This window comes from Filomicrobium insigne (genome assembly GCF_900104305.1).
GTDB classification, from domain to species: Bacteria; Pseudomonadota; Alphaproteobacteria; order Rhizobiales; family Hyphomicrobiaceae; genus Filomicrobium; species Filomicrobium insigne.
Genome location: NZ_FNJC01000003.1, coordinates 458,815 through 516,485, shown reverse-complemented (window position 1 = coordinate 516,485; position 57,671 = coordinate 458,815). Strand labels below are relative to the sequence as shown.

Sequence of the window (57,671 nt, the reverse complement as noted above, 5' to 3'; positions counted from 1 at the left end):
CATACTGGCGCATCATCGAAAGGCGTGCTCCCAATCGCAGTCCTCGGGGAAGGTCAAGGGCTACACATTACAACAGCGGTGCGGTCGCGCATCCGGCCTTGACGCCAACTCGCGCGGGGCGCTCAGAATTCAACTAGGCGGCATAGCATCTAGCAGCGCAGACAGGAATAGGGGCGACACATGCTGCGCCGCCCCTGTCTCGTCAATGGGTTACGATCCTATCAAGGCTTGGGACAAGCTGGGACGCTCATGCCGAGCCTGCAGCTTAACGGCCGCGATCACGAGGCCCATTGCCGCCGGAGGCTGATGGCTCCATAGGGGTCATGGTCTCAAGCCCGCGCAGAAGCTGCTCTTCCGTCAAAACATCAACGACGTTGTCGCTCGATTGATCATCGCGACCCAACATTGGCGCGCGTCGCTCAACTGCGAGCACCGGTGCCGCGCCGGCTTCGGGTTCGTCGACTTCCACGTTACGCTGCAACGTGTGGATAAGACCTTCGCGCATGTCCTCGGGAGGAATCGTTTCTTCCGCAATTTCACGAAGTGCGATAACCGGATTCTTGTCGTTATCGGGATCAATCGTAATCGAGCTGCCGCCCGAAATGTTGCGAGCGCGGTGAGCCGCGAGCAAGACAAGCTCAAAGCGGTTAGGGATTTTATCGACGCAATCCTCAACGGTGACGCGTGCCATTCGTCAAAAACCTTTCGGAGCTAGAAATAGCTACTCGCCACGACGCACTTCAACACGTGCGGAATAATGCAATTCCACATCGATTGGAGGCGCTGCGGCGCTGTTATCAATTTAGTCTAACGCATTTTGGTAATCGCGCAAGCTGCGGGCTATGGCTATAGCCCTGGTTGCACCAACTTCTACTCGTTATATGCTCAAGTATATCCCAGACGATTTTCCCGCCTTCCAAATACTCGCCCGAACAAAGGCTGGCGTTTTTCTAATGCTGCATACCTCATATTCCACTCCTTTCGTCGAAATTGACGACGTGGGGAGAAGCAATATGATTTTTTTTTACTTTCCTTGGTGTGTTACGGGGAACTTACCTGCATGGCGCGACGTTTCGCCACAAAACCCTAGAGTTCTTGGCGGTGAATATTCTTTGCCTCTCAATACATATCTGTTATGCACGCTGTTCATCAAAAAGTTGGCACCTTAGCTTTGTAGGCTCCCCACGTATGCCTTTGATATTATTATAGGCATGCCAGACTTCGATGAACTACCCCAACTACACATGATTTTCGTCGCGCCTCCTGATTTGAGCCGCTGACGCACAGCAAGGAAATCCGAATGTTCTTTTACCCGAACGAGCGTGTTGCTCTGTTTATCGATGGTGCGAACCTCTACGCAACATCGAAGGCGCTCGGTTTTGATATTGATTACAAGCGGCTACTCGCTCACTTCCGGCAGAAGGGGCATCTTGTTCGCGCGCTTTATTATACGGCGCTGGCGGAAGATCAGGAGTATTCGTCCATTCGCCCGTTGATAGATTGGCTCGATTACAACGGCTTTACGATGGTGACGAAGCCCACCAAGGAATTCACGGACGCGACTGGACGCCGCAAAGTTAAAGGCAACATGGATATCGAGCTGACGGTTGACGCCATGCGTCTTGCCGAGCACCTTGATCACATCGTTCTCTTCTCTGGTGACGGTGACTTCCGTTGCCTCGTGGCTGCCCTTCAGCAGATGGGGCGGCGTGTTAGTGTCGTCTCCACGTTGCAAACGCAGCCTCCCATGGTCGCCGACGAGTTGCGCCGGCAGTCGGATCAGTTCATTGATCTGGCGGAACTCGAAGCTCTCATCGGCCGCGACGCCGGACGCGGACCCCAACGTGAACGGGCCGCGCCACACGGCGGTTATCGCGGCGAGAATGACCCTGTTCCGTATGAAGACGACGATCTGTCGGAAGAGGAAGTTTAAGAGGGGCTTTGATTGCCCCCATCTTGGTAGGGGGCACGAAACGTGCGGCTTGGTACGACGGAAGAACGGGCGGTTCCCAAGCAAATTACGCCGGAACCGCCACATGATTGCGCCTTGTGCCCGCGCCTTGTTGCCTACCGTAATGAAAACAAACGCGCTGAACCCGGTTGGTATAACGGGGCGGTCGGCTCGTTCGGCGAAGAAACAGCTCGCTTATTGATCGTGGGATTGGCGCCGGGACGCGGTGGCGCCAATCGTACGGGACGTCCCTTCACCGGTGATTACGCCGGTGATTTGCTCTACGCGACGCTTCTGGATTTCGGCTTTGCGGAAGGGAGCTATCAAGCTCGACCAGACGATGGGCTTGAGCTTCGCGATTGCATGATCACGAATGCAGTGCGGTGTGTTCCCCCTGAGAACAAACCTACCGGCGTGGAGATTTCCACCTGTCGTCAGTTCTTTAGCGCGCGTATGGAAACGCTTCCCAACCTCTCCGTTATCTTGGCGCTTGGGCGCATCGCACATGATCAAACGCTTTCAGCGCTAGCGTTGCGCAAATCAGCGTTCAAGTTTGGGCATGGCGCGCGCCACGAACTCGGTGGAGGGCGACTTCTCTTCGACAGCTTTCACTGCTCCCGTTACAACACCAACACCGGCAGGCTGACGACGGAAATGTTCCACGCTGTATTTGATGCGATCAGGCGTGAGCTTGACCAGATGCCGCCACGCGCTTGAACACCTCATGCGCATGGGTGTGGGGAGGATGCACGGGATAGTCCACGTGCTCAATGCATCCATCTGCGATGATCAACGTCAACCGCACTAGATAGCTCGTATCTCCCGCTTTGAAGGTGGGGAGCTTAAGCGCTCGGGCGAAGGCAAATTCTGCATCGCTCAGCAACGGAAAGGGCAGCCCGATCCGTTCTGCGAATTCGGCTTGGCAGTCTGTGTCTTGGGTACTCAGGCCATATACGGAAATTTCCATCTCGCGAAGGCGCGGATATAGCGCGGCGAACCCTTCTGCCTCGGGCGTTGATCCATGGGCACCGGGAATGTCATCCCATCCCGGAGGGTTGGGCATACCCGGTTGCCCCGTCCATGGATAAGCGAACACGATCGAACGGCCTGGCAAATTTGCCAACGCAATACGATCGCCCGATGTTGCGTACAGGGGAATTTCGGGAAGCTTCAGCCCCACCCGCAGGTGGTCGGCGGCCCCATCGTCCAACGGTGCGGGATATGGCCACGGCTCGGCCATGGTTTCACCCCTTATCACGCAGCAATCGCGCTTTTTCCCGATTCCAATCGCGCTTTGCCGCGTCCTCTCGCTTATCGTGCAGCTTCTTACCTTGCGCTACGGCGAGACGAACTTTGGCGAGACCGCGCGGATTGAAATAGAGTTCCAATGGAACGATCGTCATGCCCTGGCGCGAGCTCGCGATCCATAGCTTGTGGATCTCCTTCTTGTGCATGAGCAAGCGGCGTTTCCGGCGCGGCTCGTGCTGGAAGAAGTTGCCCGCGGATAAGTACTCGGGGATGTTGGCATTGATGAGCCAAACGCCCCCATCCTCGATGGCTGCATAACTTTCAGCGATATTCGCTTGGCCTTTGCGCAGGGATTTGACCTCGGTGCCCGTCAAGACGATCCCAGCTTCATATGTTTCGCCGATCGCGAATTCGTAGCGCGCCTTCCGGTTTTCGGCGATGACCCGGCGGCCGGCATCTTTTTTGGCCGCCATGACGGACCTCTCGTGACTTAATGTGGTTTGGCGCTACGTCTCGGAAGCCGTAGCGCTCACCTATCGTGCGTCGCGTATCTTGCGATTTTACTCGGCAGCCTTGGCGCGCAGGAGTCCGACTTTGACGAGCGCGTTATCCACTGCCTGCTTTGTGGCTTCTGTGAGCGGAACAAGGGGAAGCCGAGTGTCGGGCGTGCACATCCCAATCCGCCAGAGAGCATATTTAACCGGTGATGGGTTTGTTTCAAGGAACAGCACATCGTGCAGCGGCATCAAACGATCCTGCAATCCCAGCGCGGTCGCATAATCGCCCTTCAGGCAGGCGTTCTGGAACTCCGCGCAGAGTCTTGGCGCAACGTTCGAGGCAACCGAGATGCAGCCTTGTCCACCGTGCGCCATAAAGCCAAGTGCCGTCGCGTCTTCACCCGAGAGCTGATTGAACTCAGGCCCCATGGCCGCACGTTGCTGAGAGACGCGTGCGAGATTCGCCGTTGCATCCTTGACGCCGACAACGTTGGGCAACTCAAAGCACCGGCGCATCGTCGCGACAGACATATCGATCACGGAGCGGCCCGGAATGTTGTAAATAATGATCGGCAGGTCTACGGCGTCGCTGATCGCCTTGTAGTGCTGATAGAGACCTTCTTGTGTCGGCTTATTGTAATACGGGGTGACAACAAGAGCGGCGCTCGCGCCTACAGACTTCGCATGCTTCGTGAACTCAACGGCCTCTTTCGTGGAATTCGAGCCAGCTCCAGCGATGACAGGCACACGACCTCGTGCGGTGGCTACTGTCAGCTCGACGACACGCTTGTGCTCGTCGTGAGATAAGGTGGGGCTTTCACCTGTCGTGCCGACCGGCACCAAACCATGTGTACCTTCTTCAATCTGCCACTCTACGATGCGAACAAATGCATCTTCGTCGAGTGCACCGTCACGGAACGGCGTAATCAGCGCAGTATAGGAGCCCTTGAACATCGTGACCGTCTTTCCCCGTTGCCAAAATGGCACGTTTTTAATTCGTGTTGACCAAATAGATTTCAGCTTACCGGTGCCGGCAATTGCTGTCTGCTTTCGCCATGACGCTGACAGTCAGGGCACGCGGCCGGCAGCACAATCCTTGAACGGGATTGACTCGCTTGTTAGGGTCCAGGCAAACGCGCACGCTTGTGCTGGCGCGAGTTGATTCGACCGCCGAGCAGTAGATTACGTGTTTGACTGACAGCTCGCAAGCGATGCCATGGGGCTGGGCAAAGCGAGGCAACGTTGAAGTATTTTAACCCTATCATTGGCTTTACATCAGTGCGGCGCATTCACCGGTCGTGGGGGACGCTCACAGGCCAATCTGGACACCGGCATTCAGAGCATCTCGGCCGTGTCGGGTGGCTTCTTGCGGTCGCGTTCGCGGCCTATACGATGTTGCTCCCCGCAGCACATGCGCAGCCGCCTCCACCACCCGGTACGAATCCGGAACGCGATCTCCAGTCGCTCAAGGCTGCCTACCGATTGCTGGATCACGATGGTCAACTCACGACGATCCGGATTTCCGAAGCGGAAGCCCGTTCCAACGCCATTTTTGACAAAGCCATCGCACCGGTGCGCACGCTTCCGCTTAGTCCGGCGGATGGTGAGGCTCTAAAGGCCGCTTTTGATGCCATTGGAAAAAATGATTTCGCGAATGCGAAATCTTTGCGCGGGCAAATCGATAACCCTGTCGCGCAAAAGCTGATTGATTGGGGGCTTCTGCGTCGGGGCGAGGGCGCGATCGAAAGCTACCAGGCGTTTCTTGCGGCCAATCCACAGTGGCCTAATCGCTGGCTGCTGATCGAACATCTGGAAGCCATGATGCTTCAGGTTTCCAATCCGCGCGTGGTGCTCGGGTATTTTTCTGGTCGAGAGCCTGAGACGGCTGCGGGTGAAGCAGCACTCGCGGCCGCCTATGCTGCGAGCGGTCAACGGAACCATGCCGTGAAGCTCGCCTCTAAGGCGTGGCGGGATGGCGATATTCCGGATGACTATGAGGACGATATTTTGGAGCGCATCGGATCGCTCCTGACGCATGCGGATCATAAATGGCGCCTGGATCGGCTTCTTACGGACGACTTCCGATGGAGCTCTTCGCGCAATACCCGGGCGGCAGTCGTTCGTCGCCAGATGAAACGCGTTTCCGAATTCGAACAAGCCAAAGCCAAGGCGCGCTTGTCGGTCTTCTTGCGTCAAAACGCTGCCGGGAAATTACTCGCAGACCTACCTGAAAAAGCACATACGGATTGGGGGGTGAGCTTCCATCGCATCATGCACCTGCGCCGCAGCGGCAATAAGGAGGAGGCTGCGAAGCTCCTGCTCAGCGCCCCGATCACCAAATCGGAAACAGTCAATCCGGATGCCTGGTGGGATGAGCGACGACTTACGGCCTATGCAGCGCTGGATGATGACAATCCGCAACTTGCCTATGAACTTGTGCGCGATGCGGGTCCGCTGTCTGTAAATCCGCTCAAAGAGCAAGCCTTCGTCGCAGGCTGGATCGCGCTGCGCTACCTCGGTGATGCGAAAGCAGCGATCAAACATTTTCGGGTGATGCACGAAGCTGCAGACGGTCCTCTCAGCAGAGCAAAATCCGGATATTGGCTGGGTCGGGCGCTCGAAGCGGTTGGCGATAAGGCGGCGGCCCGGGACTATTACAAACAGGCTGCGGAGCAGTTCGACACCTTTCACGGCCAGCTCGCTATGCAGCGGCTGAAGCCCGGCATTCAAGCTCTGCCGATTAGGCCGCCGCAAGCGCCGACGTCTGAACAAATCGCGCGCTTCCAAAGCAACGACGCCGTGCACGCCGCAGTCATCGCCGATAAAGCAGGGCTGGGCCGCAGCATTACGCGTCCCTTTTTAGCAAATCTGGGTGCGCTCGCAGATAATGAGGCGGACGCTGCGCTTGTGGCTCACTTAATGCGTGCTCTTGGGGATACCCAGCAGTCTTTGCGTATTGGGAAGCGGGCCATCGGTGCGGGCATGAATCTGCATTACTACGCCTACCCCGTGCAGGCGCTCCCTAAATACAAACCATTGCGGACGCCTCCTGAGACCGCTTTCCTGTTCGGCATTGCCCGGCAAGAAAGCGAATTCAATACTCAGATCGTATCAGGCGCTGGCGCGCGTGGCATCTTGCAGGTCATGCCGGTCACGGCGAAGCATGTTTGCCGCGACTACAGACTTAAATGTGAGATCTCGCGCCTGGGACGGGATGAAGCCTACAACCTGATGATCGCTTCAGCGTACATCGGCGACCGCATGGGGGAATTCCGCGGATCCTACGTGCTTGGTCTCGCAGGTTATAATGCGGGGCCTGGACGTGCGCGGCAGTGGATCCGTGAGTTAGGCGATCCGCGTGCTGCTGATCTCGATCCGATCGATTGGGTCGAGCGCATTCCGTTCAAGGAGACACGTGAGTACGTCGCGAAGGTTCTCTCTAATATCCAAGTCTATCGTGCGCGCCTCGGCGCCGGCGACAAGGCGCTCCGCCTTGAGGAAGACCTCACGCGCGCCCAAGCCAGTGGGTCGCGCCGCAAATATGCTCCTGGTGCACGACGGACACGAGCTGCGAAGGACGGCTAAAATTCTTCACCGCAGACTTCGGTCTTGATTTGCGTCGCACGGCTGTTCGGCCGCAAAATGCTCCGAAACGGAGGAAACGGATATTTGTTTGCTCGCTCAGCGCCGGAGAAAACCCGGCTCCTGGGAAGCGCACAAAAACTTTAGCTAGCCAGACCACTGTGAGGGCGGGTGTTCTGGCTAGTATGACTGTGGCTTACGTGATGGCGGCTAGTAGGCGCCATAGCGCTTTTTTTTGCGGGGATGTTCGCATGTCGGTCATGCAGAACCATTTTGACGATTTATTTTTTCGTGTTCGCGATGGGCTCAAATTGCACGGTCGCGTTTATCGCGCGCCGGCGTCACGGCTTAGACCTGTCGTTTGCCTGCCGGGGCTTTCGCGCAATTGCAAAGATTTCCACGATCTGGCTTGCTATCTTTCTGCTGCCGGTGCTCACGCGCGCGATGTTTATGTGCTGGACTATCGGGGTCGCGGGCAATCCGAGTGGGACCCTGATTGGAAAAACTATACGGTGCCAACTGAGGCGCTCGACGTCCTCGACTTCCTGGCTTTTGCGGGCCTCGATCATGTCGCGATCATTGGCACATCGCGCGGCGGTCTTATCGCAACCATTCTTGCAGCTCTTCAACCGGCCAGTGTCGGCACGATCATCCTCAACGATATCGGCCCCGTGATTGAAACAGACGGGCTGATGCGCATTGCAGGTTATGTGGGACGCATTCCGTTGCCGCGCTCTTGGGAAGAAGCTACCGCGCTTATGCGAGATATCAATCAGCGGCGCTTCCCCAACGTCCGCGCGGAAGACTGGGAGCTTCTGGCGCGCCAATGGTACAATGAAAAAAACGGCAAACCGGCCGTCAGCTACGATCCGAAACTCAAGAACACGATGTCCATTCTCGATGGACCGATGCCGGCCTTGTGGCCGCAGTTCGAAGCATTGAAGCGTGTCCCGGTGCTCGTATTGCGCGGCGAGAATTCAGACATTCTCTCTCGCGCTACCGTGGAGGAAATGCACCGTCGGCATCCGGCTCTGTCCGATCTTGAAGTCCCCGGCGAGGGTCACGCCCCATTGTTGCGGGACGAATGGAGCATGCAGGCTATCGCTTCGTATCTTTCTACACACGACGGGACGCAACCGGCTTCTCACTCTGCGCATGCAGGATCAGTCAGCCCGAGAAGCCTCGCCCAGCGGGTCCTTGCGAGTTAGTCACTCGAAGGGGGGGACCATTGCAGGCTATCCACGGTCAAGGCGGCTGGAAAATTCCGTCTGCCCACCGGAAGCGAGGATGCGCGCCTGTTCTACCCAAGCTTCGCGTTCGATCCGCCCCTTGAAGTCGAGCACCTGACTGATCCTATCGATTTCAGCAGCACTCCAGTTGGCGATCTGCTCGTAGCGGTTGATACCCAGAGAGTTCAGTTTTTTCTCGATAAGTACGCCAATTCCGCGGATGCGTTTGAGATCGTCATAGCCTGTTTCGGTCTTCGCTTCGCCGCCGTTGAGCAAGGGTGACTTTACCGAACGCAAACCGGAGAGATCGGCCTCCATCGGCTCCGCGCAACTTTGCTCTACCTCGCCGACAGGCACCTCGACGATAGGGGTCGCGATAGCATCGGCGACGTCGAAGTTCTCTACGGTGGCATCCTTCACGGACGGTGCAGGGTTCTCTTCCGGAGAAGCTTCGAGGACTTCAGTTTCTCGCGCTTCGACGTCGGCAAACCGAGGCTGTTCGTGCCAGACTGGTTGCGGTTCCAAGCGTTGGCGACGAGAAAAAGCAGTCTCGCCTCCACCGGCAAGGATTTGCGCCTGTTCTATCCAATTTTCCTGACGGATGCGTCCGACCGGACCAATCAAGCCTTCGAAACGGCGCACCTCGTCTGGGTTCCAATTTGCAACCTGTTCGAATCGGTTCACGCCATTCGCGGACAAGATCGCGACTGCATCGCCATTGATGCCGCGGATGCGCAGGAGATCATCAGTGACCGGTGGTGGTGCATCGATAGGTGCAAGGGCCGCCGTGGATGATGCCTCGTCGTTATCCGACTGATTGTCATCTGTATGGGTTTGGGCTTTCGCAAGCACAGCCGCCGCTGCCATGATTGCCGCCGTTTCATCGGCGGCATCGGCGTTAGAGGTGTCGTCCCCTTCCTCAACCGGTGGCTTTGCGATCTCTTCAGTCGTGCTTAGATCCTCGCGAGGCTCCCCTAGAGCTGCTTCTTGCGGCGCGTCTCTCAGACCTTCCGAGCTCCCCGACGTTTCCGGGCTGGTATCGACTTCCGGCTCCATGCCCTCCCGATAGACCTCGGCGGGGGTTGGCAGTGGCTCACCTTTTCCTGAAAGTCGGCGTGCGTAGGCCGTCTCGTGTCCACTCGCGAGGAGCTTGGCCTGTTCGATCCACCCCTCCCGGGAGATCCGCTGCTGGCCAAGGCTCGCTTCAACTCTGTCAACGTCTGCGCGTGTCAGGCCCGCCAAGCGCGCATAGGAGGCCATGCCCAGTTCAGCCAAACGCGTTGCTGTTTCCTCATCGATGGCATGAATGCGCGTGAGGTCGTCAGGGCTTTGCGTCACAGAAGGCGCCAACGGCGCTGACGCACCTGTCACCCCGCCCGAGCTACCGGCGGCTGGCAAGCTCGGAAATCCTTCACCCTGCGAAACCGGAGGGGATGTGGATGGGGGCTCATAAGGCGGAACGGCTGGAGCCGGAACGACGACGCGCGCCGGGGGCTGCCCGGCTTCGATAACGGGTGCGGTCTCTTGCGAACGCAAGTCACCGACTGACTTCAGACGCGTCCCAACAAGCGCGCGTTCGAACCTATTTTCATGCGACAGGTCCGCGACTTCCGGCGCCGGACCTGTCGCGGTCTCGATCATGGGCTGATCCGAAATTGCCGCTCCTGCAGCAACCAAGCTGTCGTCCGCGCTGATTGGAGCCACGAGCATTCGGTGCAACCAGCACCCACACATGGCTCCGAGCACGTACACCGTCAGCAACAAAAGCGCTGTCTGCAAAGTCAGAAACATCATTTGAGCTGCCCTTTTCCTTTACGCGCGTACTCCCGTTCGCATGCGATCAAGCGAGGCTTAGTCACGCGCACGGCTGCAGGAAAACCAGCCGACAAACAAGCCGATGGCGAAGGCGATAGCCAGATACCAAATCAGTTTGACGAACAGATAATCCATGCCCGTCTCCTCCCGATTACATTGAAGCCGGTCAATCCGTCTTTACAGAGAATTCGATCCGCCGGTTTCTCGCCCGATTACTCGCGGACGTATTAGGTACTATCGGACGCGTTTCACCGTATCCAGTTGCCGAAAGGCGAGACGTGTCGATGCCGGCATTGGTCAGATAATTGATGACAACTTGCGCGCGCTCTTTGGACAGTATGAGATTTTGATCACTGGGCCCGATAGCATCAGTGTGCCCGATGACCTCAATGCGGAAGTCTGGGCATCCCTTCACGATCTCGACCAAACGGTCCAGAGTTCCCGTGCTGCCGCTTTCAAGACGTGCACTGGCGAACCGGAAGCGTATCGAGCCCGTCGCTGCTGCAGACTGTAGCAGCTCTTCGCAACGGCTAGCTTCCGCCTTGCGTTGCTTCTGCTGTTCAGTTGACGGCGATGGATCGTTATTCGGCTTATTCGCAGCTCGTGCTTGTGCTGCTGCGGCTGCAGCCGCCTCGGCTTCGCGTCGCCGGTCGGCCTCCTCTTCAGCTTTACGTCGCGCTTCCTCAGCAGCCTTCTGAGCCGCTTCTTCCTCGGCAGCGCGGCGTGTGGCTTCCTCCGTTGCCCGCTGCGTCTCAAGGCGCGCTTGTTCTTCCTGCTTGCGCGCTTCCGCTTCAGCCGCCTGGCGTTGCGCCTCTTCTTCGGCGACGCGATCGGCCTCTTCTTTTTGCTTCGCCGCTTCCTCAGCCTGACGGCGCGCGGCCTCCTCAGCAGCTTTGCGCTTGGCTTCCTTATCCGCCCAGATCATGGCCTCTGAACGCACAATGATTTCAGGCTTTCCGACGTACCCCTTAGGCAGCGTATGCGAAATCTGATCTTTGACTGCGGAGGCAACCGCTGCGTCGCTTGCTTCTCCGCGCAACGTCAATTGCTGGCCATCAAGGATGGCCTCACCACGGCGCAATTTCGCGAGGAGCTGCAAGGCAGCAACGGAAACCTTTTGCCATTTTTCTGACGTTCCCGAAGCAAGCGTCATCTTGTTGATCAAACGTGCCCCGGAGAAAAGCTGCTCGGCGCTGCTAACCAAGAGCGTCTCGCTCGCTTTATCCGGCACCTCGCCTTCCAGTGTTAGTTCACCGTTGCCAGTGCTTTCAGCGCGCCACTTGAGATTAGGCTCGGGGGGAACGTCCAAAGCGATCTCAAGCTTGCTGTCGCATGCGCGATTGGCGGCGGCGCGCACCTGAGCCGGCAAAGCCTCAGCAAGCGCTTCATCCCGCGTTCTGCCAGTGAGTTGCATGGAACGATCGCTTAACGCGAGTGTGCCGTTTCCAAGTTTTGCCAAAGCATCCAGCCCCGCGAAGAGGCATGCCTGCCAGCCTTCCGGTGCCCCAGACCCCAGCGCGAGTTTGTCAACGGACTTCGCATCGGGCAGAAGTTTCTGGAGTTGCGTCATCACGGCGGTCCGCGCCGCATCACTTGGCACATATCCCGTGAGACTTACAAAACCCGGCCTCATCTCAATGTGTGTCGTGAAGGGACTAACAATCGGCGGCGGCGGCGGCGGATAACTCAAATCTGTGCGCGCTTTGAATGTCGCGGGAAGCGCACTCTGAAGCGCAGCTACCACGCGCGCGGCCGTCGCCTCATCGGGGGTGCGCCCCTTTAACGTGATGGCGCCATCCGATGCCTGTACGTCTGCCTCGCTGAGGCTTAGCAGGCTATTCAAAACCGCAACAGCGGCAGCATACCATCCTTCCTGCGCTCCACCGGCGACTTCCATCCGGTCGATGATTGCGAGCTTTGGGAATGTGGTTTTCGCTTTGTCAAACAGCTGCTCGCGTGTGCTCTGGTCCGGTACGTAGCCGTTCAAGACGATCTGTGTCGCTGTCTTCTGCATACCCCACTTAAAAGGGGATACGACCGGCGGCGTAATTTTATCGGCGATCAAGGTGGCCCCAGGGGGCAGATCACCGGAGAGCGCAGACTTGGCGCTTCTGTACGCAGCATGAGACAGCGCTTCACCCGATACGGACAGCGCCAGTTGGTGAACCTCTACATTTCCAGATTTGACTTGGCCAAGACGGTCCAACCCAAAGCCGATCGTCTTGAGCCACGGATCGGGGTCGGGGCCTCCCAGACCGATCTTCATTCGATCGTCGATCGGCCGATCGGGAAAACGCTCGCGGACCAATCCGATAACGGTATTGCGTTTTGTCTCGTCAGGAACGTATCCCGCCAAGCGAATACCGCTGTCGGCCGCTTCCGCCTGCCAGAAATAATCATTTATCGCGTCGGCTCGCCTGATATCGGCTGCCAACGTCCGGACGCCCCAAACGCTGTGCGCGATTTGAATGGCCTTTTCTGGTTCGGCGTCATGCGACGTGTGTCCGGCCAAAGTGCCTTCACGACCCGAGAACGTCAGATTTGCCCAATCGACTCCGGCAACCTTCAGCGCTTGCTGCGTGCGCGCCGTCAAGTCGGCTTCGATACGCGGGCGCTCTTCCACCACCGTCAGCCAAACTAGTATGGCCAACGGAAGGAGCCCCCAAAGCCAGCGCCAAGGATTGCAACTCATCTGGCCTTCTGCTCCCACGTTCGTTGCGGATGGCTATTTCCGCGCGTTCCGATCTGGCGTTGCGGCTGACGGCCATCTACTGGCCACCGTGCCTGACGTGCCTATTGGTCGCCGACACTCTTGAGGATCGAGGATCCTGTTACCGCAAACTCGACTTGTAGCACCACAAGTGCAGATCCGTACTTATAACGTACGATCCGCCCAAGGCCCCCTATTGAGCCGTGTGACAGGCCAAGGTGCAAGCCCCAGGATCATATTCGATCTGCCGGAGAGCATCATTTCGCAGGCAGGTGTGACCGGGCAATGACGGCTACGTAGAGGTAGAGCATCCATGTAACCAGGATATTGGCCCGTTTACCATGAACGAGTTGCCCTTGCCTCCAGCCCTATTTCCATCGTTGATCCCGGAACCGTCTGCGCTACACCAGCTCAGACAAGCCCGCGTCCGCGTGCGATTGCCGCGATGCCGGTACGGGCGACTTCGACGAGGCCGAGTTCGTTCATGATTGAAATAAACTGATCGACCTTTGATGAACGCGCACTGAACTCAAACACAAAGTGTTCTGTCGACGCATCAATCACTTCCGCCCGAAAGATTTCCGCCATACGCAACGCTTCAATACGCTTTTCGCCCTTGCCCTGAACTTTTACCAGGGCCAGTTCGCGCTCCAAGGGTTGTCCTGTCTCGGTCAGATCATGAACGCGGTGCACCGGCACCAGTCGTTCGAGCTGGTGCTTGATCTGCTCGATAACCATCGGGGTGCCTTTGGTTGCGATCGTGATGCGCGAGATGTGCTTCTCGTGCTCGGTCTCCGTCACCGTCAAGGAGTCAATGTTGTAACCACGCCCGGAAAACAAACCGATCACGCGTGCGAGAACGCCAGGTTCGTTGTCAACGATCACGGAGAGCGTTCGGGAAACGATCTCTTCGTGGGTTGAGAGGTTCGGGTAGTGAGACTGCGTTGTCGTTTGTGTCATAGGACGGTATCCATTTTCTTATGTGATGGTGTTTGATCTGATACGGGGTGCTGTTTCAGGCGGTGGCCTCGGCGCGAAGGTCAGCGACCACTTCATGGCCCTCTTCGTAGGCGTGAATTGTCCAGGGTTCCTTGAGGGCTTCCCGCTTCCAGCGCACGAATTCCGGATACGCGAGGACAGCGTCCATGTACGCCCGCGTCTCAGGCCGAACCTTGATCTGATAGGTATCGAGACGTGTCACGACCGGTGCGAACATCGCGTCCGCTGCGCAGAAGTCACCAAACAGGAATGGCCCATCCCCCGCGAAGCGCTCACGCGTCGTCATGAAAATCTCTTCGATGCGTGCAACGTCCGCCGCAACGTTCTCGCCGAAGTCGCGCGGAGCAAAGCGCTTACCCAGGTTCATGGGGCACGCTTGGCGGAGTGCTTGAAAGCCGCCGTGCATTTCCATCGAAATAGACTTCGCATGAGCGCGCGCGGCATCTCGGCCGGGCCAAACCGGCTTATCGGGAAAGCGGTCTGCTAGATAAGAAATGATCGCGAGGCTTTCCCAGACGACGACGTCGCCCGAGATCAATACTGGCACTTTGCCACTGGGCGAAAATTCGCGAATGCGTTCACTTGAATCCGGCTGTCGTAATGGAATGACAGTCTCTGTGAAGTCGAGCCCAATGGCACGCATCACAAGCCAGGGACGCATCGACCACGATGAGTAAAGTTTATTCGCGATAATCAAATGCATTGCGACGTTCCGCTTCAATGAGTGGTGGCAACGAGATCCCGTTGCCGAACATTGCTCCCCGCTGCAAACGCATGCTCGGAGAACGTCCAGTTCTGCGCCCAGGTGCCGCCCATCGTGAAATCGCAGATGAAACGGGCAACGCATGTCTCATTCATGGTCGCGATTGCCTTCTCGCGCCCGGCGCGTGCCATCTTGCGCCAGGGTTCGCCAGGCCCCAGCGCGGTGACGAGCCTCCTCGATAGGTCAGCAAGACCATCGAAGAACAGCATCTCGTCTTCGCTAAACACGGCGTCATAACCTGACGCCGTGGGCGTCGCCAGGAGCAGGCCGTTACCCAGGAACTGGCCCATGCGATCGGAAGCGTATAAGTCACCATCGCGACGGTTAAGGTTGAGACCAATCTTCGTGTGGGACAGCGTATCGACGTAGTCAGCGCCGCGCAGCGCGTCCCCCGTTTTGTTTCCGTACAGTCCGACGCGAATGCTCGAAGGCAGTTCTTTTTGCAGTGCGGCTATGAACTGCCAGCGCGCATCGACTGGCGGCTGGTGACAGGCGAAAAAAAGCTCGAAGCGATGTTTCGTTTCGGCGAAGGCTTGTCCCGTATCGATTGAAAGATCGATGGGGTTCGGGATGAACGCGACAGGTTTGCTTCCCGCAAAATCCTGGAGGGTCTCCCCGCCTGTCGTGGCAAAGCCCGCATCGGCCGCCTCTAATAGATAGCGGAATTGCGCAGCCGGTCTTTCATGGTCGATATCGTCAATACAGATCGCGGCGATCTTAATGCCCGGCACCAATTCGCGAATACGACGCACCGTTTGCGGTGTAATCAAATAGCTGAGCAGGAGAACCATCATTTCCGGCCGCAGCTCTTTGGCTATGTCGAGCAAACGCTTGTTGGCCAGCCAGCTCCCAATTTGGCGAACACCCAGCGCGTAATCAGCCGTGTCTCGATCGCTGTAGGCGTAGACGAAGTGGCCGGACCGGATGAAGCCGTTGATCAAGCGCCGATGGAAGGCGTAGTAGAAGCCTCCCCCGTACTTGTGATTATTACCGGGCCCGACAAATAGGATTTTCATGCGGAAATCCTTCTGGACTTCAGCGTTTTTCTCGCCTGTATCGATACAGTCCGGGCCATAACCAAACAGAGTTCCGTATTCGATGACGTCTTCAACGGGGCGGCAAACTCGGTCTCAGTTCGCGCCGCTAACCTTTGCCTGCTGTGCCCACGGATTTGCTGTTCATTCGTCCGAGCGGAAGGCGCCGACAGCGATTGCCGGCGCCCAATCGGTAACTTCCAAAGACCCGGCTTGGGTCAGACGAGCACCTTGCCCTCTTCGCCGATGGCATTTTCGACATCTTCGTCGGAAACGTCCTCGCCTAGCAGCATCTCATTGTGCGCCTTGCCCGACGGGATCATCGGGAAGCAATTGGCGAGCGCTGCCACACGACAATCGAAGATCACCGGCTCCGGCGTATCGATCATTTCACGGATAGCGTCATCCAGGTCTCCGGGCTTGTCGCAGATCATCCCCTTCCAGCCATAGGCTTCGGCGAGCTTGACGAAGTCGGGCAATGCCTCCGTATAGCTCTCGGAAAGGCGGTTGCCGTGCAGCAACTGCTGCCACTGGCGCACCATGCCCATGTACTGGTTGTTCAGGATGAACACTTTCACCGGAAGACGGTACTGAACGGCGGTCGACGCCTCCTGGATATTCATGAGGATCGAGGCATCGCCAGCGATGTCGATAACCAGCGACTTGGGGTGTGCCAACTGCGCGCCAATAGCCGCCGGGAGGCCGTAGCCCATGGTTCCGAGACCGCCCGATGTCATCCAGCGGTTGGGCTCTTCGAATTTGAAGAATTGCGCCGCCCACATTTGATGCTGACCGACTTCGGTCGTGACATAAGGGTCGCGATCTTTCGTCAGTTCATAGAGTCGTTCCACCGCGTATTGCGGCATGATGACGTCTTCGTTCTGCTTGTAAGAAAGCGACTTCTTCATCCGCCACTTATCGATCTGCTTCCACCAAGTTTTGTGGGCAGCCTTTTCGAGTTGAGGCGCCTTCGCCTTCCAGACGCGCAAAATGTCTTCCAGCGTGTAGGCGACATCACCGACGATCGGAATATCAACGCGAACGTTCTTGTTGATCGAGGAGGGATCGATGTCGATGTGGATTTTCTTGGAATTCGGCGAGAAGGCATCGAGCCGCCCGGTGATGCGGTCGTCAAACCGCGCGCCGATGGAGATCATAACGTCGCAATCGTGCATGGCCATGTTGGCTTCGTAAGTGCCATGCATGCCGAGCATTCCTAGAAACTGCTGATCAGAGGCCGGAAATGCGCCGAGCCCCATCAGGGTCGATGTGACCGGGTAGCCCGTCAGCTTGGCGAACTCCCGCAGCAGCAGACTTGCTTTCGGCCCGGAATTAATGACGCCACCGCCCGTATAGAGGATCGGCCTCTTGGCATTGGCCAACAGGTCGACGGCCTTGCGGACGGCCATCTGATCCGGCTTCATGCGCGGCTTATACGTTTTGTGCTGTACGTTCGACGGACCGACGTAATTGCCCGTGGAGAACTGCACGTCCTTTGGAATGTCGACGACAACCGGTCCGGGGCGTCCTGACTTGGCGATCTGGAAAGCTTCATGCAGGACGCGCGACAGGTCGTTCACGTCCTTAACGAGCCAGTTGTGTTTTGTGCACGGACGCGTGATGCCGACGGTATCGCATTCCTGAAATGCATCATTGCCGATCAGATGCGTCGGGACCTGCCCCGTTATGCAGACGACGGGGATCGAATCCATCAAAGCGTCGGTGAGCCCGGTCACGGCATTCGTCGCACCCGGACCTGAGGTCACAAGAACAACGCCGACCTTGCCCGTCGAGCGTGCATAGCCTTCGGCTGCATGGACGGCCCCACCTTCCTGACGAACGAGGATGTGACGGACCTTTTCCTGCTGAAACAGCTCATCGTAAATTGGCAGAACAGCACCACCAGGATAACCGAAAACATGCTCGACGCCCTGGTCTGCCAGCGCCTTGATTACCATTTCGGCGCCCGTCATCGTTCTCGCCATAACTTTTAAGTCTCCTCTCGTTAGAGGCAGGTCGATTTGAATAGCCGTTTTATGAAGGCCGGTGGCCGGTCAGGCCTGCCCAGTCCGCCCTATGTGGCGGATGCAGTGAGGTCAGTCAACGAAACTAAAGCCTGATCGCTTAATTTGTTCCATTTCTTTCGTTTGAATCCATTTCCACGAAATCATATTTCGCCTCAGCCACGTTAGCTGCCGCCGAATGTAATGTCGGGTATCTCGACACGTGAGCCCCGAAGCCTCTTCAAGGGATATTTCTCCTGCTGTGCACGCCATCAGCGGCGCCAGCCCCAATGCCCGGGTTGCCGGCAAATCGGGATCAAGTTGCATTGACCTCATAAGGACGACCTCTTCCAAAGCTCCCTCAGAGATCATCTGGGCGAAGCGGGTATCCGCACGAGCATAAAGGTCCTCGCGGGGACGATCGACGACGAGGCCAACATACTCCGCGGGGCTAAGGAGCGGCGTGCCGGGCTTTTCCTGCCACTGTGCCAATGGTGTTCCCGTGGCTTCGTACACCTCAAGGGCGCGCACGATGCGCTGGCGATCGCTTTCGCGCAGCCGCGCAGCCGTAATAGGATCCCGGCGGCATAGCTCCTGATAAAGCTCTCCCACCGGGCGTTCACACGCCGCCTGCCGCCAGTATCTGCGTATATTGTCGGGTATGGATGGCACTGGGGAAAGGCCGCGTGTCAAAGCCATGAAGTAAAGGCCTGTCCCGCCGATGATAATCGGGACGCCCCCCGAGGCGCGCACATCGCGAATTACCGCTTCGACATCTTTTAGCCAGGTAGCAACGGAATAATTTTGGGTGACACTGACGTGGCCATAAAGGCGGTGTGGCGCAATTTCCTCGTCGGCGGGCATCGGACGGGCTGTCAGAATCCTTAGCTCCGCATAAACCTGCATTGAATCGGCATTGATAATCGTTCCGCCGCAGGACTTGGCGATGGCTATCGCTAAGGCCGACTTGCCGCTTGCTGTCGGCCCTGCGATAAGAATTGCCCGATTTTGTTCCATATGACTTAGCTTAACCCGAGCTCGCTCAATCCGCGAGACAACGTGGCCCTCCTTACCGGACTTTTGGCGCGCGATGACCGATTCCAATGGGCAGATTCTTATCGCAACGTGCGCACACGATGCACCCTGCCTTAACCGAACGCTGACGGATACGATGGCGCGGCTTCTCGCCAAAGACGCCGTCATCGATCAACGGTGGCTGTGTGAAGGCGAGGCGTGGGAACTCAAATTTGTCGCCCAGGCCGATGGGGGCGCGCACGTCAAGAAACAAGCAAAAACAGCTACAATCGGCCTGCCTGTCGACATCAATATCGTACCCGACGAAGGTCCCCGCCGTCGCAAGCGCCTGCTGCTGGCCGACATGGATTCCACCATCATCCAGCAGGAGTGCATTGACGAACTCGCCGATGCCGTCGGTCTCGGGGACGAAGTGGCTAGCATCACCGAGCGGGCGATGCAGGGGGAACTGAATTTCGATGAAAGCCTTCGAACGCGCGTTGCATTACTCAAAGGGCTCTCGTCGGACGTGCTTGAGGCTGTGCTCGGGACACGTATTTCGCTGATGCCGGGAGCACGCACTCTGGTGGAGACAATGAAAGAGCACGGCGCGTTTTGTGCCCTCGTCTCCGGAGGGTTTACAATTTTCGCCGGACGTGTGGCGGAGGTCGTCGGCTTTGATGACCATCAAGCCAACGTGCTTGAGATCGCGGACGGCACGCTTTCGGGCCGTGTTGTTGAACCCATCCTCGGCCAGGAAGGCAAGCGAGACGCGCTCACACGCTTTGCCAAAGAGTTGAATATTCCCCTTGGCGATACGCTTGCCGTAGGGGACGGCGCAAACGATCTCGGCATGATAGCTGCAGCTGGCCTAGGAGTCGCGTTCCGTGCGAAGCCCGTCGTTGCTTCCGCTGCGAGGGTTTCTCTCAACCACAGCGATTTACGTGCCCTTCTGTATCTGCAGGGCTATGGCCGCGAAGAATTCTCCGGCTAGGGCTGACAGCAGACATCCGTCATTCAAAGGTATCGCATGCGTCGGCCTTCCGGGGAATGGCGCCTACACGTTCGGCTTCTTCTATAGCGTGGGCCAATTCCTCGCGGGCCTTCTCGGCTTCGCGCTGCCGGTTCCAGAGGCTGGCGTAGAGCCCGCCCTTGGCCATCAACTCGCCGTGGGTGCCCTGCTCAACTAGCTGTCCCTTTTCCAAGACGAGAATGTTGTCGGCATGCACGATCGTTGAGAGGCGATGTGCGATGACGAGTGTCGTGCGGTCCTTGGCAACCTGATCGAGCGCGTCCTGAATTTCCTTTTCCGTATGGCTATCAAGTGCGCTGGTGGCCTCGTCCAGGATCAAAATTGGCGGTCCCTTAAGCAAGGTCCGCGCAATTGCGACGCGTTGCTTTTCACCGCCGGACAATTTGAGGCCACGCTCACCCACCATGGTTTTGTAGCCGTCGGGCAGCATCCTGATAAAGCCATCGATCTGGGCCATTTTGGCCGCCGCCATGACCTCCTCTTCATTCGCATCAGGGCTGCCATAGCGAATGTTGTAGAGAATGGTGTCGTTGAAAAGAACTGTGTCCTGAGGCACCACGCCTATGGCCGCTCGAAGAGAAGTTTGCGTGACCTTATTGATATCCTGTCCGTCGATCGTCACACGGCCGGAATCGATGTCATAGAAGCGGAAGAGTATGCGGCTGATCGTCGATTTACCCGCCCCAGAGGGGCCGACGATCGCCACCATTTTTCCTGCCGGCACCTCAAATGAAATGTTTTTGAGGATCGTACGCTCGCGATCATAAGAGAACGACACATTCTCGAATCGGATAGTTCCTTCCGTTTGGACGAGCGGGCGCGCGTCCGGCGCGTCACGGACTTCAGGCTTTTCGCGCATGATCGCAAACATGACTTCGATATCGACCAAGCCCTGTTTGATCTCTCGATAAACCATGCCCATGAAATTCAGCGGCATGTAAAGCTGGATCATCAGCGCGTTGATCATCACGAAATCGCCGATGGTGTGCGTGCCGGCGGCAATGCCGCGAGCGGCCATCCACATCACGGCGGTCATGCCGGCCGTGAAAATTGCGGCTTGGCCCGTGTTGAGGATGGCAAGGGAGTAGTACGTCTTGATCGCAGCCTGCTCATAGCGCGCCATGGACTTGTCGAAGCGTCGCGCTTCCAGATCCTCGTTACCGAAATACTTGACGGTCTCGAAGTTCAGCAAGCTATCAATGGCCTTCGTGTTGGCCTCGGTGTCGCTGTCATTCATTTCGCGGCGAATAGCTATACGCCACTCCGAAGCTGCGAACGTGAACCACATGTAAAGTGCGACTGTCGCAAGAACGATCAGCACGTAGAACATGTCGAAGTAAAAGAACAGGATTCCACAGACGAGGAGCAGCTCCATCGCGGTGGGCACCACGTTGAGAATGCCCATGCGAATGATGAGCTCTATGGCGCGCGCGCCGCGCTCCAGGACACGCGAGAGCCCTCCGGTACGCCGTTCAAGGTGAAAGCGGAGACTGAGACGATGCAGGTGTTCGAAGGTTTTCTTATTCAGCTCGCGGACAGCGTGCTGTCCGACCTTCGTGAAGAAGACGTCGCGCAGCTGATTAAGCGCCATCATCACGACGCGCGCGACGCCATAGCTCAGGATGAGCCCCGTGATTACCAGCGATAAAGTTCCGACCGTACCAAGTTCACCGTTAGCCACGCGCGTCAGTTCATCGACTGCTTCTTTGTAGATGATCGGTGTCGCGACCGTGATCAGCTTTGCAACGAGCAGCATTGCAAAGGCGAATACGACGTTGCGTTTGAGGTCCGGCCGCGCCGCCGGCCAGACGTATGGCAGCAGACCTTTAAGGACCATCCAGTGATCCTCGCGCGCACCCAATAAGGTGTGGTCAAGCGGAGGACCGCTGGGTGAACGACGGGATGCGGAACGTGGACTCATTTAGCCTTCTTAGCGGCGCGAGGTGTGAACGGCATTGCCAGTTACTGCGAAACGTGCGCTGGCAGCAATATCCAGCCTCCGCTGACAATAGTTCAGAAGCAGGCGCACTCGTGCCGGTCGTTGGATCGGGCCCACCTTCTAACCCGCCACATCGTCTCTGGCCAGTGGTGCCGTGTCGGCCTTTAGCGGCGGTACACTCTCAGACGCGGCAACCAGAGCCGCTGGCACGGATAAATCCAGCGTGAATGCCTGATCTTGCGGCGGTTCGCGCGGCGGATACGTTTGTACAGGTAGCCTGCATTGTAGTGGCGTTCCGCGATGCCCCAGAGGGTATCGCCATACGCCACGATGTACGTCCCAGGCGGGGTAATGGTGCGTCCTGCTCTTGGATTGCTGCACCAGCGATACCGATCGAGCGCTGGCTCACCTTCGCGCTTGCTGCTGCCATTAACATCGCGCTCCGCCACCCTCACGTCTATTGCCGACTGACGGTCCGGCTTCTCGCCGGGCATTGGTACGGCTGCCGCAACGATCCTGCGCGCTTCCGGTACAGGGGGGAGCGAAACGGTTTGCTCTCGATGAGACAACTGGCGCGGCTTTGCTTCCGGCAGGGCGATGCTCGCGACGTCTTCAGCCGTTATGTCCGCGGTCGCTGGAACAGCCTCAGCCACGTGTGATTGCGATGCTTTGGCTTCAGGTGCAACGGACAGCTCGGGTTGGGCCGGTTGGCTATGCGCTGTCTCATCAGTTTGGGCGGCACGGAGCGTCGGAGCGATGGTCACCGCGTCCATTTCCGTCGGTGCAGGGAATTTTTCACGCTCGGCAAGGAGCTCCTTCAGCGCGCGTGCATTCCCCGATTCTTGGTCTGCGCTGTGAGCAACACGTTGACGTTCTTCTTCAACCTGACGCTGCTCTTCCGCCGCCCGGCGCGCTAGTGCTTCCGTCTCAGCGGCGACCCGCTGACGTTCGGCTGCCTCCGCCGCGCGGCGGTCCTCTTCCTCCAAACGGCGCGGCTCTGAGGCCTGTCTTTCTTCTTCTGTCTTGAGGGCGGCGTGACGTTTTTCGTCGACCTCTCGACCCGTCTTCGTAGTTGTCGCCTCTTCTGCAGGCTGCTCCGTTTGGTTTGATAGAGCAGCTACGTCTGTATGTCCGTCTGCAGGTGCTTTCTCGCGGACAGCAAGCCGCTCGGCAGCTCCGCGCCTTTTCAATTGGTCAACCAGCTGCTCCTGGTATTCACGGTTAGCTTGCTGCAGCCAATTCATCGCGATCTGGATATAGCTGACACCATCATCCGGACGTTCAGGAAGCGGTGGCTTGACCGCTAAGTCTTGTTCTGGGTTTTGGGCGATGCTCCCGCGGCGGTTGGGATCGGACAGCCCGGCGACCAGCACTTCATTGTATTCACTCCTAGCACGCGCGAACCACCCCGCGATGCCGCTGTAAGAATTTCGCGGCTCGCTCGTTTTTATATCGCCATCGTTCCGCTCGGGAACCTGACCGCGCTGATCGCTTTTAGATGTTGTCGGCTTTTCAGCCGTCAGTTTGTCAAAATAACTGTTGGCATCGCGCGCCAATTCGGCGGCGCGACGACGGGTAGCCGCGTTGGGTGGCTCCACATCGGCGTGTGACACCGTATCCGGTGGCGCATAAACGGGCGGTGCGAGTTGCGGGATAGCGATGCGTACTTCTTCCGAACTCTTAGGTGTTGCGCCCGGCGAGGACGTCGCGACCGCCATCGCGGCATAATCCCCCGGTGGAAGGGACTGAGCGAGGGCAACGCGCCATTGGCCTTCGCCATCAACGCGTGTCGCTACCGTCCGATCGCCGTCGATATAGAGCGTGATCTCGTCGCCCGGCGCACCTGTGCCCTCAAAGCTGATATCCGCCGGTAACGATATGATAATGCGTGTAAAGGTCGGGATTAAACTCGCAGCCGCTTTGTCGGGGGTTTGCGCCCATGCACGCGACGGCGCCAACGCGTCAGAGAGCGGCGTTTCGCCCGTCGACGCCAGGATCTTTGTTGCGGACTGCTGTGGCGATGCGGGAACAAGGACGGGGCTATGCGCGTTCACCACGCACACTAAAACTCCCGTCATCCAACAAGCCGCCAGCACCACTGGAGGACGTGGCAAGTACATCGTACCGTCCCCCCAACGGACAGAGCGTAATAACTTGAAATTCCCCGTATTTTTTAACTGCGCACCCTGTGATGTACGCAATTGCCGGGAGCTTAGCGGAGAAGCTGACGGCAGCCAAGACGGAGGGGGCAACACCTCCACAATGCGTTGCAGATCGGCCTCTCATTTCCCCCGCGTCTTCTTAGCGATCAACCGATTGAATAAGGCCCCGGCGCCGCCATGCCCCTTTTCGGCCCAGAGTAATACCTAAATAATAGAGGAGGGCTCAGCGCTTCGTCAGGTCGTCATCGCAATGGTGCAAAACGATCCGGCAGCGTCATGCCCCTTCCCGAAGGAAAAAAGACACTATGCAGAAGAAAATTCGTTCCGAGTCAAAGGTTCACTTGCAGGCTCCCGCCGCGCGAGGCCGGGGCGGACTGAGGAATATTTGTGTTTATTGCGGCTCCGGTCCCGGTTCCGTGCCAGTCTACGCTGAAGCGGCGCGCACCCTTGGACACGATCTGGCGCGCTCGGGCATCGGGCTCGTCTATGGTGGCGGCGGTTTAGGGCTGATGGGTGAGGTGGCGGAAGCGACAATTGCTCACGGTGGCCGTGTTACGGGTATTATTCCGGAATTTCTCACGGTACGCGAACACATGCTCCGCGCCGCAGACGAATTGGTCGTCACGGCCAACATGCACGAGCGCAAACAGCTTATGTTTGATCGCTCAGATGCGTTCGTCGCTCTGCCTGGCGGCGTGGGTACGCTGGAGGAACTCGTTGAGCAGCTCACGTGGTCGCAACTCGGTCAGCACCAAAAGCCGATCATTATTGCCAACATCAACAATTTCTGGGATCCGCTTCTCACTCTTTTCGAGCACATGAAAGCGCAAGCGTTTATCCGTGAGACCCTACATCTGAAATTCACGGTGGTTTCGCGCGCTGAGGACATTGTCGATGCTGCTGTTGAAGCGTGCGAATCCGCGCAAAATGGGGCTTCAGAAGAATCCGTACTTGCTAAGTTTTAAGGTCGGGCGACACCCGACGAGCGCGGAACTATGATTGCCGACATAGGGCTCGCCATGGCATCCTGCATGGTGCGCCCTAGACCGTTCGGCAAGACGCGTGCGCTTAGTCATTCGGGGTTTCAGTGTGTCCAGTCCGTTGCTTGATCCGGCGCAAGTAGAAGCGCACCAGCGCAGCAACTTTGTGCATTCGATTTTGCTGATCGGCGGCATTGCTCTCGTTCTGGCGGCGGGCGCCTATCTGCTGTTCGGAGCGGGCGGCATCGTTGCGGCATTCGTCTCGGTGGGCGTGCTGTCGCTCATTGCCCCCCAAATCCCGCCAGAAATGGTGATGCGGCTTTATCGTGGAAAACTTCAACCGCCGGGACACGACCAACTTTCGCGCATCATCGATGAGTTGAGTGCGCGTGCTGAGTTACCCGCACGGCCTGACTTCTACGTTATTCCGAGCGCCACATTGAATGCGTTTGCGACGGGCAATCCGAAACATTCAGCCATTGCAGTGACGGAGGGTCTCCTGCGGCGGCTGACAATGCGCGAGATCATCGGCGTCATCGGGCATGAGATGAGCCACATCCGCAATAATGATCTGTGGCTAATGAACGTGGCCGATGTCATGACCCGGTACGTACAGGTGATGTCGTATGTTGCGCTTTACTTCGCGATCACCAACCTGTTGGCGCTTACGACGGGCGACATGACCGTGTCATGGTTTGGCATTGCGTTGCTCTACCTCGCACCCGCCCTATCGAGCTTGTTGCAGCTGGCGTTATCGCGAACGCGCGAATTCGACGCCGACCGGGAAGGCGCAATGTTGACGGGCGATCCCTTGGGGCTCGCCTCTGCGCTCAGCCGACTAGACAATTCGACAGGGCATTTTTGGGAAGATCTTGCCTTTCCCGTGCCGGCTCGACGAACGCCGCAGCCATCATTGTTGCGTTCCCATCCGCTGACTGAAGAGCGCGTATCCCGCCTGCGCAACCTCGTGCCTCAAGAGCGGATGCCGCAGCTTGGTATCGTCGAAGAACCCATGGTGTCCCTCATTGGCTGTGGCCCGATCGAGATGCGGCCGCGGTATCGGTGGCCCGGCGTCTGGTTCTAGTCGCCTCGAGTAGAACACGCCGTGAACAGAATTTTGTTACCCCTCATTATTCCGTACAATTTTCCCATATAATGATTTGAAATCGGAGTTTCCGTCAGCGCCTGAGACGGAACTGATAGCGTTTGCGGTTTGGCGTGGTCCGCCGGCTCGTCAGCATGATCCGAACGCCCATCTGGAAGGAGGTATCGTGTCTTGCCGACCAATTACATCTCTTCTCTCATCGTTACGCATGGTGACGCTCGCAGCAGTAACTGCGGTTGCCTCTCTTACTTTGTTTGCCGTCGTAACGTCGCAAGAAGCCTACTCTGACCAAACCTCGTCCGCACCGAAGGCGGATGTTGACCTAGATGTTCTCATTAATGCGGTATCGGATTTTGGCCGCTGGCAGCAGCACGATGACTTCGGCATCGTGTGGATCCCTAATGTCGATGAAACATGGCGACCCTACACACTTGGTCAGTGGGCCTACGATGAACAATCCGGCTGGACATGGGTTTCCGAGGAGCCCTTCGGCTGGGTGGTGTACCACTACGGCCGCTGGTCACGCGCTGACAATCTAGGGTGGTTCTGGGTTCCGGGAACGACATGGGCTCCGGCCTGGGTCGCCTGGCGCGAAACGGATGAATATGTCGGCTGGGCCCCGCTGCCTCCCGACCCTCCCACGCGTTCCGACTACCGAGGCCCACGATACGTTCCTCACACGGTTATCTATGAAGACCCGCTATATGAGCCGTTCTGGGTATTTGCTGCTTATTCGCTGTTCGTTGAACCTCACATCTACCGGCATCTCGCACCCCGGCACCGGTATCACCGCTTTTATCGAAACTCTCGCCGCGGCCCCTATGCGCGCTGGAGGCACCGCCGCGTCGTAAACCGGGGTGTTTCACTGAGAGATGTTCGTCGGCGCGCGCATCGCCATGTCCGCCCTTCGCGTGTCGTCTATTCGCACGATAAACGCGCGCGGCGCCACGCGCATCACCGCGGCAAACGTCAGATCCGACAGGTTTATCGCCCTCGGAGCCACGCGAAGCAGCATCGCCGTTCGGCGCGCCAGGATATCAAGAGCCGCGTTCGTAAAATCGAAGAACGTCGTGCGCGCAAGCATCGCAGCAAAACCCATCGGGCCAAACGTTCGGACGTCCGGCGCTTCAGAGATCGTCGCGCTGTTCATAAGTCGCGCAAAGCGCGCTCGGAACGGCGTGCCGAGCATCGGGCACGCAACACGCGGAAAGCGGCCAAGGTCAAGAAAAACGCTAGGCGGCATATCAAGCGCTCGGTCAAACGCAAAAAGCAAACCCGTGCCAATCAACACATAAAACGCAAACGTAAGGCCCACCGCCGATCGAAAGCACGGTCGCGTGTACATAAGCGGCACAGGGCGAATAAACGCGGCCGGGCGAGCGTAAAACGTCACCAGCGCTCCAGGGGTGGGCACAAACGAGGTGGCCCGCGGAAGCGACGTTAAGGTTGTGAGTTAACCGGTGCTTTCTGGCACTCTCTTGATCACTGACGCCGGTACGCGTATCAGCGATTGCCATGAACCAGAATAAGCCCCACGTGGCGGAGCAGCCCCCGGCACAGGTTGCAGACGCTTCAATTTCGGATCAGGTCGCGCGGCTCCTCGCCGGCGAGCGGCGAGCTATCGCGTCCGCTGTCACGGAACTCGAACGTCTTTCGACGTCGGCTCCGGCGTTGCTGCGGGCTCTCCAACCGCATCTGGGCCGCGCGCTCGTTATCGGCCTGACTGGTCCTCCCGGGGCAGGGAAGTCGACGCTTGTCAACGCACTTATCCGGCATGCTCGCACCCAGAACCTTAGAGTCGGCGTCATCGCCGTCGATCCGTCGAGTCCGATTTCCGGCGGCGCTATTCTGGGCGACCGGATCCGTATGACGGCAGCGCTGGATGATGATGGTGTGTTCGTGCGTTCGCTCGCGAGCCGAGGTTATCTTGGCGGCTTGTCGCCGGCAGCCGTTCGGATCATTGATGCGTTAGATGCGGCGGGCTTTGACCTCATTCTGTTGGAAACTGTTGGCACCGGGCAAAGCGAGGTCGATGTGGCGGAAGTCGCCGACATTCGCATCGTTATTTCGGCGCCTGGGCTCGGTGACGATATTCAGGCGATGAAATCCGGCCTTCTGGAAATCGCGGATATTCTCGTCGTCAACAAAGGCGATCGGGACGGCGCAGAGCGGACGATGCAGCAGCTCATGGGCGCTCTGTCGATCCGCGCGGGCAATCGCTCCGAGGTGCCGGTTCTCAAAACCACGGCGACAACCGGTGCCGGCGTGCCAGAGCTTATGACGGCGATTGAAAAGATCGGTCAACCAATCCTTGCGGAAAACGCCGTAGATCGCCGCCGGCGCCGGGCCCGTTATTTAATTGCTCGCGCCGCCGCAGATTTGGTCGCGCAACGTATCAAGTCAGACAAGGATGGCGGTGTCGACAAACTGGCTGACGAGATCTTGACCGGTCAATTAAGTCCGACTGATGCTGCACGAAAGCTAATCACTCCGTGAGCAATAACGAAATACTCGTGCTGCATCAGTGTATTATAGCGTTTGTCGGGGTGCGTGGCCGTGTGGTCACTGCGGCAAGCGGCCACTCTAGTTTCCGTTGACTTGTGCGACGCAGCATGTGACAAGGCAATCGTCGCTCAGAGAGCGGTTCTACGCTCCAGATGCGTGATGGGATTGAAGGCACCGTAAAGCTTTCGCCGATGTCCCCTGCCGAGCGAATATTCCCTACTCATCCTGACAGCCCTTAGTCACGCGGGTTGTCGCCAGAAACCCCGCGTCTCTCGTTGGCGAATTACCTTCGCCAACTGTAGGCGGCCGTTCGCGCGAATATTCGCGAGAAGGAATACATTTGACTTCTTTTCATGAACTTGGCCTTTGCACCGCGCTTCTCGAAGTGCTCGACGCCGAAGGCTACACAAACCCGACGCCAATTCAGGCGCAAGCTATTCCCAGTGTCCTGGCAGGCAAGGATTTGCTCGGTATCGCACAAACCGGTACTGGCAAGACCGCTGCCTTTTCTTTGCCCATTCTGCAGCTCCTAAGCCAGAATAAGCGCGCGCCTATCCGGCGTGGGTGCCGTGTGCTCGTCTTAAGCCCGACCCGCGAACTGGCAAGCCAGATCGGAGATTCGGTCAAAACGTACGGCCGCAAGCTTGGGATCTCGCAAACAGTAGTTTTCGGTGGCGTTCCCGCCGGTCCGCAACGACGCGCAATGGCGCGCGGCGTTGATGTGCTGATCGCGACACCTGGTCGGCTTATAGACCACATGCAGGAAGGCGACATCGATCTGTCGGCAACAGAATTCCTGGTACTCGATGAAGCCGATCAGATGCTCGACCTCGGCTTCGTGAAGCCTATCCGTCGCGTCGTCTCTTTTATGCCGCGACAACGACAAAACCTGTTCTTCTCTGCGACGATGCCCACAGACATCGGCAAACTCGCAGGCGAGCTTCTAACCGATCCCATAAAAGTTTCCGTCACGCCGGAATCAACGACCGTCGAGCGTATCGCTCAAAAAGTGATTCACGTGGAACGTCCTCGTAAGCGGGCGCTTCTCTTGGATCTCCTGGCCGATCAGGGCATGACGCGCACGCTTGTCTTCACGCGTACCAAGCGCGGCGCCGATCGGGTCGCGCGTCAGCTCGAGGTCGCGAACATCCCTGCGGCTGCCATTCATGGCAACAAGAGCCAAAGCCAGCGTGAGCGGGCCCTTCACGCGTTCCGTAACGCCAAGATCCGCGTGTTGGTCGCTACCGATATCGCAGCGCGCGGCATCGACATCGATCAAGTCTCTCACGTCATTAATTTTGAACTTCCCGAAGTCCCGGAAGCTTATGTTCACCGCATCGGGCGGACTGCACGAGCTGGCACGTCGGGTGTCGCGATTTCCTTCTGCGACGGCGAAGAGCGCGGCTTGTTACGCGACATCGAACGCGTTACCCGCCAGAAGATCCCTTCAGAGGACCGCCGCGGCGACCAAGCATTGGCCGTTCGTTTGCCGGAAGTCCGCGAGCCCGAGCGTGGTCCCGCCAGAGGCGCCGCCGGTCGTCAGGGACAGCCGCATCGTTTTTCTCGCAACGGTGGCCCGCGGCGCAGGGACGGCCACGCAGAAGGTCGCGCCGACCAACTCAATGGTGCTCCTGCTCCTCGCGCGCCCGGCCACAAGCGAGCCGATGATAACGCCTCGGCGCGGCCCGAGCGGGCCCATCGCGGTTCGCCGCATGCGCATGCTCATCACCGTGGAGAGGGTCAGGGCAGTGGCGGCGGACATCGCGCCAACCAGAACCGGCCCCGCCGGGGTGGTGGGGGTAGACCCTGGACGTCTGAAAAGAACGTCGAACGCGCACAGTAACGCTTGATATAAAAAAGGGGCTGGTTCTTCGAGAACCAGCCCCAAATTCTTTGAGACGTTATCGCTAAACGCTTGCGGCTCAGTAGCCGCCGAAATCAAAGCGGTATGCGGCGCCGATCATGCCCGAGAACTGGTTTTCGGTTTCCACGATCGGGCTATCGGCTGCGTCACCGAGCAAGCGGCCGTAGCGCGCGCCAGCCCGCAATTGCCAACGATCTGTCAGGTCGATCCGTGTACCCAATTCAAAGTGAACGTCTTTGATACCGCTGGTCGCATCATATGCTGAAAGACCGGCAACCGAGGACGCGGACTGCGCAGCGGATATGCCGAAGTAAGTGTCCATATAATTGTCGTCAGCAAATGTCGCGCCAACGCGCGCTGTGACGATAGCGTTGCTGGCAACGCGCTGTTCGATTTCGCCACCGAACCGGATCTGGTAGCCCGTGTCGTCCCCCGACACGATGTGGTGATAGGAAACGTCGAGCAGTACGACACCAAAGCGATAGCCTGCGTAGGCACCCAAGACGATGCCGTCATCAACGTCACCTAGTCCCCGAAGCAGATCGCCGTCGTCCTCGTCCCGTCCGAAGGCATAGCCGGCAAGCGGGCCCACCTCGAAACCACCGGTTTCAAACACCCTCAGGCGAACGTCATCCGCGCCACGGATTTTGATGCGGTCCGCAAATCCGCTACCACCGCCGAACTGCGGAAAAATTATAGGGAAGCCGTAGACGTCGTATTCGTCCGAGCCTTCATATTTCGGTTTGATCGCGACGACGCCGCCAAGGCCGACACTCATGCCGGACGGAGCGTCATACCCGTCTTGCGCAACAACTGGTGTCGCAGCAGACAGATAAACCGCAAGGGAAAGCGCTAACGCCCCAAAGCAAATCGAACTCGTTTTCACCATGTTCGGTCGCGGTGCCCCATTTTACAATTTTCACCGCGGAAAACGCATTCCACAGCCAGTCTACGATTGAGACTACCAGATCAGCACAGATGCGGCAGCGTAGAGCGGTTGGAAAATTTAAATCTCCAACGCTTTGCACAGCCTGTGTGGCCTGGAAGATGCACCGCCGGAGCAAACTGGCGTCTTTGAGTCTAGTATCGCGACACGACCTTGACATGCTCTGCGGGGGCGCTGTCCTTCATCAGCTTGAAGTTGATGGAGTCGAGCAGCGCCTCGAAGCTTGCATCAATTATATTGGGCGAGACTCCGACAGTGATCCAACGCGCACCTGTTGTCGTGTCGTGGCTTTCCACTAGCACGCGCGTGATGGCTTCGGTGCCGCCCGTCAGGATACGCACCTTGTAGTCAACGAGTTCCACGCCCTCGATATATTTCTGGTAGCGACCGAGGTCTTTGCGAAGTGCGCCGTCGAGCGCGTTGACCGGGCCATTGCCTTCGGCAACGGACCATAACGGTTCGCGGTCGCCATTGATGAACACCTTCACCGTCGCTTCGGATACAGTCACGAGATCGCCGACGGCATTGTGACGTCGTTCGACCATGACGCGGAAGCTATCGACGGTGAAGTATTTCGGCACCTCGCCCAGCGCACGCCGGGCCAGCAGTTCGAAAGATGCTTCGGCAGACTCGTAAGTGTAGCCCTTAGCTTCGCGTTCTTTGACCTCTTCGAGCAAGTTGCCGATGCGTGGATCGTCCTTTGAGATGGCGATGCCAAGACGATCGAGTTCGGCAAGAATGTTAGAACGTCCGCCCTGATCGGAGATCAGCAGACGACGCGTGTTACCGACGGATTCGGGAGCTACGTGTTCGTAGGTCTCGGGCTCTTTCAGAATTGCCGACGCATGAATGCCCGCCTTCGTCGCAAAAGCGCTTTCCCCGACATAAGGTGCGTGTTTGTACGGGCTGCGATTGAGGATTTCATCGAGCACGCGGCTGGCATGTGTCAGCGTACGCAGGCGGGCCGGCGTCACTCCGGTTTCGAAGTGTTCGGCAAATTCGCTCTTTAAAAGCAGCGTTGGGATGATCGATGTCAGATTGGCGTTGCCACACCGTTCACCGAGGCCATTCAACGTGCCTTGGATCTGACGGCAACCGGCGCGCACAGCCATGAGCGAGTTGGCCACTGCATTTTCGGTGTCGTTGTGAGTGTGGATGCCCAGGTGTGTACCAGGCACGACCGTCACGACGTCCGTCACGATGTCATGAATTTCATGAGGTAACGTGCCACCGTTTGTGTCGCACAACACGACCCAGCGGGCACCGGCCTCGTAAGCCGTGCGCGCGACTGCGACGGCATAGTCGCGATTACCTTTGTAACCATCGAAGAAATGTTCGCAGTCGAGCATCGCCTCTCTACCCGTGGCGACGATTGCCGAGATCGACTGAGCAATGCTCTCCAAATTCTCGTCGTTAGTGATGCCGAGCGCAACGCGAACGTGGTAGTCCCACGACTTGGCGACGATGCAGATGGCGTCTGCTTCGGACTGCAGCAGGGCCTGAAAGCCGACATCGTTTTCAAGTGATCGACCGGCACGTTTTGTCATACCGAACGCGGTAAACGTTGCGTTGGCAAAATCCGGTTTGCTCGCAAATAGCTCCGTGTCGGTCGCGTTAGCGCCGGGATATCCGCCCTCAATGTAGTCGAGGCCCAGATCGTCCAGAACCTTGCAGATGCGGCGCTTGTCTTCGAGCTTAAAGGCGACGCCGGTCGTCTGCGCACCGTCGCGCAGCGTCGTGTCGAAGAGGTAAAGGCGTTCTTTTGTCATTCTGTTCTCTCACGCGAAACCGAACAGGCGCAGGGCAACATAAGCGGCTATCAAAAGCACGGCGATCTTTATGAACAAATAATAGCGGCGGTGCTTGGTGAAGGGCGGCTGGCTTGGATCATTGCTCATTGGGCTGTCCCTCCGATATTCGCGAACACAGGTTTGCGCATGCTATGCCCTGAATTCTGGCAACCCCGGCGCCAGGTGCCGCTCAACCATCGTGACTGTTGGCCACGCGGGTTAGAGGGTAAACCAACAACATCAACCGTTATTCCGGGGCTTGTTCCCGGAATCCAACGCCCAGCAGTTACCCACGCCACGGGTGTAACAGGACCGCACAGCGGACTCCCCGGCGAACGTTGGGTCCCGGCAATGACTGCCGGGATGACCGTAGTATCTGATTGAACAGTCACCGCATAACTTCCCAAGTTGTGGTGAATTCGCCGGTTGTGGGATCCTTCGCGTCCTTGAGCTGGATTCCCATCTCGGCGAGCTCATCGCGGATGCGGTCGCTTTCCGCCCAGTTCTTTGCCTTGCGGGCTTCCAGGCGTGCCGTGATGCGCGCTTCGATTTCACCCTCATCGAGCTTGGCGTCGGCATTCCATGCCGCGAGCCACTCGCTCTGCGTCATGGTCAACAAACCGAGAAGATTAGCCGCGCTCTTGAAGCGTGCCAGTGCCGATGCATCGCCGCCGTTGCTCAGAGCGTCAGCCATCGCGTGCAGCGCTGTGATCGCCTGCGGTGTATTGAGGTCGTCTTGGAGCTTGGTTTGAACATCACTTTGTCCATCGCCTGCCTCGCAGGCCGTCGCATCGCCGATAAGCCGATACCAATTGCGAAGCACCTTTTCAGCAGCCTCCAAGGCGGTGGCTGTAAAATCGATCGGCTGGCGGTAATGCGTCATCAGCATTGCAAGCCTTAGGACTTCACCTGGCCATCTCCGTCCGCCGAACTTGTCAGTCTTGAGTAGCTCATGGATCGTGATGAAGTTGCCGAGGGACTTCGACATCTTCTCGCCCTCGACCTGCAGGAAGCCGTTGTGCATCCAGACGTTGGCCATGACAGGTGTGCCGTGAGCGCAGCGGCTCTGTGCCACTTCGTTCTCATGGTGTGGGAAGGTCAGATCAATTCCACCACCATGAATGTCAAACTGGTGCGGGCGGGCCTTTGCCTCGTTTGACAGCTTGTCTTTAACTTCTTCCCAGAGCCATCGATCAGACATGGCCGAGCATTCGATATGCCAGCCGGGGCGTCCTGCCCCTTCAATGCCGCAAGGCGACGGCCAGCCCGGCTCCCCCTCTTTTGAGGGCTTCCACAGGACGAAATCCATGGGGCCTTTTTTATATGGGGCAACTTCGACGCGCGCGCCGGCTTCCATCTCATCGAGTGAGCGGTTCGACAGGCGGCCATAGTCGGGCATTGATGCGACGTCGAACAGCACGTGACCTTCGGCGACGTAGGCATGCCCTTTTGCGACGAGCGCTTCGCAAAGCGCCTTCATTTCGTCGATGTGTTCGGTGGCGCGTGGTTCGACCGTCGGGGGCAGTATGCTCAGCGCAGCAATGTCTTCGTGAAACTGGCTAGCCGTGCGTTCGGTCAACTCCCGAATGGAGATGCCTTCTTCGGCCGCCCGCGCGTTGATCTTATCGTCGACGTCCGTGATGTTGCGAACGTAGGTAACGTGATCCGCGCCGTAGACGTGGCGCAGAAGACGGAACAATACGTCAAAAACTATAACGGGCCGCGCATTGCCGATGTGCGCGTAGTCGTAGACCGTCGGTCCGCAGACGTACATGCGCACGTTCTTCGGATCAATCGGCGTGAACGGCTCCTTGCGGCGCGTCAATGTATTGTAAAGTGTCAACGACACGACAAAACCCTTCCTGGCCCCTTCCGGCGGGCGGGGCGTCCTCTGTCCATGGAATTTCAGGCAAGGGGAATGGGCCGCGCGCCAGCGTTATGCTCAGCTCGCAATAATAATGGCGCGACAGAAATCGCCGACTGTAATGCGCAAATCCCAGTTCATGGCCGTGTTTATGGGGGGCCGCGGCCGACACGTCAAGCGGTGCATTTTGGGGATAGAGCTTATATGGCTTGCGGATGCGCCCCGCCTGTGCAGGTTTGGCCAAATTCGTAGTGCAAAGTTACGGCGACAGCGCGTCACGGCGACGGAACGCCATTATTGCGCTGCATTGACCGCCTAGCAGGCGAAGCAGATACTTTACATAAGAGGCTGTAATTGAGCCTCGCCAAGGTCGACACGAAATGGCTCGCGATACCAAAGGGATGAACAAGCGCACACGGTGGCCGCGTTGGCTGCTGGCCGCTGGCCTGATGGGTGCCGCCGTGACGGCAGGGGCAGCGCTGCCTGCGCTGGCCCAAGGTTTCACGTGGCCTTGGGAAGAAGAGCAACCGCGCCGGCCACCGCCGCGGCAAAGGCCGCAAGAGGCTCCAGTCTATCGTGACGATCCTGGTTACAATCAGGGCGGCCCTATGCAGGGTCAACCTCCACCGGGTGGTGGCTGGCAGCAGCAGTCGTCAATCTGCCTGGAGCTGGAGCAGCGTCTCGTCCAGGAATCCCAATCTGGCGGCAACGCGCGGCAACGCCTACCACAGCTCGAAGCGGAAATTCGCGATCTCAATCGACAGGTTCAATCGGCCGAGCGCAACCTCGATGCCGCGGACTGCTACGAGTACTTCATATTTTCTAAGTCGCTGCGCCGATCGAGTAAGTGTCTGGGCTTGGCGCGCAATGCTGACGATGCGCGGCGGCGTCTGGCACAACTGGAAGGCGAACGCCAGGACATCGCTTCGCGGTCCAACCAGTCCTATCAAGACGAGATTATCCGGGAACTTGCCCGCAACGGCTGTGGTGACAGCTATTCGCAGGAGGCGCGGCGCCGGGACCGTAAGCAGTTTTCGCCATTCTGGCAGGATGAAGAAAGCAGCGGCGGGTCAGGATATGCTAACTCGTACAAAGCGCTTCCATTCGCGACCTACCGGACGGTGTGTGTCAGGTTGTGCGATGGATACTATTTCCCCGTAAGCTTCTCGACCCTACCCAATCACTTCCAGCGCGATGCCGAAATTTGCCAGTCGAAGTGTGCTTCGCCAGCGACGCTTTACTATCACCAAAATCCAGGCGCTGGCGTCGAGCAGATGGTAGCGTACGGAAGCAACGAACCCTACACGCAGCTCAAGTCCGCATTCCGCTATCGCAAGGAATACATCAACGGCTGCAGCTGCAAAGAATCCGAATACATCCCACAGTCGCCCATGCCCGACGGCTCCGGCCGACAAATAGACGGCGCGGCACCCCAGCCGGACGGAGCCCCCGCTCGACGTGCTGAGGCGCCCTCACCCGCTGCGCCAGCCCAGTGAGTTTGATTTCCTCGTTTTGTGCCTGTCGGTCGACGAAAAGCTGCTTGTCGCAAAACTGATGCGTGTTCCGGTTACTTTTCCGGGATTTCGAGAGTTTTTTGCTAGTGAGACCCGGGTCGTGTTCACGTCCCTCCATGTGGTCCTTGTTTTTTGATTGGTCGCCTTGAGCCGGGCTTCAGGCTCCTTAGGAGCCCCTGGCGCGGGAGGTGAGCGATGCCCACGGAACTCGAGCCTGAAACGGAGGGCGGATTAGGCCGTACGTTGGATATCCGCCCCGTACGCGTCGATGCGCTTTCGGCTGTGCGCTACATTCACGCGTCGGCGCTGCGCAGTCAGGGCTCCGCATTTTACACGGCGGGGGAACTCGAAGCCTTTGAGAACCTTGTTCGGTCGGTTCGCTACGGTGAAACTGTGCTCAAGGACACCATGATCGGAGGCTGGATCGGCCCTGAACTTGTCGCAACAGCTGCCTGGGGCATCGTGGACGACAGCGGCCGTACCGTTCGCATATCTTCGGTTTATGTTCGGCCGTTCTTCACCGGTCTTGGTATCGGCCAGCGGATGGTCACGGCGGTGGAAGATCTTGCAGCACGGGCCGGCTACAGATCCTTCAGCGTCCGCTCTACGCTCAATGCCGTACCGTTCTTCGAACAGCTCGGTTACGCCGTGACATCACATGGTACGCGCGCGCTCGCCCCGGACATCGGGATCGCTGTCTCGTTCATGCGTAAGGATTTTCGCGGCCCTGGCGCGTCATCCGAATCAGAGCAAAAGGCCTAGCTCCAAGCCGCCTGTTATGCGGCCTGCCCCTGTAACCGGGCTAGTGCGCGTGGGCGGCCGATGAGGGGTAATAGCACCTTCAATTCGGGACCTGCTTCACGGCCGGTCAGTGCGAGGCGGAGTGGATGGAAGAGGGATTTGCCCTTGGCTCCGGTCGCCTCCTTGACTGCCTTGGTCCACTCTGACCACGTGTTTTCGCCCCACGGCTCAGGTGGCAGAAGCTCGGCCGCTCTCGTAGCGAAGGCAGCGTCCTCAATCACGGGAGTCACCGTGCCAGCAACAACCGACCACCATTCCTTGACGTCGTCGAACTTCTCCAGATTGCCACGCACTGCATTCCAAAAGGCTTCGTCTGTTTCAATTCGGAGTCCTTTCAACCGGTCAGCGACCATTGAGAAGGGCAACTCATGCAGCAGCTTGGCATTAAGCGTTGCAAGCTCTGCCGGATCGAAACGTGCCGGAGCGGTGGAGATTTTCGATGGCGAAAAGAGCTCTACGAGTTCTGCCACATCTGTGTGAGGCTCAACGGGATCAGATGTGCCGATCAAAGCGGCGTGGCTCACCACGGCCATGGGCTCCAGGCCATCTTCGCGGAGGCTTGCGATGGACAGCGCACCCAACCGCTTCGATAGGGCCTGCCCATCCGCGGCCACGAGAAGGCTATGGTGACCGAGCTGCGGCGGAGTGGCGCCGAGCGCATTAAACAACTCGATCTGAACGCCGCTGTTGGTCACATGGTCTTCGCCGCGAATGATGTGACTGATGCCAAGATCAATATCGTCGATCACGCTCGTAAAGGTATAGAGATAGGAACCGTCGGCGCGAATCATGACCGGATCGGAGAGTGAGCCGACATCGACGGTTTGTTCTCCGCGAATGACGTCGATCCAGTTGATGAGCGTTGGTAGCGGCGTCAGGCTGTCCGCACCTTCTGTGTTCGCGAGACGGAAGCGCCAATGCGCGACGCGGCCTTCGCTTTCCAACTTCTGGCGATCTTCATCGCTGAGCTTCAGGCCGGTGCGGTCGTAAATCGGCGGTAGCCCGCGCGCGAGTTGCCGGGCCCGCTTGCGGTCGAGTTCGTCAGCGGTCTCGTAGCATGGATATAATCGCCCAGCGGCCTTCAGCTGTTCAGCGACGGCATCGTAGCGTGCCGTACGGTCGGATTGCCGGACCTCTTCATCCCAGCTCAGACCGAGCCATCGCAGATCCTCGCGGATCGCAACGACGTATTCTTCCTTGGACCGCTGAAGGTCCGTGTCGTCAAAACGTAGCAGGAACCGACCGCCCTCTTTCCTGGCAAACAGCCAGTTCAAGATTGCGGTGCGGATGTTGCCGATATGAAGCCGGCCGGTGGGGCTCGGCGCGAAACGGACGGTGACGCTCATGTGAAAAATTCGAGGCTCTCGCTAGCGATTGGCGCGCGAACCTAACCGCTTTGGCGTCCGAATAGAAGCGCAGATGGACGCACCACGCGTACAGCCGTCGTCAGCGGCCGATAGCGTGGTCGAGAAAGGCGATCAGCCGGGCGATGTCACGGTTATCCGCGCTGGTGTAAGTAACCGGCCGCGAGTCTTGGGAAAATATGCTGATACGGAAGCGACGGCGGCTCGTAACACCGCAGAGTTCCGCGAGGCCGGCGATGACAAGCCCTGACAAGATCACAAACCCAGCAAGGAGGCATTCTAACCAACCGAAGCCAAGGATGCCGGCAAGCGTAACCACACCGGAAGCAAAAGCGAGCGCACCCGCAACCAGTGGCGCGCTGAAATCACGTTCCACGACCTCTTCCAGTCGATAGGAAACGATGCCTTCGAGGGGAATGCCATCCGGGCCGAAGCGCAGCACGTCGCCTTCGTCGGCGAGCCGTTCAGTACCCATACCGGGCTCAAGCCACCACATCGGCGGTGACCGATTAATCAGTACCGTATCGTTCATAATCCAATGCAGCCGATTGCTACTTACGACGCGCCACGGCGGCGGCATCCTAAGCTGCAGTCTCGCAGAATAAGGTTGGCAAGATCCTAACGACTGACCGCGCTTAGGTTGTATGGGTGAACGCTCTTACGCGGCAGTGTTGGCTTTGAGCCGCCTTTTGGTCGAGCTATTGTGGATCTCGATCCGGTTCCGGCCATTGAACTTTGCTCGGTACAAGGCCGCGTCGGCACGGCCCATGAAATCTTCCATGTTCGCCTCGCCGCGATACTGCGCGATGCCGAAGCTGCAGGTCAATTTGCCCACATCGTCGAATGTCACGTCGCTGATCAGATCGCGCAGGCTCTCCGCTAGATTTTGGGCCATGCTTTCATCAGCGCCTGGAAGCAAAATTGCGAATTCTTCGCCACCCCACCGCGCCAGGATATCCGTACCGCGGATACGGTCAGCAATCAGATCCGAAAGCTGAATGAGAACCTTGTCGCCGACGAGGTGCCCGTGACTATCATTGATGTTCTTGAAGTGATCGATGTCGTAGAGCACGAGCGACAACGGCGTGCCGTAGCGCTGTGACCGCATCATCTCTAAAGACAAGACTTCGTTGAAGCGCCGCCGATTGTTGAGCCCCGTGAGCGGGTCGGTAATTGCGCTAAGCTTTAACTCACTTGCCAGTTTTTGCAGCTCCAGCCGCTTCATCATCTGGATGCTGTCCTGAATCGACCAGCCTCGGCCCAGAGCATAAATCAATGTCGCGATCATCATGAACAGCGTGATGACAATGCCGAGCATGCGGCTCGCAAAGACTTCCTGCACTGGCCTGATAATTACCAACGACCAATCGCTCGCATAGATAAAGCGACGCTTCACATAAGCGCGTTCGCCATCAATCGACGCCCACCTTCCCTCTGACAAGGAGCGACTTAATAGCGGCTTATCCTGAAGGTCAGGAAATTCGTTCTGCAATTGTGCGCGTACTGCGTCGCGAACCGGCCACATCGTGCGATATCGCATCTCCGGCCTATTCGTGAGAACGACGACACCATTCGGATCAACCAGGTAGAAAGGGCGATCGTATCGCCTGAGGTCATCGATAAAATCGGAAAGGGGTTTTTCTAAAACGGCGACGCTGACGATTTGCCCCCATTCGCCGAAAATCGGGCTGCTGGCATAATAACTGGCGCTGCCGGTATCATTGTCGAAGATAATGCCCTGCGCCACCTGGCCCTTCATCGCCGCGTAGAAACAACGCGAAGAAGGAAAGTTGCGCGCGCTTGTTAGGGCTGCTTGCTCACGACCTGATGTTGCCAGAATACGTCCAGCGGGATTGATGATGTAGCCGAGCTTAGCCCCGGTCGCCTCCACCGCCAAGTTCAGTATACGCTTTTCATTTCCGGAGATGCCGACAACTGCCTTCTGCACGTCCGGCGCGCCAGCCACAACCTGCACCATTCCGATGACACTCGCGGCGTCGCCGTTAAAGCGGCTCGCAATGAGATCAAGTTCGCCACTTGTCTCAGCTTCGGTGTTCTTTTTATAGACAGATCCCAAGTATTCCGTGAGCGCCCAACCGGACAACAAGACGATTGTCAAAGCTGCGAGCGTTCCAACAATTTGCCTCTGGAAGTGCGTCGTATAGCGCCCAGTCGAGAGATCCTCGATCAGTCTCTCCCCCCATAATCCCCAGATGGACAGTGCGATACTATACGCGACAGCTCCGCGAATGAGCTGAACGGGAACCCCCGTCATATCTGCGAACCAATCTTCGTTCACGACAGACGCAGGCCACACAGGCGCAACGGGCACGACCAGTCCTGCTACAACCGCGTAGGTCAAGAAGCCAGCTGCCGCCGCATATCCGCAAACTTTTTGTCCTCCAGTCACTTTATTTGCGTTCCAAGCAAATGCGAGAGCAGCCAACGCTGCACCTGGAATTGCCAGAGTGTACCGCGCGAACACAATTGCCATACCCGTGCCCTCTGAGAGCCAAGCGGCAACTACGATCATTGCTACTGGAACGTAGATCCAAGGACCCGGCACCTTGGCACCGAGCCGCTGCCCTTCAAGGCGAGCAAACTCAAGCAGAAGAGCATAGGAGATAGCGAGAAGCGCCACACGTGCGCTGGTAAAGATCTCATGATCAAATATTGTGAAAGCGATCAGATCAAGCCATTCAACAACGCCATGAGTAAAGCCGAACGCAGCTAAAAACAGCCAAGGCCCACCCCGGTGCCCACGCGCAATGGTAACGCTGACGGCGCCCAACAGCAGGAAAGCCAGCCCATAAAAGAAATAAATTGAAATCGAGCTGTGAGCTCATAAACGCGGCCATGAACCCTCTGTGGCAAAGGGAAAATATCTTCTGCGCAGAGTGCCGGCTGCGCTGATTTTCCGGTAACGTGCCTGAGGCTGAGTGATCGCGCTAAATGGTTACTTCGGCAACAACATATATAGTATTGCTATAAAATCCGCTTAACAAAGTACTTATCTCAAGAACCGCATTTTATTATTTTTAAGTTTTAGACATTCACCAAAACCGATTTCCATATTCGATACGGATTTATAAACGGACGGTCTCAAAGAGCTCAGTGCTCGCGGAAACGGTTGGTGATCGGGTAGCGACGGTCACGCCCAAAATTGCGCGAAGAAATCTTGACGCCTGGCGCCGCTTGCCGTCGTTTGTACTCGGAAATATAGAGGAGGTTCTCGACGCGTGTAACGGTATCGTGATCAAAGCCCTGCGCCACGATTTCGCTAATGGGCAACTCCTCCTCAACCAGACCTTGCAATATGGCATCAAGAACATCGTAAGGCGGCAGACTATCCTGATCAGTCTGGTTCTCACGTAGTTCGGCGCTCGGAGCTTTCGTCAAAATGTGCTCAGGAATCACGATGCCGCCCGGCCCTCTCCCACTTTTGGGCGTGTGAGAGTTGCGCCACCGCGCCAAGCGATAAACGTCCGTCTTGTAGAGGTCCTTTATGGGATTGAAGCCACCATTCATGTCGCCATAAAGCGTCGCGTAACCAACCGACATCTCGGATTTATTGCCGGTGGTTAAAACCATGCTGCCAAGCTTATTGGAAATCGCCATGAGAAGCGTGCCACGGACACGACTTTGAATATTTTCTTCCGTGATGTCCGGCGTACGGCCTGCAAATAATGGAGCCAGAGAGGCATTCATCGCCTCCACGGGTTCAACAACCGGCACAATGTCGTAACGTACCTCCAGGGCTGAAGCGCAGGCTTTGGCGTCTTCGAGGCTTGCCTTCGACGTATATCGATAAGGCAACATCACGCAGTGAACACGATCAGCGCCTAGCGCATCGACCGCAAGTGCCGCCACGAGTGCTGAATCAATGCCACCGGACATGCCCAGGACGACACCAGGGAACCGGTTTTTGTCCACGTAGTCGCGAAGGCCAAGCATGCAGGCCTGATAGGCTGCCGCATCTCTTTCGCTGAGGGTTGCAAATTCGCCCTTTGCGCAGACCCAACCGTCTTCGGTTTTCGACCATTCGGTCAGAGTGAGACTTTCTTCCCAACCCGGCAGTTGCGCCGCGAGGCTGTGGTCGGCGTTGATCACGAAGGAGGCGCCATCGAATACCAATTCGTCCTGGCCGCCCACCTGATTAAGATAAACCAGCGGAAGCTCGGTCTCCACCACCCTGGCCAAGACGACGTTTGTCCGCGCGTCGGGCTTATTCCAGTCGAACGGAGAACCATTGGGAACAATCAGTATTTCTGCGCCGCACTCTGAGAGACATTCCACAACGTCTTCGCGCCAAATGTCCTCACAGATCGGAACGCCGAGCCGCACTCCGCGGAAATTGATGGGGCCCGGCATGGGGCCCGGCTCAAACACGCGCTTTTCGTCAAAGACGCCGTAATTGGGAAGATCCACCTTGTAGCGAACGGCTACTACTTCACCGGCATCGATGAGTACGGCAGCATTGTAGACCTTGTCCCCGTCCGGCCATACCGTTCCCAGAAGGACGGCGGGACCATCTCCTAAGGACTTCGCCAGCGCTTCGACTGTCGAACGGCAAGCGGTCTGGAAGGATGGCCGGAGAACCAGATCTTCTGGTGGATATCCAGATATGAAGAGTTCTGGAAATACGACGAGATCCGCCTCCATAGCGGCGGCTTTCTCACGCGCCTCACGAACGCGCGCAACGTTGCCGGCAATGTCTCCGACGGTCGGGTTGAGCTGGGCGAGTGCGATCTTCATCGGAGAACCAGTTCATCACGCGATGTCGAAACAAGAAGCGGACCGCGTATCCAAACATGCGGCGCCATCTCAATGATGACGCCGCTTTTTCATGCGCACGAAGTCATGCACGATTTTAGGCGCTGGCCGCGACGGGCACAGGCCCGCTCGCCCTCTTGCGGCGCATGCGCTCCGCGATGAGGAACGCCAGTTCCAACGATTGGTCCGCATTTAAACGCGGATCGCAATGCGTGTGATAGCGATCCGAGAGATCGGCCTCCGAGATCGCTGACGCACCGCCAGTGCACTCGGTGACATTCTGGCCGGTCATTTCGACATGGATGCCGCCCGCATGGGTGCCTTCACTGTCGTGTACTGCGAAGAATGCCTCGACCTCACGCAGGATGCGATCGAAGGGCCGCGTCTTATACCCACCGGCGGCGCCAATCGTGTTTCCGTGCATGGGATCGCATGACCAGACGACGACACGCCCTTCACGCTCGATCGCCCGGATGAGCTTGGGCAGATTAGCCTCGACCTTATCTGCTCCAAAACGGCAGATAAGCGTCATGCGACCCGGCTCATTTTTCGGATCCAGGACATCAAGAAGCTTGAGCAAGCCATCCGGCTCCATTGAGGGGCCGCACTTGAGACCAATCGGGTTCTTCACCCCGCGCGCGTATTCAACATGCGCATGATCTGGCTGACGCGTCCGGTCGCCAATCCAAATCATATGACCGGACGTCGCGTACCAATCGCCGCTTGTTGAATCGAGCCGTGTCAGACCCTGCTCGTAGCCTAGAAGCAAAGCCTCGTGGCTCGTGTAGAAGTTGGTCGTATGGAGCTGCGAAGTGTTGCTCGAATTGATGCCGCACGCACGCATGAAGGTCAGGCAATCGGAGATGCGATCGGCCATTTCCTGGTAGCGGTGGCCCTGCGGCGAATCCTTCACAAAGCCCATGTTCCACTGATGCACGCGCTCAAGGTCGGCGTAGCCGCCCTGTGCGAAGGCGCGGATCAGGTTAAGGGTCGCAGCTGCTTGCCGATAGGCCATAAGTTGACGGCGCGGATCCGGGATACGGGCTTCCGGCGTGAACTCCATGCCGTTGATGATGTCACCGCGATAGCTGGGCAGTTCCTCGCCGTCGCGCTTCTCGACGGGAGAAGATCGTGGCTTGGCAAATTGCCCTGCCAGACGGCCGACCTTCACCACCGGAATAGCTCCGGCATAGGTCAGCACGATCGCCATTTGCAGGAAGACCCTGAAAAAATCGCGAATGTTGTCGGCGCCATGCTCGGCAAAGCTCTCAGCACAATCGCCGCCCTGCAACAGGAAGCCGCGCCCAGCGGCTACTTCCGCCAGATTTTTTTTGAGCTCACGCGCTTCGCCCGCGAACACGAGCGGCGGGAACGTCGCAATCTGAGCTTCGACGTCTTTTAACGCTTCGGCGTCGGGGTAATCCGGCACCTGCTGGATTGGCTTCGCCCTCCAGCTATCGGGAGTCCATGTCGGTGCCATGGTGGTGTGCTCCTTCGTCATTAGCAACGCGGAAACCAGTCGGCGCGGCTAAAGCCCGCTCCGTCCGGCTTTGTCATCCGGCAACTGCCCTATCGTGTGATTGCCATCTGCATATGGCTTATAGGTAATTTGCCCGGCCGTGACCAGTCGGCAACATGTAGGTCGCCTTACTTCTGGAAACCAGTCTATCAGGGCCGCTTAAGCATCTCGACCTCAATCGTGATGCGTATTTCGTCCGAGACCAGAGGAATAGTACGCGAAATTCCCCATTCAGAGCGCAAAATTTGCGTTCTTGCCGAGAAGCCTGCGGCCTGGACATCCTTGTAAACGGGATTGACGTTCGCCAGCGGGTGTTCGCCCAGAAAGTTCCAAACAGCGCTCAGGGTCACCGGCTTCGTAATGCCGTTAATCGTCAAATCGCCTTCGATGTTCGCGCTCTTGGCGCTGGTCATCGCGACGCTGCGGCTGCGAAATGTGATATTTGGGTACTTGTTGACGTCGAAGAAGTCCGTGGTTTCTTTCAAATGCTTGTCGAGCGCGGGCACCCCGGTGGAGATGCTGGCCACCTTAATGGTTATATCGACACTGCTTTGCTCCGGCCGGTCGGGCGAGAACTCTACGCGACCAATCACGTCGTTGAAATTGGCGGATTGCCGAGAGATCCCCAAATGATCCCACGACGCCCGCACCTCAGTGTGATCGCGGTCGAGGACAAACGTCTCAGCCCTTGACTGCGTGACCGTGATCTGGAGCAAACTGGCTGCTGCTAGAAGCGCTAGAGCCAGATTTCGCAAACGCCCAACCATGCTTCGTCCTCGATTGCAGATCCTCTTGAAACCGGTTCCCGCTGTGGCTGTTGCCCCCGGCTGCCCACCTGTAACAGCTCGATCCTCATGGTGGAACATATCACATGCGCGCAGGCGCTATGCTGTGCCCTTTGAGGGTGTCTCCCCGAGCCGCGCTTTGGTTTCGGCCGCCCATTCGTCGAAACGACCCTCGCTGATCGCGTCGCGCATAGCTTGCATCAGCTCCTGATAGAACCAGGTGTTGGCCCATGAAATCAGCATCGCCCCGAGGTATTCGCCAGATTTGACCAAATGGTGGAGGTAAGCGCGAGAATAGTCGCGCGCTGCCGGGCAGCTGCTTTCAGGATCGAGTGGGGACGTGTCCTCAGCATGGCGGGCGTTGCGCAGATTGACACGACCGTTCCAGGTGAAGGCCAGCCCATGGCGACCATTGCGGGTCGGCATCACGCAATCGAACATATCGACACCACGGGCAACCGCCTCAATCAGGTCGAGCGGCGTGCCTACGCCCATCAAGTACCGTGGCTTTGCCTTGGGAAGGAACGGTAGCGTTGCCTCCAAAGTGCTCAACATGAGTTTATGACCTTCCCCAACAGCAAGGCCGCCAATGGCGTATCCCGGGAAATCCATGTCGACTAAAGCCTCAGCGGAAACCCGCCTCAGAGCCGCATCGGTGCCGCCCTGGACGATCGCAAACAAGGCCTGACCGTCACCGGCTAAACCGTTGTCTCGTGCCTCTTCGAATGCGGACTTCGATCGCTCCGCCCAGCGCAAGGACAGCTGCATCGCGCGCTCAACCTCGGACCGTTCGGCGGGAAGTTCGATACATTCGTCGAACTGCATCTGGATGTCTGAGCCAAGCAGGCACTGGATCTCGATTGAGCGTTCAGGGCTAAGCATGTGGCGAGCCCCATCGATATGGGACGAGAATTCCGCCCCGGCCTCCGTGATTTTTCGGATCGTCGCTAGGCTCATCACCTGGAAACCGCCTGAGTCAGTCAGGATCGGGCCTTCCCAGCGCATAAAGCTATGCAAGCCGCCGAGGCGGTGGATCCGCTCGGCGCCAGGACGCAGCATCAGGTGGTATGTGTTGCCGAGAATGATATCGGCGCCGGCAGCCTTGACCTGATCAGTGTAAAGCGCCTTCACGGTGGCGGTCGTCCCGACAGGCATGAATGCAGGTGTACGAATGACGCCGCGCGGCGTCAGGATCTCGCCACGTCTCGCAGCACCGCTTTGGGCCAAGAGGCGGAATTCAAATTTCGAAGTCGTATGTTGCATATCGCCGTTTCTTGCTCGAATACCGCCTGCCGCTTTTTACTTACTCTGCGCGGAACAACAGAGATGCATCCCCATAAGAGTAAAAGCGATAGCGCTCGGCCACCGCATGGGCATAGGCTTTTGTCATTGTGTCCGTCCCTGCGAGAGCACAGACCAGCATGAACAGGGTCGACTTTGGCAGGTGAAAGTTCGTTAAAAGAATATCGACGGCCTTGAAACGGTAGCCGGGTGTGATGAAGATGTCAGTGTCTCCGGAAAACGTCTGGATGATGCCGTGATCGTCTGCCGCGCTCTCCAAGAGGCGCAAGGCCGTCGTGCCGACCGCAACAATCCGGCCTCCGTTGCTTTTCACAGCATTAAGCGCCGCAGCGACCTCGGAGGACACCTCTCCCCATTCGGCATGCATGCGGTGGTCTTCGGTGTTCTCAACCTTTACCGGCAGGAACGTGCCCGCACCCACGTGAAGCGTGACGAATTGGGAGCACATGCCCTTATCGTAGAGGGCGGACAGAAGCTCTTGCGTGAAATGCAAACCGGCCGTGGGGGCGGCCACAGCACCCTCTCGGGTTGCATAGATCGTTTGGTAGTTCACGCGATCAGTATCATCCGCCGCGCGGCGGGCCGCGATATAAGGCGGAAGCGGCATCTGCCCAACCAGGGCGATGGCTGAATCCAAATCCGGCCCAGCCTGGTCGAAAGCAAGCGTTACTTCCCCCCCTTCGCCCTTAGCCTTCACCGTTGCCTCCAAAGGTGTGGCATCGGTTTCTCCCGCGGACTTCACGAAGCGGATGCGGTCCCCGTCCGCCAAACGCTTCGCTGGACGTGCGAATGCCCGCCAGTGCCGTTCGTCAACACGGGCATGGAGGTTGAAGTGCACTTCTGATACTTGATCCCCACGTATACGCTGACCGAGCAACGCTGCAGGAACGACACGAGTATCGTTAAAGACGAGGCAGTCTCCCGGCCGCAGAAGACTGGGCAGGTCGCAGAACATACGGTCGGCGGGCGGCTCGCCCGGCTTCACAACCAACAGCCGGGACGCGTCGCGCGGCGACAGCGGTCGGAGGGCTATGAGGTCTTCGGGTAGCTCGAAATCGAAGAGGTCAGTGCGCATGGGGCAACCCTCTGGCGATCCTGACCGGCTTCGTCAACAGGTATGATGCCGCGTAGCTTCAGCCCGCCGGGCGCGCTATGCGCCTGATTTTTTTGAAATGTACAACCACACGCCCGCCCGAACGATGCTATAGGGGCGGGCTAATTCGAATTGCTGAACAGAGCCTATGGACGACAAGACCGCCACCGATGAGCTTAAACCCGCCGCAGATGCGCCAGCCCAGGGCAAGCCTGGGAAGCTGGCGCACGAGATTTCGCGGCGGCGCACCTTCGCGATCATCGCGCACCCTGACGCCGGTAAAACAACGCTGACCGAAAAGTTGCTGTTGTTCGGCGGCGCCATTCAGCTTGCGGGGCAGGTTAAGGCGAAGAAGGACAAACGCAACACGCGGTCCGATTGGATGGCGATCGAGCGTTCGCGCGGCATCTCGGTCGTGACTTCGGTGATGACGTTCGAATATCAGGATACCGTCTTCAATCTGCTCGACACACCCGGCCACGAGGACTTCTCCGACCATACGTATCGCACTCTGACGGCCGTTGACTCAGCGATCATGGTGATCGACGCGGCACGCGGTATCGAATCTCGGACGTTGAAGCTATTCGAGATCTGCCGACTCCGTGACATCCCCATCATCACCTTCATCAACAAACTGGACCGCGAAGCGCAGGAGCCGCTCGAACTGCTCGATGAGATCGAGAAGACGCTGGCGCTCGATACCGCGCCGATGGTCTGGCCGATTGGCAAAGGCCGCCGCTTCCGTGGCACCTATGACCTCGCGACACCTCGTATTCGCTACATCGATCAGGACCCGGCGGGACAGCCCGTGTCCGGCCCGGACGATCCGATTATCGATACGCTAATGGAGCCGGAGGAAGTTGGTCCCTGGCGCGAAGAAGTGTCCCTCGTGCAAGACGCCTGCGGCAGCTTCGATCTCAAGGCGTTCCGCGAGGGGACGTTGACGCCGGTATACTTCGGCAGCGCCCTGCGCAATTTCGGCGTCCGCGATCTCCTTGACGCGTTGGTGTCCTACGCCCCGCCGCCGCGCAATCAGAAGGCCGCAACGCGAACCGTTGAAGCTGCCGAGGACCGGATGACCGGGATCATTTTCAAGATCCAGGCGAACATGGACCCGAACCACCGGGACCGCATGGCGTTCATGCGGGTTTGCTCGGGGCGGCTCACGCGCGGCATGAAGGTCAAGCTGGTTCGCACCGGCAAGACGATGGCACTCAGCGCGCCGCAGTTTTTCTTCGCTCAAGACCGATCGCTAGCGGAGGAAGCCTACGCGGGCGATGTCGTCGGCGTGCCCAACCGCGGTGTGCTGCGGATCGGGGACGCGTTGACGGAAGGCGAAGACATCACCTTCCTCGGCATCCCCAGCTTTGCCCCGGAAATCCTGCGCCGTATTCACCTCAATGACGCGATCCGTGCGAAGAAGCTCAAAGACGCGTTGCGGGAGATGGCGGAAGAAGGTGTCGTCCAGCTCTTCAACCCGGTGGATGGCTCGCAGCCCGTCGTCGGCGTGATCGGGGCTCTGCAGCTGGACGTTCTTGGTGACCGTTTGACGGAAGAGTACGGCCTCCCGATCGCGTTTGAGGCTGCGCCTTGCGACACGGTCCGCTGGTTTTCGTCGGACGATGCCGCCGCACTCAAGAAATTCCTCGAACGCTATCGGTCCACGATCGCGCAGGATCTGGACGGCGACTACGTTTATTTAGCGCCGTCCATTTATAACCTGTCGTCCACGCAGGAGCGTCATCCCGAGATCAAATTCGCGAACGTGAAATCGGTCAACGTGGGCTAACTCGCGGCACCGTAACGCTGCTGCAACGAGTGTGTTAGTCCTGTGGTTCGCAGAATGTAATCCGGTTGCTGAAGGGGTCTGTAACCGTGAGTTCCCGGCCCCATGGCTGGGTCTCGATGGCGGGCTTCATATACCGGTAGTCCTTGGCATTGAGTTCAGCATGCAGGGCCTCGATGCCGGATATATTGACGAAGGCCCGTGCGCCGGGGCTGGCGTCACCGGCATGTTCGCTCAAGTGAAGCGTCAAGCCGCTGCGAGAGACCTGCGCATAGAGCGGAAAATTGTTTCCGAAGCGATGTTCCCAATCGGCGGTGAAGCCGAGAAAGTCCCTGTAGAACTCGAAGGCTTTTTCGACGGAGAATATTCGGAAAATTGGAATGGCAGACCGGATCGCTACCGCTTCGCCTCGTCCGCCGTCATTCTTCTCGGCCTCTATCTTCGCAGCCAGAATATTCCAGTTCGCGAGGCCAAATTGGCGGGCGACGATCTCCAGGGCTGTGCTGTGTGAAATTTCCAGGTCCCGGGTGGCAACCTCTTCGCGCAGAGCCTTCGCCATTACCTTGGCGTCTTGAAACGTACGCACGTCATTATCCTTCCGTTTGCGACGAACAGGACTTGTCAGTGCCCGCATTGCTGACCCGTTCGCCATCAAACGCCTTCCGGCAGGGATATGACGGTGGTCTCGTGGACGCATTCACCTTGAGCGCGTGAAGCGCCGCGGGCGGCCGGCTGCGTCTGGCCGACCGCGAGGATAGCCGAGTGTTCTCCCAGCGATCAAGCTGCGCGCCCCCTTGGCTCTCAGCGGCAAGGGCGGGCTCTGTTGTGCGAACCCACCCTTACCCTAGGTTCAGTTCAGCTTGATGCTACCGAATACCCGCACGCTTGCGCCTGGAAGTAGAACATTTTCGCGACGCTTGAAGGAAGCGTGGTTGAGCACCTCATCGTCGGCAAGGTTCTCGCCTTTCACACCGATCGTCACTGTTTTGCCAAAGCCGCTATTCACGTCGAGTTCCGCCGTGTAGCTCAGTTCGGCGGACACTAACGTGTAGCCCGGTGTTGCTATTTCTCCGTCTGCAAACTGGTTCTGGTCGAAGGCGTGCAGAACACCGGCGCGCGCGAACCAATTTGCATCCTGATAGTAGAGGCCACCACCGAGGCGGTGCGGAGGGATGCGCGGAACGTTTTCGCCATTGGAGAAACGCGCCCGAACGAAGTCATACTGCCCATCGATACCCCACACGCCGTTCCAGATGGGCGCAACATCGTATTGGCCGGCAATTTCCGCACCAGTGAATGTCGCATCCCGCTGCTCAAAGAACATCAGGTCAAAAGCGTGGTCATGACCATGACCGCCGCCATGCCCTGCAGGATCGCAGTGGAAGTGTCCGGCGTGCGGCTCGGGATCACATTCGAGCCCCGTGTCCTGCCGGTAGATGAAGCCGTTGTAGCGGGTGTGATAGACGGAGGCGTCGAACCGAAGGGCACCCGTCGCCTTCTTCAACCCAGCTTCGATTGTTGTCGCCTTTTCGACGTCAAGGAAGGGGTTGCCGACTTCGAAGGTTCCCGTCGCTTCGTGCATGCCTTTGGAGAACAGTTCTGCAGCATCCGGGGCACGTTCGACATATTGCCCCGTGAGGCGTGCGACCGTCGCGAAGGGAAGTTCGTAGAGTATGCCCAGTGCGCCACTTACGGGCGTGAAGCTGCGCTCTCCCGCGAAGGTGTGGGTATGGTACCCATGCCCCTCTTCCTCGAATTCTTCCCAGCCCGTGCCATCGACCTTCGTACCTTCAATGCGCGCGGCGGCCTGCAACCGAAGGCGGTTCGTGACGTCGAACTCCTCAAACCAGAACGCGGCAAGACTTTTGGTGTGAGCGGGTTCAAGGAGGGATTCCCCTTCGAAGCTTTGACCACGCGTTTTTCGGTTGCCCCAATGCACGCCGATGGCACCGCTCATCCGTCCCAGCACGGTGCCGACGGGCACATGCTGAATTTCGACGCGAGCCTCCTGCTCCTTATTGGTGAAGAGTGAGCCGACCTCGTACTCGGACTCATGATCGGGATCGTGGATGGCCAATTCTTCGTGCGCGTAATCCGACGCACCGAACCAAAACCGAATGGCCTCGATCGCGCTGTCGCGCACGCGCCATTCTCCCTTGGCCTGAAATCTATCCTGGGTGAGATCGATACGCGGGTTGACGCCTTCTTCTGCTTCCTCTCCGGGAATGCCATAAAAGCTATTAATCCGCGCGAAGGATACGCCGACGAAACCATCTGACCAGACGTAAGATGTGCCAGCTGCGAGCCCCTCGCTATCGACGAAAGTGTTAGCCTGACGACCGTTGGGCGTGTCGTAGTCATCGGTTTTACGCTTGAAGCCATCGGCATGGATGACAATACCGTTGGCACCAGCTGTGGCCTTGAACGCGCCATCGCGTCCTTCGTCGACGGACGTCAGACCGCCCCGGATCTCGCCACTGAACCCATTGCGCGGCATGAAGGTGGGGATGCGTTCGTTTTCTACTGAGACAACGCCGCCGATAGCTTGGCTTCCATAGCGCAGAGTCGCCGGGCCACGCACGACTTCGACGCGGTCCGCCGCGAACGGATCGATGGGGACCGCGTGGTCCTCCGATATGGCGGCGACGTCATGCGCGCCGATACCATTTTCCTGCACCCGGACGCGATAGCTGTCGAGGCCGCGAATGATGGGGCGGCTGGCACCGGCAGCAAAGTTGGTGGCGCTTATGCCGGGCTTGGTCTGCAGCGTATCGGCGATGGTTGCGCCTTGCTGGGCGATAATCTCGCGCTCGGTAGCTACGGTCACTGGAACAAATGCGTCTTCGACAACGACCAATGTTCCCGGAGTCGTAACAAAAGGCTGTGGGGTGGCAGGCACTGGAGGTGCTGCTCCCGGTGAGCTTAATGACGATTGTGTAGATGTGGGCTTCTTCGGATTTTTCTTTACCGGACTTGGCGTCGTGACAACGACGGCTGGGAGTTCAACGACATCACCTGTCGGTGCTTCCTGAGCTTGGGATGAGGAAATGGACGTAGAAGATAACAACGCTGCAGCCGCCGTCAGAACACGGCATGGCTTTAGGGTCGGCGCGCGTTTCATGGAACTGCCCCCTGATACATGGCACTCGAATTTTTGGATTTGTCGGACGCGCCAAAGCGCCTTACCTGGCAGGAAGGCGGGCGCAGCCGTTGCGTGGTCCGGGACGCCAGATGCGCGCCGCGCGGACTAACTCACGCGGGTAGGAGGTGCGCGCGCGTGGAAGCCATGCGGGATGGGAAAGGTCGGGAGTGCTGTCGTCTGTGACGGCCTCGCGATATGCTGTAGAGGTCGCCGCAACGCGATGACCGGAAAGGCCGGTAACGTGAGGGCACCTGCAAGCGCCTTGGTCCAGCACGTCGGGCAATCGGGGTGATCGGCGGGGTGGTGATCGCTAGGATTATGCGCCCCCGTTGAGGGGCCCTCGTCATGTGCGTGCTCTAAGTGATTTGCGGTGTGCAGCTTATCGAAGCCGGCAACGCCAAGGGCACCATTGCTCGCATTGTGAAGGTGCACGTGGCCAGCCGCCCAGGTGAGCTGCACCGCCAGAGCGAGCACTCCCCAGATAAATAGCCAACGTTGTTTGCGCAGCACTTTCACGCCGTATCCCCCAACATAGTTTGTGATATTATCCGTTAGCTCCCGCATGACAATGGAATTCTCCGCGCACGGCGTGTGTCCAGAGATGGAATGCCTTCGCGCATCCGCTTATTTTGGGGCTTTTGGAGACTGGAAGAGGCGGCAACCGATACCCACTTATGTTCAGCAGCGTGGCCGACGGGTCACAAAATCTCGAGGTTTGCAGATCACATCAGAGTTGCACGCGTCCTGCGAGGCTGCGGCGTTTTCGCGCTGCGCGTGGAGCCGGCGGATTCCCTCAAATCACACAAGTCTGATTGCCGCCCCGCGCGGGTTCGGCTAACTGGTTGGCATGGCAAAACAACGTAAGACCGGGGGCGCTCTGACGCCTCAGCCTATGGCTGGCGTCATTCACGTGCGTGGCGCGCGTGAGCACAACCTGAAGAACGTCGACCTCACGATCCCGCGCGACTCTCTCGTCGTGTTTACGGGACTATCCGGCTCGGGCAAATCGTCTCTCGCGTTCGACACCATCTACGCGGAAGGCCAACGCCGTTACGTCGAAAGCCTGTCAGCCTATGCGCGCCAGTTTTTGCAGATGATGCAGAAACCCGACGTCGATCACATTGATGGTCTGTCTCCCGCCATCTCGATTGAGCAAAAGACGACTTCGAAGAACCCGCGCTCGACTGTCGGCACCGTAACCGAGATCTACGACTATCTGCGTTTGCTGTTTGCGCGGGTGGGTGTCCCGCATTCTCCGGCGACGGGCTTACCCATTGAGAGCCAGACGGTCAGCCAGATGGTGGACCGGGTGTTGGCGCTAGAGGCAGGGACCCGTCTTTATCTGCTGGCGCCGATCGTGCGCGGGCGAAAAGGCGAATACCGCAAAGAGCTCGCCGAACTTCAGAAGAAGGGCTTCCAGCGGGTCAAGATCGACGGGACTTTCTATGAGATCCCGGACGCGCCCGCTCTCGACAAGAAATACAAACACGACATCGACGTCGTCGTGGATCGCGTGGTCGTGCGGCCCGATATGGCGTCGCGGCTCGCGGACAGTTTTGAAACCGCGCTCGATCTTGCTGATGGCATCGCGATTGCGGAATTTGCCGATAAACCTCTCTCCGCTGAAAAATCCGGTGGTGCGGAAGGCAAGGCCGCAGGTAAGGACAAGGACACCGGCATCCTTCGTAATAAGAACGAAACGCACGAACGCGTTGTCTTCTCCGCACGCTTTGCTTGTCCCGTGTCCGGTTTCACGATTGACGAGATCGAGCCACGTTTGTTTTCGTTCAACGCGCCTGCGGGTGCTTGTCCCGTGTGTGATGGTCTCGGTACGGAACTGCAATTCGAGCCTGACCTCGTTGTGCCTGACGCAACGCTTTCTCTGGCCGATGGCGCTGTCTACCCATGGGCCAAGACAGGCGCGACGTCACCTTATTACGAGCAAACGCTGGATGCTCTCGCCAAGCACTACGGGGTGTCGATGCGCACACCGTGGGAGCGGCTGCCTAAGCACGTACAGCTAGCCATCCTCTTCGGCTCTGGCGAAGAGGAAATCGCGTTCATCTACGAAGACGGGGTCCGACGCTACAAAACCGAGAAACCATTTGAGGGCGTCATCGGCAATATCGAGCGGCGCTGGCGGGAGACGGAGTCCGATTGGGTTCGCGAAGAGCTGTCGCGGTATCAAGGCGCGCATCCGTGCGAAGCCTGCGGCGGGTATCGTCTCAAGCCGCAAGCCCTAGCGGTCAAGATCGCTGGACTGCACATCGGTGAGACCGTCGAGATGTCCGTAAAGGCTGCGGATGAGTGGTTCTCGACGCTGCCCGAAAAGCTGACAAAGAAGCAAAACGAAATCGCCGGACGCATTCTCAAGGAGATCACCGAGCGGTTGCGTTTTCTCAATGACGTCGGTCTCGAATATCTCACGCTGTCTCGTAATTCCGGAACTCTATCGGGCGGTGAGAGCCAGCGTATCCGGCTCGCGAGCCAAATTGGTTCCGGACTTACGGGCGTGCTTTATGTCCTCGACGAACCGTCGATCGGCTTGCATCAACGCGATAACGACCGGCTTTTGGTGACGCTGAAACATCTGCGCGATCTGGGCAATACGGTGCTCGTGGTTGAGCATGACGAGGATGCCATCCTCAGCGCCGACCATGTCGTTGATATGGGTCCCGGAGCCGGCGTGCATGGCGGCGAGATCGTTGCACAAGGCACGCCGGATGAAATCAAGGCTTCAAAATCCAGCCTAACCGGCCAGTATCTGACTGGGGTGCGTAACGTCCCCGTACCTTCGGTGAGGCGTCAGCCGCAAAAGGGACGGACGCTTTCCGTCGTCGGTGCGCGTTCCAACAATCTGCAGAACGTCACGGCAGAAATTCCGCTCGGCCTGTTTGTGTGTATCACGGGCGTTTCGGGTGGCGGCAAGTCCACCCTCCTGATCGATACGATTTACAAGGCCGTTGCCCGACGCCTCAACGGCGCGCGAGACAACCCTGGTGAACATGACCGTATCGTTGGCCTCGAACATCTCGACAAGGTGATCGACATCGATCAGTCACCGATTGGGCGGACACCAAGATCGAACCCGGCGACGTATACGGGCGCATTCACACCCATCCGCGAATGGTACGCCAATTTGCCGGAGGCCAAGGCCCGCGGGTACGCGCCTGGCCGCTTTTCCTTCAACGTGAAGGGCGGACGCTGCGAAGCGTGCCAGGGCGACGGCGTTATCAAAATCGAGATGCACTTCCTTCCCGACGTCTACGTCACGTGCGACCAGTGCAACGGCAAGCGCTATAATCGAGAAACGCTTGAAGTGCGCTTCCGCGATAAATCGATTGCCGACGTTCTCGACATGACCGTCGAAGAGGGTGCCGAGTTCTTCAAGGCGGTGCCGTCAATCCGCGACAAGCTCGAGACGCTGACCCGCGTTGGATTGGGCTACATCAGGGTCGGTCAACAGGCGACGACACTATCCGGCGGCGAAGCCCAACGCGTTAAACTCGCCAAGGAACTTTCCAAGCGTGCCACGGGTCGAACGCTTTATATCCTCGACGAGCCTACAACCGGGCTGCATTTCCACGACGTCGCCAAGCTTTTGGAAGTTCTCCATGAACTCGTTGACGCCGGCAACACCGTCGCCGTCATCGAGCACAATCTGGAGGTGATCAAGACTGCGGACTGGATCATCGACCTCGGCCCGGAAGGTGGCGACGGGGGCGGGCGTATCGTCGTAACCGGGACTCCGGAAGTTGTAGCGGCGGAAGATGCGAGTTACACAGGAAGATATCTGAAGGATCTTCTGCAGCGGCGCGGCAAGACACCAGCCAAACCGCCGGATAGCGACGCAAAAAAGCCCGCTCCGAAGCGCAAGACTTCTTCCGGGAGACGGACAAGGCGGCAGGCAGCCGAGTGAGGCGTCAGTGCGTAGATGAGCGAGCATCGGAAAATCACCACGATCGATGCCGCTGGCGAACTTCTCGACTGGTCCATACGCGTTCTGCTCGACTACCATTCTCCTCTGCCGTCGATCGCGCTCGCGACAGCGGCCGATAATATTCTCGCTCACATTGTCCGCGCCAAAGAGGGACATCTTTCCTTAAAGGAAGCGTTGGCGCTCGAACGCCATTCGCATCCGCGCGAAAATCCGGAGCCGATGGACACACTGCGGGATCTCATACGCTATGGGCAACGCGACGACTGGCTTATGGCTGGGCGTGATCTTGAAACCGAAGCCATCGAACTGATCGCCCATGGCATCATAGACTTGCATGGCCTTGGCGGCACTGTCTCCTACGAAGCCGAACGTTTCCGTCATTGGGTGCTGCAGGCCCGGCCCGAACTTCGTGAGGATGAAGGCTGATCCGGGCTTTACCGTCCGTTTAACTTGCGTCCGGCAAAGAGACGCTTAGCAAGATCGCATTATCCATTGATTCTTATGGACAAAGCTTTTCCATCAGATCACTTCTCAATTTAATCAATCCTCAGAACCCGACATCGTAATCACTTCAGCGTTGTACCCGAGTTGGAGATTAATGATGCGGAAGTTCGCCTGC

The 57,671-nt window shown here is 58.1% G+C and carries 44 protein-coding genes and 1 pseudogene (2 of these 45 only partly in view); 16 read left to right on the top strand and 29 right to left on the bottom strand.

Features of this window, described 5'->3' with window-relative positions; translation table 11 throughout:
* Positions 1-16, bottom strand: partial view of a RelA/SpoT family protein gene (locus tag BLS30_RS12540; RefSeq protein ID WP_090229161.1) — the beginning only. 2,228 nt of this gene lie to the left of the window's left edge; the window shows 16 of its 2,244 coding nt (coding positions 1-16); the start codon lies at positions 14-16; its stop codon lies off the left edge, out of view.
* Between the two features lie 249 nt (positions 17-265).
* Positions 266-691, bottom strand: a complete 426-nt coding sequence (gene rpoZ / locus BLS30_RS12535; RefSeq protein WP_046478849.1) for a DNA-directed RNA polymerase subunit omega — start codon at positions 689-691, stop codon at positions 266-268.
* A 609-nt stretch (positions 692-1,300) separates the two neighbouring features.
* On the opposite strand from rpoZ, the gene BLS30_RS12530 reads away from it, so the two are divergent.
* On the top strand, positions 1,301-1,933 hold the full coding sequence (locus BLS30_RS12530; RefSeq protein WP_046478850.1) for a LabA-like NYN domain-containing protein: 633 nt from the start codon (positions 1,301-1,303) through the stop codon (positions 1,931-1,933).
* 42 nt (positions 1,934-1,975) lie between these two features.
* A complete protein-coding gene (locus tag BLS30_RS12525) occupies positions 1,976-2,668 on the top strand; it encodes a uracil-DNA glycosylase (RefSeq protein ID WP_210184033.1) in 693 nt (230 codons plus the stop codon).
* Here the strand turns inward: BLS30_RS12525 and BLS30_RS12520 are convergent.
* The 3 genes from BLS30_RS12520 to dapA all read right to left on the bottom strand — a co-directional run bounded on the left by BLS30_RS12520 (position 2,631) and on the right by dapA (position 4,650).
* Positions 2,631-3,191, bottom strand: a complete 561-nt coding sequence (locus BLS30_RS12520) for a peroxiredoxin (protein WP_090229159.1) — start codon at positions 3,189-3,191, stop codon at positions 2,631-2,633. The two genes, BLS30_RS12525 and BLS30_RS12520, sit on opposite strands and share 38 nt — an antisense overlap.
* Positions 3,192-3,195: 4 nt before the next feature.
* On the bottom strand, positions 3,196-3,672 hold the full coding sequence (gene smpB / locus BLS30_RS12515; RefSeq protein ID WP_046478852.1) for an SsrA-binding protein SmpB: 477 nt from the start codon (positions 3,670-3,672) through the stop codon (positions 3,196-3,198).
* 87 nt (positions 3,673-3,759) lie between these two features.
* A complete protein-coding gene (gene dapA / locus BLS30_RS12510) occupies positions 3,760-4,650 on the bottom strand; it encodes a 4-hydroxy-tetrahydrodipicolinate synthase (RefSeq protein WP_046478853.1) in 891 nt (296 codons plus the stop codon).
* A 288-nt stretch (positions 4,651-4,938) separates the two neighbouring features.
* Between dapA and BLS30_RS12505 the strand changes: the two genes are divergently transcribed.
* Both BLS30_RS12505 and BLS30_RS12500 read left to right on the top strand, forming a co-directional pair.
* Entirely contained in the window at positions 4,939-7,281 is a 2,343-nt protein-coding gene (locus BLS30_RS12505) for a lytic transglycosylase domain-containing protein (RefSeq protein WP_139165345.1), read from the top strand.
* Positions 7,282-7,529: 248 nt separating this feature from the next.
* Positions 7,530-8,486, top strand: a complete 957-nt coding sequence (locus tag BLS30_RS12500) for an alpha/beta fold hydrolase (RefSeq protein ID WP_076605338.1) — start codon at positions 7,530-7,532, stop codon at positions 8,484-8,486.
* A 27-nt stretch (positions 8,487-8,513) separates the two neighbouring features.
* Here the strand turns inward: BLS30_RS12500 and BLS30_RS18325 are convergent, their stop codons facing one another.
* From BLS30_RS18325 to miaA, 7 genes are all read right to left on the bottom strand, one after another.
* Entirely contained in the window at positions 8,514-10,301 is a 1,788-nt protein-coding gene (locus BLS30_RS18325; protein WP_244512427.1) for a hypothetical protein, read from the bottom strand.
* Positions 10,302-10,488: 187 nt separating this feature from the next.
* On the bottom strand, positions 10,489-13,014 hold the full coding sequence (locus tag BLS30_RS12490; protein WP_090229154.1) for an OmpA family protein: 2,526 nt from the start codon (positions 13,012-13,014) through the stop codon (positions 10,489-10,491).
* A 429-nt stretch (positions 13,015-13,443) separates the two neighbouring features.
* Positions 13,444-13,992 carry an acetolactate synthase small subunit gene (gene ilvN / locus BLS30_RS12485; protein WP_046478855.1) on the bottom strand — a complete coding sequence of 183 codons (549 nt, stop codon included), beginning with the start codon at positions 13,990-13,992 and terminating at the stop codon, positions 13,444-13,446.
* Between the two features lie 55 nt (positions 13,993-14,047).
* Positions 14,048-14,734, bottom strand: coding sequence for a glutathione S-transferase family protein (locus BLS30_RS12480; RefSeq protein WP_090229151.1), 687 nt, complete (start codon positions 14,732-14,734; stop codon positions 14,048-14,050).
* Positions 14,735-14,748: 14 nt separating this feature from the next.
* The gene (locus BLS30_RS12475) at positions 14,749-15,810 is read right to left on the bottom strand and encodes a glycosyltransferase (RefSeq protein WP_090229149.1); all 1,062 of its coding nucleotides are present in this window, start codon (positions 15,808-15,810) and stop codon (positions 14,749-14,751) included.
* Between the two features lie 236 nt (positions 15,811-16,046).
* Positions 16,047-17,813: an acetolactate synthase 3 large subunit gene (locus BLS30_RS12470; protein ID WP_046478858.1), complete on the bottom strand. Its 1,767-nt coding sequence runs from the start codon at positions 17,811-17,813 to the stop codon at positions 16,047-16,049.
* A 111-nt stretch (positions 17,814-17,924) separates the two neighbouring features.
* Entirely contained in the window at positions 17,925-18,848 is a 924-nt protein-coding gene (gene miaA / locus BLS30_RS12465; RefSeq protein ID WP_090229146.1) for a tRNA (adenosine(37)-N6)-dimethylallyltransferase MiaA, read from the bottom strand.
* Positions 18,849-18,921: 73 nt separating this feature from the next.
* Between miaA and serB the strand changes: the two genes are divergently transcribed.
* On the top strand, positions 18,922-19,839 hold the full coding sequence (gene serB / locus BLS30_RS12460) for a phosphoserine phosphatase SerB (protein ID WP_280140635.1): 918 nt from the start codon (positions 18,922-18,924) through the stop codon (positions 19,837-19,839).
* Between the two features lie 19 nt (positions 19,840-19,858).
* Here serB and BLS30_RS12455 read toward each other — a convergent pair whose 3' ends face one another.
* Positions 19,859-21,799: an ABCB family ABC transporter ATP-binding protein/permease gene (locus BLS30_RS12455; protein ID WP_090229144.1), complete on the bottom strand. Its 1,941-nt coding sequence runs from the start codon at positions 21,797-21,799 to the stop codon at positions 19,859-19,861.
* A gap of 182 nt (positions 21,800-21,981) precedes the next feature.
* A complete protein-coding gene (locus BLS30_RS12450) occupies positions 21,982-23,895 on the bottom strand; it encodes a LysM peptidoglycan-binding domain-containing protein (RefSeq protein ID WP_170832468.1) in 1,914 nt (637 codons plus the stop codon).
* A 389-nt stretch (positions 23,896-24,284) separates the two neighbouring features.
* Between BLS30_RS12450 and BLS30_RS12445 the strand changes: the two genes are divergently transcribed.
* From BLS30_RS12445 to BLS30_RS18510, 3 genes and pseudogenes are all read left to right on the top strand, one after another.
* Entirely contained in the window at positions 24,285-24,944 is a 660-nt protein-coding gene (locus tag BLS30_RS12445) for an LOG family protein (protein WP_082101135.1), read from the top strand.
* Positions 24,945-25,068: 124 nt separating this feature from the next.
* Positions 25,069-26,043: a zinc metalloprotease HtpX gene (locus tag BLS30_RS12440; RefSeq protein WP_052743930.1), complete on the top strand. Its 975-nt coding sequence runs from the start codon at positions 25,069-25,071 to the stop codon at positions 26,041-26,043.
* A 229-nt stretch (positions 26,044-26,272) separates the two neighbouring features.
* A pseudogene (locus tag BLS30_RS18510) lies at positions 26,273-26,683 on the top strand (DUF6600 domain-containing protein); the annotation flags it as partial.
* 243 nt (positions 26,684-26,926) lie between these two features.
* Here BLS30_RS18510 and BLS30_RS12435 read toward each other — a convergent pair.
* Positions 26,927-27,307, bottom strand: a complete 381-nt coding sequence (locus BLS30_RS12435) for a hypothetical protein (RefSeq protein WP_139165344.1) — start codon at positions 27,305-27,307, stop codon at positions 26,927-26,929.
* A gap of 272 nt (positions 27,308-27,579) precedes the next feature.
* Here BLS30_RS12435 and meaB point away from each other — a divergent pair, with 272 nt between their 5' ends.
* Together meaB and BLS30_RS12425 are read left to right on the top strand one after the other, a co-directional pair.
* Complete coding sequence (gene meaB / locus BLS30_RS12430; protein ID WP_090229135.1) at positions 27,580-28,560, top strand: methylmalonyl Co-A mutase-associated GTPase MeaB; 981 nt, start codon at positions 27,580-27,582, stop codon at positions 28,558-28,560.
* A gap of 349 nt (positions 28,561-28,909) precedes the next feature.
* Entirely contained in the window at positions 28,910-30,412 is a 1,503-nt protein-coding gene (locus BLS30_RS12425; protein WP_090229133.1) for a DEAD/DEAH box helicase, read from the top strand.
* A gap of 79 nt (positions 30,413-30,491) precedes the next feature.
* On the opposite strand, the gene BLS30_RS12420 is transcribed toward BLS30_RS12425, so the two are convergent.
* The 3 genes from BLS30_RS12420 to cysS form a co-directional block, all read right to left on the bottom strand.
* Positions 30,492-31,322: a MipA/OmpV family protein gene (locus BLS30_RS12420; RefSeq protein WP_090229130.1), complete on the bottom strand. Its 831-nt coding sequence runs from the start codon at positions 31,320-31,322 to the stop codon at positions 30,492-30,494.
* 191 nt (positions 31,323-31,513) lie between these two features.
* Positions 31,514-33,148, bottom strand: a complete 1,635-nt coding sequence (gene cimA / locus BLS30_RS12415; RefSeq protein ID WP_090229128.1) for a citramalate synthase — start codon at positions 33,146-33,148, stop codon at positions 31,514-31,516.
* A gap of 409 nt (positions 33,149-33,557) precedes the next feature.
* Positions 33,558-35,018: a cysteine--tRNA ligase gene (gene cysS / locus BLS30_RS12410; RefSeq protein WP_090229125.1), complete on the bottom strand. Its 1,461-nt coding sequence runs from the start codon at positions 35,016-35,018 to the stop codon at positions 33,558-33,560.
* 416 nt (positions 35,019-35,434) lie between these two features.
* On the opposite strand from cysS, the gene BLS30_RS12405 reads away from it, so the two are divergent.
* The gene (locus BLS30_RS12405) at positions 35,435-36,529 is read left to right on the top strand and encodes a DUF2865 domain-containing protein (RefSeq protein ID WP_160298712.1); all 1,095 of its coding nucleotides are present in this window, start codon (positions 35,435-35,437) and stop codon (positions 36,527-36,529) included.
* A gap of 213 nt (positions 36,530-36,742) precedes the next feature.
* On the top strand, positions 36,743-37,309 hold the full coding sequence (locus tag BLS30_RS12400) for a GNAT family N-acetyltransferase (protein ID WP_052743927.1): 567 nt from the start codon (positions 36,743-36,745) through the stop codon (positions 37,307-37,309).
* A gap of 14 nt (positions 37,310-37,323) precedes the next feature.
* Here the strand turns inward: BLS30_RS12400 and gltX are convergent, their stop codons facing one another.
* From gltX to queA, 8 genes are all read right to left on the bottom strand, one after another.
* On the bottom strand, positions 37,324-38,694 hold the full coding sequence (gltX, locus tag BLS30_RS12395; RefSeq protein WP_090229123.1) for a glutamate--tRNA ligase: 1,371 nt from the start codon (positions 38,692-38,694) through the stop codon (positions 37,324-37,326).
* A 100-nt stretch (positions 38,695-38,794) separates the two neighbouring features.
* Positions 38,795-39,244 (bottom strand): hypothetical protein, encoded by a 450-nt coding sequence (locus BLS30_RS12390; protein ID WP_139165343.1) that lies wholly within the window; start codon positions 39,242-39,244, stop codon positions 38,795-38,797.
* Between the two features lie 126 nt (positions 39,245-39,370).
* Positions 39,371-41,503 (bottom strand): sensor domain-containing diguanylate cyclase, encoded by a 2,133-nt coding sequence (locus BLS30_RS18320; protein ID WP_244512426.1) that lies wholly within the window; start codon positions 41,501-41,503, stop codon positions 39,371-39,373.
* A gap of 320 nt (positions 41,504-41,823) precedes the next feature.
* The gene (locus tag BLS30_RS12380; RefSeq protein WP_090229117.1) at positions 41,824-43,467 is read right to left on the bottom strand and encodes an NAD+ synthase; all 1,644 of its coding nucleotides are present in this window, start codon (positions 43,465-43,467) and stop codon (positions 41,824-41,826) included.
* A 115-nt stretch (positions 43,468-43,582) separates the two neighbouring features.
* Entirely contained in the window at positions 43,583-44,965 is a 1,383-nt protein-coding gene (locus BLS30_RS12375; protein WP_046478870.1) for a class II 3-deoxy-7-phosphoheptulonate synthase, read from the bottom strand.
* A 188-nt stretch (positions 44,966-45,153) separates the two neighbouring features.
* The gene (locus BLS30_RS12370) at positions 45,154-45,771 is read right to left on the bottom strand and encodes a YceI family protein (protein ID WP_046478871.1); all 618 of its coding nucleotides are present in this window, start codon (positions 45,769-45,771) and stop codon (positions 45,154-45,156) included.
* Positions 45,772-45,888: 117 nt separating this feature from the next.
* A complete protein-coding gene (gene tgt, locus BLS30_RS12365; protein WP_090229115.1) occupies positions 45,889-47,052 on the bottom strand; it encodes a tRNA guanosine(34) transglycosylase Tgt in 1,164 nt (387 codons plus the stop codon).
* A 40-nt stretch (positions 47,053-47,092) separates the two neighbouring features.
* Positions 47,093-48,166 carry a tRNA preQ1(34) S-adenosylmethionine ribosyltransferase-isomerase QueA gene (gene queA / locus BLS30_RS12360; protein WP_090229112.1) on the bottom strand — a complete coding sequence of 358 codons (1,074 nt, stop codon included), beginning with the start codon at positions 48,164-48,166 and terminating at the stop codon, positions 47,093-47,095.
* A 166-nt stretch (positions 48,167-48,332) separates the two neighbouring features.
* On the opposite strand from queA, the gene BLS30_RS12355 reads away from it, so the two are divergent.
* Positions 48,333-49,973 (top strand): peptide chain release factor 3, encoded by a 1,641-nt coding sequence (locus BLS30_RS12355; RefSeq protein WP_082101133.1) that lies wholly within the window; start codon positions 48,333-48,335, stop codon positions 49,971-49,973.
* A gap of 34 nt (positions 49,974-50,007) precedes the next feature.
* On the opposite strand, the gene BLS30_RS12350 is transcribed toward BLS30_RS12355, so the two are convergent.
* The 3 genes from BLS30_RS12350 to BLS30_RS12340 all read right to left on the bottom strand — a co-directional run bounded on the left by BLS30_RS12350 (position 50,008) and on the right by BLS30_RS12340 (position 53,676).
* Positions 50,008-50,556, bottom strand: a complete 549-nt coding sequence (locus BLS30_RS12350; RefSeq protein WP_046480563.1) for a glyoxalase superfamily protein — start codon at positions 50,554-50,556, stop codon at positions 50,008-50,010.
* Positions 50,557-50,820: 264 nt separating this feature from the next.
* A complete protein-coding gene (locus BLS30_RS12345) occupies positions 50,821-53,091 on the bottom strand; it encodes a TonB-dependent receptor (RefSeq protein WP_090229111.1) in 2,271 nt (756 codons plus the stop codon).
* A 126-nt stretch (positions 53,092-53,217) separates the two neighbouring features.
* Positions 53,218-53,676: a DUF2946 family protein gene (locus tag BLS30_RS12340; RefSeq protein WP_090229109.1), complete on the bottom strand. Its 459-nt coding sequence runs from the start codon at positions 53,674-53,676 to the stop codon at positions 53,218-53,220.
* 283 nt (positions 53,677-53,959) lie between these two features.
* Between BLS30_RS12340 and uvrA the strand changes: the two genes are divergently transcribed.
* From uvrA to BLS30_RS12325, 3 genes are all read left to right on the top strand, one after another.
* Positions 53,960-57,031 (top strand): excinuclease ABC subunit UvrA, encoded by a 3,072-nt coding sequence (gene uvrA, locus BLS30_RS12335; protein ID WP_170832467.1) that lies wholly within the window; start codon positions 53,960-53,962, stop codon positions 57,029-57,031.
* A gap of 15 nt (positions 57,032-57,046) precedes the next feature.
* On the top strand, positions 57,047-57,478 hold the full coding sequence (locus tag BLS30_RS12330; protein WP_090229108.1) for a hypothetical protein: 432 nt from the start codon (positions 57,047-57,049) through the stop codon (positions 57,476-57,478).
* A gap of 172 nt (positions 57,479-57,650) precedes the next feature.
* A protein-coding gene (locus BLS30_RS12325) for a L,D-transpeptidase (RefSeq protein WP_244512425.1) crosses the window boundary here: on the top strand, positions 57,651-57,671 show its beginning. The gene runs 780 nt beyond the window's last position; 21 of the gene's 801 nt are visible here — the first part of the coding sequence; the start codon lies at positions 57,651-57,653; its stop codon lies beyond the right edge, outside the window.

Bases quoted from the DNA above. Each gene is read 5' to 3' on its own strand.
- BLS30_RS12480 (WP_090229151.1), bottom strand. From the start codon at position 14,734: ATGCATTTGATTATCGCGAATAAACTTTACTCATCGTGGTCGATGCGT.
- tgt (WP_090229115.1), bottom strand. From the start codon at position 47,052: ATGCAACATACGACTTCGAAATTTGAATTCCGCCTCTTGGCCCAAAGC.
- BLS30_RS12455 (WP_090229144.1), bottom strand. From the start codon at position 21,799: ATGAGTCCACGTTCCGCATCCCGTCGTTCACCCAGCGGTCCTCCGCTT.
- BLS30_RS12475 (WP_090229149.1), bottom strand. From the start codon at position 15,810: ATGAAAATCCTATTTGTCGGGCCCGGTAATAATCACAAGTACGGGGGA.
- BLS30_RS12470 (WP_046478858.1), bottom strand. From the start codon at position 17,813: ATGGCGAGAACGATGACGGGCGCCGAAATGGTAATCAAGGCGCTGGCA.
- BLS30_RS12405 (WP_160298712.1), top strand. From the start codon at position 35,435: ATGAACAAGCGCACACGGTGGCCGCGTTGGCTGCTGGCCGCTGGCCTG.
- BLS30_RS12375 (WP_046478870.1), bottom strand. From the start codon at position 44,965: ATGGCACCGACATGGACTCCCGATAGCTGGAGGGCGAAGCCAATCCAG.
- meaB (WP_090229135.1), top strand. From the start codon at position 27,580: ATGAACCAGAATAAGCCCCACGTGGCGGAGCAGCCCCCGGCACAGGTT.
- BLS30_RS12380 (WP_090229117.1), bottom strand. From the start codon at position 43,467: ATGAAGATCGCACTCGCCCAGCTCAACCCGACCGTCGGAGACATTGCC.
- BLS30_RS12340 (WP_090229109.1), bottom strand. From the start codon at position 53,676: ATGCGGGAGCTAACGGATAATATCACAAACTATGTTGGGGGATACGGC.
- dapA (WP_046478853.1), bottom strand. From the start codon at position 4,650: ATGTTCAAGGGCTCCTATACTGCGCTGATTACGCCGTTCCGTGACGGT.
- uvrA (WP_170832467.1), top strand. From the start codon at position 53,960: ATGGCAAAACAACGTAAGACCGGGGGCGCTCTGACGCCTCAGCCTATG.
- BLS30_RS18325 (WP_244512427.1), bottom strand. From the start codon at position 10,301: ATGATGTTTCTGACTTTGCAGACAGCGCTTTTGTTGCTGACGGTGTAC.
- gltX (WP_090229123.1), bottom strand. From the start codon at position 38,694: ATGAGCGTCACCGTCCGTTTCGCGCCGAGCCCCACCGGCCGGCTTCAT.
- BLS30_RS12450 (WP_170832468.1), bottom strand. From the start codon at position 23,895: ATGACGGGAGTTTTAGTGTGCGTGGTGAACGCGCATAGCCCCGTCCTT.
- BLS30_RS12345 (WP_090229111.1), bottom strand. From the start codon at position 53,091: ATGAAACGCGCGCCGACCCTAAAGCCATGCCGTGTTCTGACGGCGGCT.
- BLS30_RS12490 (WP_090229154.1), bottom strand. From the start codon at position 13,014: ATGAGTTGCAATCCTTGGCGCTGGCTTTGGGGGCTCCTTCCGTTGGCC.
- BLS30_RS12400 (WP_052743927.1), top strand. From the start codon at position 36,743: ATGCCCACGGAACTCGAGCCTGAAACGGAGGGCGGATTAGGCCGTACG.
- queA (WP_090229112.1), bottom strand. From the start codon at position 48,166: ATGCGCACTGACCTCTTCGATTTCGAGCTACCCGAAGACCTCATAGCC.
- BLS30_RS12420 (WP_090229130.1), bottom strand. From the start codon at position 31,322: ATGGTGAAAACGAGTTCGATTTGCTTTGGGGCGTTAGCGCTTTCCCTT.
- BLS30_RS12355 (WP_082101133.1), top strand. From the start codon at position 48,333: ATGGACGACAAGACCGCCACCGATGAGCTTAAACCCGCCGCAGATGCG.
- rpoZ (WP_046478849.1), bottom strand. From the start codon at position 691: ATGGCACGCGTCACCGTTGAGGATTGCGTCGATAAAATCCCTAACCGC.
- BLS30_RS12445 (WP_082101135.1), top strand. From the start codon at position 24,285: ATGCAGAAGAAAATTCGTTCCGAGTCAAAGGTTCACTTGCAGGCTCCC.
- BLS30_RS12435 (WP_139165344.1), bottom strand. From the start codon at position 27,307: ATGCCGCCTAGCGTTTTTCTTGACCTTGGCCGCTTTCCGCGTGTTGCG.
- serB (WP_280140635.1), top strand. From the start codon at position 18,922: ATGACCGATTCCAATGGGCAGATTCTTATCGCAACGTGCGCACACGAT.
- BLS30_RS12530 (WP_046478850.1), top strand. From the start codon at position 1,301: ATGTTCTTTTACCCGAACGAGCGTGTTGCTCTGTTTATCGATGGTGCG.
- BLS30_RS12390 (WP_139165343.1), bottom strand. From the start codon at position 39,244: ATGAACGATACGGTACTGATTAATCGGTCACCGCCGATGTGGTGGCTT.
- ilvN (WP_046478855.1), bottom strand. From the start codon at position 13,992: ATGACACAAACGACAACGCAGTCTCACTACCCGAACCTCTCAACCCAC.
- miaA (WP_090229146.1), bottom strand. From the start codon at position 18,848: ATGGAACAAAATCGGGCAATTCTTATCGCAGGGCCGACAGCAAGCGGC.
- BLS30_RS12370 (WP_046478871.1), bottom strand. From the start codon at position 45,771: ATGGTTGGGCGTTTGCGAAATCTGGCTCTAGCGCTTCTAGCAGCAGCC.
- cimA (WP_090229128.1), bottom strand. From the start codon at position 33,148: ATGACAAAAGAACGCCTTTACCTCTTCGACACGACGCTGCGCGACGGT.
- smpB (WP_046478852.1), bottom strand. From the start codon at position 3,672: ATGGCGGCCAAAAAAGATGCCGGCCGCCGGGTCATCGCCGAAAACCGG.
- BLS30_RS12330 (WP_090229108.1), top strand. From the start codon at position 57,047: ATGAGCGAGCATCGGAAAATCACCACGATCGATGCCGCTGGCGAACTT.
- BLS30_RS12520 (WP_090229159.1), bottom strand. From the start codon at position 3,191: ATGGCCGAGCCGTGGCCATATCCCGCACCGTTGGACGATGGGGCCGCC.
- BLS30_RS12500 (WP_076605338.1), top strand. From the start codon at position 7,530: ATGTCGGTCATGCAGAACCATTTTGACGATTTATTTTTTCGTGTTCGC.